The 57,671-nt window shown below is 38.1% G+C and carries 54 protein-coding genes (1 of these 54 cut by a window edge); 14 read left to right on the forward strand and 40 right to left on the reverse strand.

Going from position 1 to position 57,671, the window contains the following annotated elements; all coding sequences use genetic code 11:
- Positions 1-259: 259 nt before the first annotated feature.
- The gene (serC, locus tag AC6BKE_RS22505) at positions 260-1,348 is read left to right on the forward strand and encodes a 3-phosphoserine/phosphohydroxythreonine transaminase (protein WP_271910337.1); all 1,089 of its coding nucleotides are present in this window, start codon (positions 260-262) and stop codon (positions 1,346-1,348) included.
- Positions 1,349-1,622: 274 nt separating this feature from the next.
- Positions 1,623-1,982 carry a hypothetical protein gene (locus AC6BKE_RS22510; RefSeq protein WP_036120408.1) on the forward strand — a complete coding sequence of 120 codons (360 nt, stop codon included), beginning with the start codon at positions 1,623-1,625 and terminating at the stop codon, positions 1,980-1,982.
- 66 nt (positions 1,983-2,048) lie between these two features.
- Here AC6BKE_RS22510 and AC6BKE_RS22515 read toward each other — a convergent pair whose 3' ends face one another.
- Genes AC6BKE_RS22515 through AC6BKE_RS22525 form a run of 3 tightly spaced genes read right to left on the reverse strand, consistent with a single transcriptional unit; the run spans position 2,049 to position 4,098 of the window.
- Positions 2,049-2,477 carry a Fur family transcriptional regulator gene (locus AC6BKE_RS22515; RefSeq protein WP_036120410.1) on the reverse strand — a complete coding sequence of 143 codons (429 nt, stop codon included), beginning with the start codon at positions 2,475-2,477 and terminating at the stop codon, positions 2,049-2,051.
- Positions 2,474-3,337, reverse strand: a complete 864-nt coding sequence (locus tag AC6BKE_RS22520) for a metal ABC transporter permease (RefSeq protein WP_499858104.1) — start codon at positions 3,335-3,337, stop codon at positions 2,474-2,476. Before AC6BKE_RS22520 ends, AC6BKE_RS22515 begins: the two co-directional genes overlap by 4 nt.
- Positions 3,338-3,351: 14 nt before the next feature.
- Complete coding sequence (locus tag AC6BKE_RS22525; protein ID WP_036120413.1) at positions 3,352-4,098, reverse strand: metal ABC transporter ATP-binding protein; 747 nt, start codon at positions 4,096-4,098, stop codon at positions 3,352-3,354.
- 167 nt (positions 4,099-4,265) lie between these two features.
- Between AC6BKE_RS22525 and AC6BKE_RS22530 the strand changes: the two genes are divergently transcribed.
- Positions 4,266-4,502 (forward strand): endonuclease IV, encoded by a 237-nt coding sequence (locus AC6BKE_RS22530; RefSeq protein ID WP_036120418.1) that lies wholly within the window; start codon positions 4,266-4,268, stop codon positions 4,500-4,502.
- Between the two features lie 65 nt (positions 4,503-4,567).
- Here AC6BKE_RS22530 and AC6BKE_RS22535 read toward each other — a convergent pair whose 3' ends face one another.
- Both AC6BKE_RS22535 and AC6BKE_RS22540 read right to left on the reverse strand, forming a co-directional pair.
- Complete coding sequence (locus AC6BKE_RS22535) at positions 4,568-5,461, reverse strand: deoxyribonuclease IV (protein ID WP_141905082.1); 894 nt, start codon at positions 5,459-5,461, stop codon at positions 4,568-4,570.
- Between the two features lie 12 nt (positions 5,462-5,473).
- Entirely contained in the window at positions 5,474-6,775 is a 1,302-nt protein-coding gene (locus AC6BKE_RS22540; RefSeq protein WP_036120423.1) for a DEAD/DEAH box helicase, read from the reverse strand.
- A 293-nt stretch (positions 6,776-7,068) separates the two neighbouring features.
- Here AC6BKE_RS22540 and AC6BKE_RS22545 point away from each other — a divergent pair, with 293 nt between their 5' ends.
- Positions 7,069-8,124, forward strand: a complete 1,056-nt coding sequence (locus AC6BKE_RS22545) for a 2,3-butanediol dehydrogenase (protein ID WP_499858107.1) — start codon at positions 7,069-7,071, stop codon at positions 8,122-8,124.
- Positions 8,125-8,163: 39 nt separating this feature from the next.
- Here AC6BKE_RS22545 and kdpC read toward each other — a convergent pair whose 3' ends face one another.
- From kdpC to kdpA, 3 genes are read right to left on the reverse strand one after another with little or no spacing between them, the layout of a single operon-like run.
- Positions 8,164-8,808, reverse strand: a complete 645-nt coding sequence (gene kdpC, locus AC6BKE_RS22550; protein ID WP_499858108.1) for a K(+)-transporting ATPase subunit C — start codon at positions 8,806-8,808, stop codon at positions 8,164-8,166.
- Positions 8,809-8,820: 12 nt separating this feature from the next.
- Positions 8,821-10,884, reverse strand: coding sequence for a potassium-transporting ATPase subunit KdpB (gene kdpB, locus AC6BKE_RS22555; RefSeq protein WP_499858110.1), 2,064 nt, complete (start codon positions 10,882-10,884; stop codon positions 8,821-8,823).
- 15 nt (positions 10,885-10,899) lie between these two features.
- Positions 10,900-12,594 carry a potassium-transporting ATPase subunit KdpA gene (gene kdpA / locus AC6BKE_RS22560; RefSeq protein WP_058844118.1) on the reverse strand — a complete coding sequence of 565 codons (1,695 nt, stop codon included), beginning with the start codon at positions 12,592-12,594 and terminating at the stop codon, positions 10,900-10,902.
- Between the two features lie 368 nt (positions 12,595-12,962).
- Between kdpA and AC6BKE_RS22565 the strand changes: the two genes are divergently transcribed.
- The 4 genes from AC6BKE_RS22565 (at position 12,963) to AC6BKE_RS22580 (ending at position 18,054) form a co-directional block, all read left to right on the forward strand.
- The gene (locus AC6BKE_RS22565) at positions 12,963-15,650 is read left to right on the forward strand and encodes an ATP-binding protein (RefSeq protein ID WP_271910341.1); all 2,688 of its coding nucleotides are present in this window, start codon (positions 12,963-12,965) and stop codon (positions 15,648-15,650) included.
- A 9-nt stretch (positions 15,651-15,659) separates the two neighbouring features.
- Positions 15,660-16,364: a response regulator gene (locus AC6BKE_RS22570; RefSeq protein ID WP_036120442.1), complete on the forward strand. Its 705-nt coding sequence runs from the start codon at positions 15,660-15,662 to the stop codon at positions 16,362-16,364.
- Between the two features lie 153 nt (positions 16,365-16,517).
- Entirely contained in the window at positions 16,518-17,012 is a 495-nt protein-coding gene (gene vrrA / locus AC6BKE_RS22575; RefSeq protein ID WP_036120445.1) for a VrrA/YqfQ family protein, read from the forward strand.
- Positions 17,013-17,085: 73 nt separating this feature from the next.
- Complete coding sequence (locus tag AC6BKE_RS22580) at positions 17,086-18,054, forward strand: 4-hydroxy-3-methylbut-2-enyl diphosphate reductase (protein ID WP_499858112.1); 969 nt, start codon at positions 17,086-17,088, stop codon at positions 18,052-18,054.
- A 48-nt stretch (positions 18,055-18,102) separates the two neighbouring features.
- Here the strand turns inward: AC6BKE_RS22580 and AC6BKE_RS22585 are convergent, their stop codons facing one another.
- Together AC6BKE_RS22585 and AC6BKE_RS22590 are read right to left on the reverse strand one after the other, a co-directional pair.
- Positions 18,103-18,804 (reverse strand): response regulator, encoded by a 702-nt coding sequence (locus AC6BKE_RS22585; protein ID WP_036120451.1) that lies wholly within the window; start codon positions 18,802-18,804, stop codon positions 18,103-18,105.
- An 18-nt stretch (positions 18,805-18,822) separates the two neighbouring features.
- Positions 18,823-20,403: an ATP-binding protein gene (locus AC6BKE_RS22590; RefSeq protein ID WP_036120476.1), complete on the reverse strand. Its 1,581-nt coding sequence runs from the start codon at positions 20,401-20,403 to the stop codon at positions 18,823-18,825.
- A 112-nt stretch (positions 20,404-20,515) separates the two neighbouring features.
- Between AC6BKE_RS22590 and AC6BKE_RS22595 the strand changes: the two genes are divergently transcribed.
- From AC6BKE_RS22595 to AC6BKE_RS22605, 3 genes are all read left to right on the forward strand, one after another.
- Positions 20,516-21,565: a TRAP transporter substrate-binding protein gene (locus AC6BKE_RS22595; RefSeq protein WP_036120455.1), complete on the forward strand. Its 1,050-nt coding sequence runs from the start codon at positions 20,516-20,518 to the stop codon at positions 21,563-21,565.
- 265 nt (positions 21,566-21,830) lie between these two features.
- Positions 21,831-23,090, forward strand: coding sequence for a dicarboxylate/amino acid:cation symporter (locus tag AC6BKE_RS22600; protein ID WP_036120458.1), 1,260 nt, complete (start codon positions 21,831-21,833; stop codon positions 23,088-23,090).
- A gap of 163 nt (positions 23,091-23,253) precedes the next feature.
- Positions 23,254-23,790, forward strand: coding sequence for a tubby C-terminal domain-like protein (locus tag AC6BKE_RS22605; protein ID WP_036120461.1), 537 nt, complete (start codon positions 23,254-23,256; stop codon positions 23,788-23,790).
- Positions 23,791-23,846: 56 nt separating this feature from the next.
- Here the strand turns inward: AC6BKE_RS22605 and AC6BKE_RS22610 are convergent, their stop codons facing one another.
- Positions 23,847-24,473 (reverse strand): hypothetical protein, encoded by a 627-nt coding sequence (locus AC6BKE_RS22610; RefSeq protein WP_271910342.1) that lies wholly within the window; start codon positions 24,471-24,473, stop codon positions 23,847-23,849.
- A 232-nt stretch (positions 24,474-24,705) separates the two neighbouring features.
- Here AC6BKE_RS22610 and AC6BKE_RS22615 point away from each other — a divergent pair, with 232 nt between their 5' ends.
- A complete protein-coding gene (locus AC6BKE_RS22615) occupies positions 24,706-24,885 on the forward strand; it encodes a hypothetical protein (RefSeq protein WP_036120467.1) in 180 nt (59 codons plus the stop codon).
- A gap of 184 nt (positions 24,886-25,069) precedes the next feature.
- Here the strand turns inward: AC6BKE_RS22615 and AC6BKE_RS22620 are convergent, their stop codons facing one another.
- From AC6BKE_RS22620 to ccpN, 16 genes are all read right to left on the reverse strand, one after another.
- Positions 25,070-26,395 carry a purine-cytosine permease family protein gene (locus AC6BKE_RS22620; protein WP_499858114.1) on the reverse strand — a complete coding sequence of 442 codons (1,326 nt, stop codon included), beginning with the start codon at positions 26,393-26,395 and terminating at the stop codon, positions 25,070-25,072.
- 58 nt (positions 26,396-26,453) lie between these two features.
- The gene (locus tag AC6BKE_RS22625; protein WP_004227194.1) at positions 26,454-26,771 is read right to left on the reverse strand and encodes a cupin domain-containing protein; all 318 of its coding nucleotides are present in this window, start codon (positions 26,769-26,771) and stop codon (positions 26,454-26,456) included.
- Positions 26,772-26,773: 2 nt separating this feature from the next.
- Positions 26,774-28,528 carry a hydantoinase B/oxoprolinase family protein gene (locus AC6BKE_RS22630; RefSeq protein ID WP_036125401.1) on the reverse strand — a complete coding sequence of 585 codons (1,755 nt, stop codon included), beginning with the start codon at positions 28,526-28,528 and terminating at the stop codon, positions 26,774-26,776.
- Positions 28,528-30,570 (reverse strand): hydantoinase/oxoprolinase family protein, encoded by a 2,043-nt coding sequence (locus tag AC6BKE_RS22635; protein ID WP_036125405.1) that lies wholly within the window; start codon positions 30,568-30,570, stop codon positions 28,528-28,530. The genes AC6BKE_RS22630 and AC6BKE_RS22635 overlap by 1 nt, the downstream gene beginning before the upstream one ends.
- 25 nt (positions 30,571-30,595) lie before the next feature.
- Positions 30,596-31,141, reverse strand: coding sequence for a helix-turn-helix domain-containing protein (locus tag AC6BKE_RS22640; RefSeq protein WP_036125407.1), 546 nt, complete (start codon positions 31,139-31,141; stop codon positions 30,596-30,598).
- A gap of 224 nt (positions 31,142-31,365) precedes the next feature.
- Positions 31,366-31,905 (reverse strand): NADPH-dependent FMN reductase, encoded by a 540-nt coding sequence (locus AC6BKE_RS22645; RefSeq protein ID WP_499858116.1) that lies wholly within the window; start codon positions 31,903-31,905, stop codon positions 31,366-31,368.
- A 187-nt stretch (positions 31,906-32,092) separates the two neighbouring features.
- On the reverse strand, positions 32,093-32,341 hold the full coding sequence (locus AC6BKE_RS22650) for a DUF2164 domain-containing protein (RefSeq protein WP_036125412.1): 249 nt from the start codon (positions 32,339-32,341) through the stop codon (positions 32,093-32,095).
- Positions 32,342-32,943: 602 nt separating this feature from the next.
- Positions 32,944-33,168 (reverse strand): hypothetical protein, encoded by a 225-nt coding sequence (locus AC6BKE_RS22655; RefSeq protein WP_036120485.1) that lies wholly within the window; start codon positions 33,166-33,168, stop codon positions 32,944-32,946.
- Between the two features lie 15 nt (positions 33,169-33,183).
- Positions 33,184-34,305 (reverse strand): Nif3-like dinuclear metal center hexameric protein, encoded by a 1,122-nt coding sequence (locus AC6BKE_RS22660; protein WP_036120488.1) that lies wholly within the window; start codon positions 34,303-34,305, stop codon positions 33,184-33,186.
- Position 34,306: 1 nt separating this feature from the next.
- The gene (locus AC6BKE_RS22665; RefSeq protein WP_058844762.1) at positions 34,307-34,999 is read right to left on the reverse strand and encodes a tRNA (adenine(22)-N(1))-methyltransferase; all 693 of its coding nucleotides are present in this window, start codon (positions 34,997-34,999) and stop codon (positions 34,307-34,309) included.
- 163 nt (positions 35,000-35,162) lie between these two features.
- The gene (gene cccA, locus AC6BKE_RS22670; RefSeq protein ID WP_036120495.1) at positions 35,163-35,522 is read right to left on the reverse strand and encodes a cytochrome c550; all 360 of its coding nucleotides are present in this window, start codon (positions 35,520-35,522) and stop codon (positions 35,163-35,165) included.
- Between the two features lie 340 nt (positions 35,523-35,862).
- Positions 35,863-36,429: a hypothetical protein gene (locus tag AC6BKE_RS22675; RefSeq protein ID WP_036120498.1), complete on the reverse strand. Its 567-nt coding sequence runs from the start codon at positions 36,427-36,429 to the stop codon at positions 35,863-35,865.
- Between the two features lie 233 nt (positions 36,430-36,662).
- Positions 36,663-37,790, reverse strand: a complete 1,128-nt coding sequence (gene rpoD / locus AC6BKE_RS22680) for an RNA polymerase sigma factor RpoD (RefSeq protein WP_004227165.1) — start codon at positions 37,788-37,790, stop codon at positions 36,663-36,665.
- A gap of 32 nt (positions 37,791-37,822) precedes the next feature.
- Positions 37,823-39,655, reverse strand: coding sequence for a DNA primase (gene dnaG / locus AC6BKE_RS22685; RefSeq protein ID WP_080717049.1), 1,833 nt, complete (start codon positions 39,653-39,655; stop codon positions 37,823-37,825).
- 205 nt (positions 39,656-39,860) lie between these two features.
- Complete coding sequence (locus AC6BKE_RS22690) at positions 39,861-40,673, reverse strand: pyruvate, water dikinase regulatory protein (protein ID WP_036120506.1); 813 nt, start codon at positions 40,671-40,673, stop codon at positions 39,861-39,863.
- A 17-nt stretch (positions 40,674-40,690) separates the two neighbouring features.
- The gene (gene ccpN, locus AC6BKE_RS22695) at positions 40,691-41,323 is read right to left on the reverse strand and encodes a transcriptional regulator CcpN (RefSeq protein ID WP_036120509.1); all 633 of its coding nucleotides are present in this window, start codon (positions 41,321-41,323) and stop codon (positions 40,691-40,693) included.
- Positions 41,324-41,755: 432 nt separating this feature from the next.
- Here ccpN and AC6BKE_RS22700 point away from each other — a divergent pair, with 432 nt between their 5' ends.
- Positions 41,756-43,141, forward strand: coding sequence for a glycine--tRNA ligase (locus AC6BKE_RS22700; RefSeq protein WP_036120515.1), 1,386 nt, complete (start codon positions 41,756-41,758; stop codon positions 43,139-43,141).
- A gap of 50 nt (positions 43,142-43,191) precedes the next feature.
- On the opposite strand, the gene AC6BKE_RS22705 is transcribed toward AC6BKE_RS22700, so the two are convergent.
- On the reverse strand, positions 43,192-44,910 hold the full coding sequence (locus tag AC6BKE_RS22705; protein ID WP_089933549.1) for an HD-GYP domain-containing protein: 1,719 nt from the start codon (positions 44,908-44,910) through the stop codon (positions 43,192-43,194).
- 1,055 nt (positions 44,911-45,965) lie between these two features.
- Here AC6BKE_RS22705 and AC6BKE_RS22710 point away from each other — a divergent pair.
- Positions 45,966-47,354 (forward strand): S-layer homology domain-containing protein, encoded by a 1,389-nt coding sequence (locus AC6BKE_RS22710; RefSeq protein WP_499858122.1) that lies wholly within the window; start codon positions 45,966-45,968, stop codon positions 47,352-47,354.
- Between the two features lie 36 nt (positions 47,355-47,390).
- On the opposite strand, the gene recO is transcribed toward AC6BKE_RS22710, so the two are convergent.
- From recO to AC6BKE_RS22770, 12 genes are all read right to left on the reverse strand, one after another.
- Entirely contained in the window at positions 47,391-48,176 is a 786-nt protein-coding gene (gene recO, locus AC6BKE_RS22715) for a DNA repair protein RecO (RefSeq protein ID WP_036120522.1), read from the reverse strand.
- 240 nt (positions 48,177-48,416) lie between these two features.
- On the reverse strand, positions 48,417-49,334 hold the full coding sequence (gene era, locus AC6BKE_RS22720; RefSeq protein ID WP_036120526.1) for a GTPase Era: 918 nt from the start codon (positions 49,332-49,334) through the stop codon (positions 48,417-48,419).
- Positions 49,321-49,734: a cytidine deaminase gene (locus AC6BKE_RS22725; protein WP_080717050.1), complete on the reverse strand. Its 414-nt coding sequence runs from the start codon at positions 49,732-49,734 to the stop codon at positions 49,321-49,323. The genes era and AC6BKE_RS22725 overlap by 14 nt, the downstream gene beginning before the upstream one ends.
- A 58-nt stretch (positions 49,735-49,792) precedes the next feature.
- Positions 49,793-50,143, reverse strand: a complete 351-nt coding sequence (locus AC6BKE_RS22730) for a diacylglycerol kinase family protein (RefSeq protein WP_036120529.1) — start codon at positions 50,141-50,143, stop codon at positions 49,793-49,795.
- Positions 50,144-50,617, reverse strand: a complete 474-nt coding sequence (gene ybeY, locus AC6BKE_RS22735; protein ID WP_036120532.1) for an rRNA maturation RNase YbeY — start codon at positions 50,615-50,617, stop codon at positions 50,144-50,146. It abuts the gene before it with no gap.
- 8 nt (positions 50,618-50,625) lie between these two features.
- A complete protein-coding gene (locus tag AC6BKE_RS22740; RefSeq protein WP_058844758.1) occupies positions 50,626-52,746 on the reverse strand; it encodes an HD family phosphohydrolase in 2,121 nt (706 codons plus the stop codon).
- Between the two features lie 492 nt (positions 52,747-53,238).
- Positions 53,239-54,195 (reverse strand): PhoH family protein, encoded by a 957-nt coding sequence (locus tag AC6BKE_RS22745; protein WP_036121651.1) that lies wholly within the window; start codon positions 54,193-54,195, stop codon positions 53,239-53,241.
- Positions 54,196-54,197: 2 nt separating this feature from the next.
- Positions 54,198-55,310 (reverse strand): sporulation protein YqfD, encoded by a 1,113-nt coding sequence (locus AC6BKE_RS22750; protein ID WP_036121654.1) that lies wholly within the window; start codon positions 55,308-55,310, stop codon positions 54,198-54,200.
- Position 55,311: 1 nt separating this feature from the next.
- Complete coding sequence (locus AC6BKE_RS22755; RefSeq protein WP_036121657.1) at positions 55,312-55,560, reverse strand: hypothetical protein; 249 nt, start codon at positions 55,558-55,560, stop codon at positions 55,312-55,314.
- Positions 55,561-55,614: 54 nt separating this feature from the next.
- Positions 55,615-56,094 carry a hypothetical protein gene (locus AC6BKE_RS22760; RefSeq protein WP_499858126.1) on the reverse strand — a complete coding sequence of 160 codons (480 nt, stop codon included), beginning with the start codon at positions 56,092-56,094 and terminating at the stop codon, positions 55,615-55,617.
- Positions 56,095-56,119: 25 nt separating this feature from the next.
- On the reverse strand, positions 56,120-57,124 hold the full coding sequence (gene floA / locus AC6BKE_RS22765) for a flotillin-like protein FloA (protein ID WP_036121665.1): 1,005 nt from the start codon (positions 57,122-57,124) through the stop codon (positions 56,120-56,122).
- 3 nt (positions 57,125-57,127) lie between these two features.
- Positions 57,128-57,671: the 3' portion of an NfeD family protein gene (locus AC6BKE_RS22770; protein WP_036121667.1), read on the reverse strand. It continues 785 nt past the right edge of the window; the window shows 544 of its 1,329 coding nt (coding positions 786-1,329); its start codon lies off the right edge, out of view — the gene reads right to left on this strand; the stop codon is at positions 57,128-57,130.

Here is a 57,671-nt window from a genome sequence, read left to right on the forward strand (position 1 = left end):
TAATTCCCATATCTTCAAAAACGAACATTGCACGAATTAAATCACAGCAATATGTATAAATCACGAAATATACAACTTATTTATTTGACCAAAACTTCTTTTCATTCGTATTTAACCTTCAAAACAGACTTAAATGTGACCATTTTGTTGCGAGTCTGTCGCTATTCTGCTCAAATATTAAGAATTTTATTTTTTCTCTTGAAAATTGGGGTATAATCCAGTAAAGTTCTGTTATTAACCAAACAAGGAGTGTACCACTTTGACACAACGTGCATACAATTTCAACGCAGGTCCATCTGCACTACCACAAGAAGTATTAGAAAAAGCTCAAGAGCAATTAGTAAACTTCCGTGATTCAGGTATGTCCATTATGGAAATGAGTCACCGTAGTGCTATTTTCGACGAAGTACATAACGAAGCCATTGCTTTATTAAAAAAACTTTATGCCATTCCAGAAAACTATGAGGTGCTATTTTTACAAGGTGGCGCAAGTCTTCAATTTACAATGATTCCTATGAACTTCTTAACAACTGAGCAAAAAGCTAGCTATGTATTATCAGGCTCATGGTCTGAAAAAGCTTTTAAGGAAGCGAAATTGTTTGGTACACCTGTTGAAGCTGCAAGCACAAAAGAAAACCAATACCGTAATATTCCTGCTTTAGCAGACATTCAATTCAATGAAGATGATGCCTATGTACACATCACATCAAATAATACGATCTACGGTACACAATGGAGAAATTATCCTGACACAGGAAATGTTCCATTAATTGCCGATATGTCTAGTGATATTCTGTCAAAACCAGTGGATATTGAAAAATTCGGAATCATCTATGCAGGCGCTCAAAAAAACCTTGGTCCATCAGGGGTAACGGTCGTCATTATTCGCAAAGATCTGCTTGAGAAAGCCAATAAAAATATCCCAACAATGCTGAAATACACAACACACGCTGATAGTAATTCACTGTATAATACACCACCGACATTTGGTATCTATATGCTAGGAGAGGTGTTAAAGTGGGTAGAAGCTAAAGGTGGCGTAGCTGCAATTGAAAAACACAATGAATTAAAGGCCAAAGTGATTTATGATGCCATTGACAATAGTAATGGCTTCTACAAAGGTCATGCGGCTTCAGATAGCCGTTCTTTAATGAACATTACATTCCGTGTTGCAGATGAGGAGCTTGAAAAGCAATTCCTTGCAGAGGCGAAGGCAGCAGGCTTTGTAGGGCTAAACGGGCATCGATCTGTAGGTGGCTGTCGTGCTTCCACTTACAATGCAGTGCCTCTTGAGGCTTGTGAGGCTTTACGAGATTTCATGGTAGCGTTCCAACAAAAACATCAATAGACTTATACTAAACGACGACGAATTACGTTTCTGTAATGACTCGTCGTTTTTTGTTAAAAAAAATCATGCGAATCTATCCCCCTACAAATCATTTGAATTAGATATTTATAGCAATTTTTCAGCTTAGGGCTTTACACAATGCAAAAGATTTTGAGAAAAATATAGATTTTTAAGCTGCCTATCGGACATATCGCCAGCCTCTAGTTATGCACCAAACATAGATTATTAGTGTAAGGGTTACCCTTACGAAACTAGAGGAAGGGAGGTCTAGACGATGGAAGATAAACGATATACGACACAGATGAACTGGCAAGGCTGTAAATGTCCTAAAAAGGTGGAAAAATGCTGTCAACGTAAAGTTGAGAAATGTCCTTGTCAAAAAGAGGAAAAATGTACACCAAGAATGAGCAGCAACTGTAGAAGTTGTATTTGTCAACAATTAAGAAAATTAGAGCTTGCTACTACACTAGATATCTTCTTATCTGGAGGTATTAGCTTCTTAGGTGTGACTTTCATTTCCTTCGATCCACGAACTTGCTGTGCATACTTCCTTGAGCCAGGTGCAGCACCTGCTTCTCCTTTAATTGTAGATTGTAATAAAATTGTTGCGATCCGTAGAGTAGCAGTAGCTTAATAAGTTAAGAGGGTAGCCCTATATAGGTACTACCCTCTTTCTACATAGAAAAAACGCTGTCGTCTTTTAATTTGACAGCGTTTCATGCTTACAATCTGGACATTTGCCATATATTTCGAACTTATGATTTTCAATTTCATAGTCAGGCAATTTTTCTCCTAGCATTTCCATTGGGCAAAGATTCAGCTCTTTGACGTTGCCACAGTCCATACAGATGAAATGATGGTGATGATGGGCAGATTCACAGTGCATACGGAAGTTACGTTCTCCTGATAGCTCCGTTTCTTCTAAAATCCCCAGCTTCACAAAAGTAGCAAGGTTGCGATAAATAGTATCAAAACTCATTCCTGGAAAATCTTTTTTTAAAACGTCCAATAAGTCACGGGCTGTCAGATATTTATCTGTTGCAGCAAACATATCTAATAGTAACTCCCGTTTATCTGTTTTTTTATAACCATTTTCTTTTAATATTTCCCACGCTCTTGAAACATTCATTGCGCTACCTCCCCCTGCTTTGCAGCCATTTTAAACGCTACTTTCTTTCCTAGGATTACCAGTAACAAAATCAAAATCGAAGTGACAACAATCGTACCACCCGGCGCTAAATCCATATAAAAGGCACTAATTAGACCAATTAAGACAGCCGTTTCTCCAAAGATGATAGCATAGATGATCGTTTGCTTAAAGCCTTTTGCCAAGCGCATTGCAGCTGCAACAGGTAACGTCATTAATGATGACACAAGTAAAATCCCTACTATGCGCATACTTGCTGCAATGACAAGTGCTGTCACAATCATAAATAAAAGATGAACCCAACGTGCCGGCAGTCCACTAGCTTTTGCATATTCCTCATCGAAAGATAAAACAAATAATTCTTTAAAAAATAAAAACAAAAAGACAATGACAACAGCTGCAATTCCGATTACAACCCATAAGTCTTGGCGTGACACTGCAGATACCGAGCCAAATAAATAGCTCATTAAATCTGTGCTAAAGCCACTAGCCAGTGAGATAAAGATGGCACTTATGCCGATACCACCTGACATAATGATAGGAATGGCCAACTCCTCATAGTGTTTATACAAACGTCTTAGACGCTCAATTAAAATAGAGCCACTAACAGAGGCTAGTATTCCTAGATAAATAGGATTGAGCATGGCTAAGGCTGTTACAGACTGACTGATATATAAGCTCCCCGCAATTCCTGCAAGTGTTACATGTGACAAAGCGTCCGCAATTAAGGATAACCTTCGTACAACAATAAACACACCTAATAATGGAGCAAGAATGCCAATTAATAATCCAGAGAAAAAGGCATTTTGTAAAAATTCATAGTTTAAAATTGCTTCAATCATGGTGCCTACTCCTTCTAATGAATCTTTCTCACGGAATGACCATACCAAGCGTCTAGCGCATCCTGGGAGATATTATCAAAGTCATTTTTATAGCCGTGGAAGTGAATGGTTTGATTTAAACATGCCACATGGCTAATGCGATTCGATACCGTATCGACATCGTGTGTGACAAGAATCATGGTAATTCCTTGTTCCCGATTCAATTTCGCCAGCATATCATAAAATGACTGCACATTCTCATGATCAATGCCGACAGTTGGCTCATCTAAAATGAGTAGTTTTGGATCACTAACTAAAGCTCTTGCAATAAAGACGCGTTGTTGTTGTCCACCAGATAGCTCGCCAATGTTACGATGCATAAAAGCATCCATGCCAACTGCTTTTAAAGCTGCTTGAACTTTCCCTTTAGCATCTCGCCCTGGTCTTTTAAAGAGCCCTATTTTTTTCGTTAATCCACTTTTCACGACCTCTTGCACAGTTGCTGGGAATCCGGAATTAAAGGCATTAGATTTTTGAGAAACATAGCCAATCCATTCACGATGCTTGAAGGTTGCACTTGGTTCACCAAATAATTTTATTTCTCCAGACAAAGGCTTTAATAAACCTAAAATGATTTTTAATAGCGTTGATTTCCCAGAACCATTCGGACCGAGAAGTGCTAAAAAATCACCCTCTTCTACACGAAAAGAGATGTTTTTTAAAACGTGTGTATAGTCATATTGAAATGACACATTTTCAATATCAATAAGTGTTGTTTTCATGCATGATCGCTTCTTTCTAATTCAAAATCATTACGATTTACAAATTGTAAGTATAAAGGAAAGTGCAGTTTTTGTAAAGAAAAGAAGACAGATGCTTTTTCGAATGGGCTGATTGCGCGTGTGTACATGATGTCATGAAAATAAAACGCGATAAAGGAGGATTGACTTTGAGTATTCAATTTTTACAGCAATTGTCACAAAGCACAGATAAGGAAATTGTCGCGATTGCTCGTGAAGAAGGCTTTAACATTACGACTTCGGAAGTCAAAAAACTTCGACCTTATTTGGAGCAATTCTCATTTTCTTGGCTTTTTTTAGGCATTCCAAAGGACATTCTAGTAGAAGTTGAGGCGGTTTTAGGAAGAAAGCGCTCTCGTCAACTCATCGCATTGTTTACAAAGTAAAAAGAAGCCCGAAATCAGTGTACTATACTGATTTCGGGCTTCTTTATCTTGCTCCATATCGGGTATTAGCCTTTTAACGCCTCAATATGCTCAGGCTTAAATGTACCACTTCGTAACATTTCAATTTCAACTTTATACGGAGCTACCTTAGATTTTGCATCACTATTTAGCGGCACAAATGGTGTTTCTAAAATTTTAGGAACATTCATCAATTGCGGATGGTGCACCACATAGTTTAGGGCATCAAAGCCAATATGACCAAAGCCAATATTTTCGTGACGGTCTTTACCAGCACCTCGCACATTTTTTGAATCATTAATATGCAAGACTTTAATGCGATCCACACCGATAATTTTATCAAATTCGTTTAATACACCATCAAAATCTTCCACAATATTATAGCCAGCATCATGTGTATGACAAGTATCAAAGCAGACAGAAAGACGTTCATTATGAGTGACGCCATCTATAATTTTCGCGAGCTCTTCAAAGGAGCGTCCACATTCTGTCCCTTTCCCTGCCATTGTTTCTAAAGCAATTTGAACGGGATAGTCTTGTGTTAATACCTCATTTAAGCCTTCAATAATTTTCGCAATCCCAGCGTCAGCACCAGCACCGACGTGAGCACCAGGATGCAAAACAATTTGCGTTGCTTCCAGTGCTGCTGTACGTTCAATTTCAGATTGTAGAAAATCAACCCCAAGGCGGAATGTTTCTGGTTTTTCTGTGTTGCCGATATTAATAATATAAGGTGCATGCACAACAATATTCGTCATGCCGTGCTCTTTCATATGCAGGAGACCATTCATAATGTTTAAATCCGCAATGGCTTTACGACGCGTATTTTGCGGAGCTCCTGTATAAATCATAAATGTATTAGCACCGTAAGATAGTGCCTCTTTACTAGAGCCAAGCAGCATTTCTTTCCCACTCATCGAAACATGTGAGCCAAGTAACATGTAAAAGCCCCCTTATTTTTTACCTCGTGCTTTTAAGCGACGTTCACGTTTTTTAATTTTTTCCATTTCCCATTTCATATTACGTTTATAGCCAGGTTTAACTTTTTTAGGCTTACGCACTAACGCTTTCGCTTTCACATCGATTTCATTCTCTTGCTTCACGCGATTTTTACGTGCGTGACGTTCTTTTAACTCAGACCATTCGCCATCTTTTACGTCTTTTTGCACAAATGGAATGCCCATTTTTTCGACACGAACTACTGCATCCTCATCAGACGGTTCAAATAAAGTAATGGCTGTTCCTTTATTGCCTGCACGTGCTGTACGTCCAACTCGGTGAATGAAGAATTCCAAGTCCTCTGGAATTTCATAGTTAATAACATGAGAAATTCCTTGAATATCAATACCACGTGCCGCTAAATCAGTAGCAACAATGTATTGATAGTCGAGTTCACGAATTTGCTTCATCATCTTTTTACGATCACGTGGACTTAAATCACCATGAATTTGGCCACAACGGATGCCATGCTCATTTAAATAACCAGCAACATGCTCTGCCGTTTTACGTGTGTTAGTAAAAATAACGGCTAAAAACGGATTGATACCTTCAATGACTTCTAATAAACGTTTGTTACGAGATTTTGAGCGCACTGGCACAAGTACAAAATCGATACCTTCTGCCACTGGTCGTTTATCATTCATATGGATGTGCACTGGAGCTTCCATATATTTTTTTAAAAATGGCTGAAGTTTTTCTGGAATCGTTGCAGAAAAAACATACATTTCAAGCTTTTCTGGCATCTGTGAAGCAAATCCATCAATCTCTTCTATGAAGCCCATATCGAAAGCTAAATCTGCTTCATCGACAACTAACATTGGTGCCGTATGCACAAATAACGCTTGTGCTGAAACAAGATCACGAATACGTCCAGGTGTTCCAACAACAATTTGAGGTTGTGTTTTTAATTTATCAATGGAGCGTTGTTTGTCCGTACCCCCAATAAATAGTTTCGCTTGAATAGCAGTTCCTTCTATTAATTGATTTAAAGCATCAAAAATTTGCTGTGCCAGCTCTCGTGTAGGGGAAGTAATAACGGCCTGTACTTCCTGTTTTTCTGCATCAATACGTTGAACAATTGGAATTAAAAAACTATGTGTTTTCCCTGTTCCTGTATGTGCCTGTCCAATGGCACTCTTCCCTTTTAATAAAAGTGGAATAATTTCTTTTTGAATTGGTGTCGGTTCTGTAAAGCCAAGTTTTGCAATGGCGTCCTGCAAAAATGGCTGAAAATTATAATCAGTATATTTTGACATCATTCGTTCCTCCTAACATCTTTCTCATTGTACCATGATTCGAACTTTAAGGTATATTTACGTCCTATTTCTTACAAGCATAAACATAATTTTAGTGTTTTATAATCACCGTAACAAAGCCCTTATCAAAGGTACTTGAAATACGCAGAATATGCAATCAAAAAAGCGCTGTAACAATGTTCGAAAACGCTAGTAATATGTAATTTTTATGTCAATTTATAGTGAACTAATGATTAGCATATTTCCCACATGTTATGATGGTGCTGTAAGATATTATAGGAGGTTGATAGATTATGAAAGCAGCAAGATGGTATAAAGCAAAAGACATCCGTGTAGAAAACATTGAAGAACCAGTCATCACACCTGGAAAAGTAAAGATTAAAGTACATTGGACAGGCATTTGTGGTAGTGATTTACATGAATACGCAGCTGGGCCAATCTTTATTCCAGTGGAGCAACCTCACTATGTAAGTAAAGATATCGCACCAATTGTTATGGGACATGAATTCTCAGGAGAAGTCGTAGAAATTGGCGATGGTGTAACATCCGTTAAAGTGGGAGATCCTGTCGTTGTTGAACCGATCCTTGCATGTGGTGAATGTGCAGCGTGTAAAAAAGGGAAATACAATATTTGTAAACACCTAGGTTTCCACGGTTTATCAGGCGGTGGCGGAGGATTCTCTGAATATACAATGGTAGATGAAAAAATGGTTCACAAAATGCCAGAAGGTCTTTCTTATGAACAAGGGGCACTTGTAGAGCCAGCAGCAGTTGCCTTACATGCAGTACGTCAAAGTAAATTGAAAGCTGGCGACAAAGCGGCTGTATTTGGAACAGGTCCAATCGGGCTTCTTGTGATCGAAGCATTACGTGCAGCAGGCGCAGCAGAAATATATGCTGTAGAGCTTTCAGCAGAGCGTGCCGCAAAAGCTTTAGAACTTGGTGCAACAGCCGTAATTAACCCTAAAGACGAAGATGCAGTAGCTCGTCTACATGAATTAACAAACGGCGGCGTAGACGTTGCCTTTGAAGTAACAGGTGTTCCAGTGGTATTACAACAAGCCATTGATTCCACAACTTTTGAAGGCGAAACAATCATCGTATCTATTTGGGAGTCTACTGCATCTATTCAACCAAACAATCTTGTTCTATCAGAGCGTTCAGTCAAAGGAATTATCGCGTACCGTGATATTTTCCCAGCAGTAATGGAGCTCATGACACAAGGTTACTTCCCTGCGGACAAGCTTGTCACAAAACGCATTGTACTTGATGAAGTGGTGACAGAGGGCTTCGAGGCATTAATGAAAGAGCGAAATCATATTAAAATCCTTGTAAATTCACAAGCTTAATATAGAGAGACAGGTAGAGAAGCTTCCTCTACCTGTTTTTTAATCTTTAACTTTATCCATTTTCCCCTTAATTTCCAGATTCGCCATAAGGAAGTTCACCTTATTTTCTCCAAATACTCCTAATGTACGTTTTTGTATATTTGCCTCTATAATTTTATTAATTTCTTCCTTTGAAAGCCCACTTGCTTGGGCAATTCGGTCCACTTGTATTTGTGCCGCCTTCACACTAATATGTGGGTCTAATCCTGAACCTGAGGCAGTCATTAAATCAGAAGGTATATCTTGTCGTTGTACGGATGGATTTGCAAGTAAAAACTTCTCGATATCTGCCTCTATCCGTTTCTTCAATTCTGGATTCGTTGATGCATAGTTAAATGTACCAGAGCTAACACCACTGTAGTTCACCTGGCCATTGTCATCTGGTAGCATATCCTCTTTCGTATAAACATTATAGTTAACAGATGAAACACGCCCCCAGAAATATTCTGGAGCAGTAAAATTTTGACCGATTAATTCAGAACCAACCGCTTGACCGTCCATTTCGATTAAACTGCCATTTGCTTGTTGATGAAACACCCCTTGCACTAAGGCTGTCACGGCAAACGGGTATATTAAACCACATATAATGAACATGGCGATTGTTATAAGTAATGCCTGCTTAGAACTATCAAAAATTTTTCGCATATAGCTTCCTCCCTATAATCCAACTATACGAAATAATGGTCCTACTAGTAGATCAATGATTTTAATGCCAATAAACGGTGCTATTATTCCGCCAACACCGTACACAAGCAAATTTTTATTCAATAATTTCGCGGCACTCATTGGCTTATACTTAACGCCTCTCATGGCGATTGGAATAAGCAATGGAATAATGACCGCATTAAAAATTAAGGCAGAAATAATGGCACTAGTAGGTGAATTGAGATTCATAATATTTAATGCTTTCATCTCAGGTACAGCAACCATTAGCATAGCTGGAATAATAGCAAAATATTTTGCGATATCGTTTGCAATACTAAATGTAGTTAAAGCACCGCGAGTCATTAGCAACTGCTTGCCAATTTCGACAACTTCAATAATTTTAGTTGGATTTGAATCTAAATCAACCATATTCGCAGCTTCCTTTGCTGCATTGGTTCCTGAATTCATGGCAAGCCCTACATTCGCCTGTGCCAGTGCTGGCGCATCATTCGTACCATCACCCGTCATCGCTACAACTTTACCTTGTGCCTGCTCGTCTTTAATCACTTGGATTTTATCTTCTGGCTTACTTTCTGCAATAAAGCTATCTACGCCCGCTTCCTTTGCGATTGCTGCTGCAGTAAGTGGATTATCACCCGTACACATAATCGTTTTAATGCCCATTGCACGAAGTTGTTCAAAGCGTTCCTTCAGTCCAGCCTTGACGACATCCTTTAAATAAATGACCCCTAAAATTTTATCGTTTAACGCTACTAACAGTGGTGTCCCACCAACAGAAGACACTTGTTGAACCAATTGATCCAAATTGCTAGGAATGCTATGACCTGCTTTCATACATTCTTTTTTTATCGTATCAGTGGCTCCCTTTCGAACTTTAGTGCCATCTAGTGTATCTAAACCACTCATTCGTGTCTGTGCGGTAAATGGAATATGCTCACTTGACTTAATCATGTTTTCTTCACTGTCCGTATTTACCCCTAATTGGGTGGCCAATGATAAAATAGATTTCCCCTCTGGTGTATCGTCTGTTAGAGAACTTAGCCATGCAGCTCGAATTAAATCCTTAGTTTCCACCCCTTTTACTGGTAAAAACTCAGCTGCCATGCGATTTCCATACGTGATCGTTCCTGTTTTATCTAGGATTAATGTATCTACATCTCCACATGCCTCTACCGCTCTACCAGACATCGCAATAACATTAAATTGTGTTACTCTATCCATTCCTGCAATTCCGATCGCCGACAATAATCCACCAATTGTTGTCGGAATTAGACAAACTGTCAGGGCAATTAATGTAGCGATAGAAATCGGCACATTTAAATAAGTTGTCATTGGGTAGAGTGACACCACAACTAATAGAAAAATAATCGTTAAACTTACAAGAAGTGTGTTAAGTGCTATTTCATTTGGTGTTTTCTTGCGACTAGCTCCTTCAATAAGCGTTATCATTTTATCTAGAAATGATTCACCAGGCATGGAAGTAATTTCGATTATCAACCAATCACTTGTCACCGTCGTCCCGCCCGTAACTGACGAAAAATCTCCGCCCCGTTCTTTCACTACAGGAGCAGATTCACCTGTAATTGCGGATTCATCTACAGTAGCAATTCCGTCAATGACCTCCCCGTCATTGGGAATGATCTCTCCAGCTTGAACTAACACCATATCGCCTTTTTTTAATTCATGTGCCAGTTTAAAAATTTCAGAACCATCATTTAGCAAAACACGTGCCTGTGTCACTGTCTTTGTTTTTTTTAATGTTTGGACCTGTGCTTTCCCTCTTCCTTCTGCAATCGACTCTGCAAAATTGGCAAATAGAATCGTAACAAATAGAATAATAGCTACAATACCATTATATAATCGTGCATGTTCTCCACTCTCATTACCAAACAAATTTGGAAAAAGAACTAATAGTAACACGAACAAAAATCCTACCTCCACAACAAACATAACAGGATTCTTCAGCATATATATGGGGCTAAATTTCTTAAAAGCATCTATTAATGCTCTTTTTAGTATGACGCCAGTCATAAAACTTTTTCTTGCTGTTTCCATATGTGTCTCTCCTCATTAAGAATAAAGTTGTAAGTGCTCTGTAATTGGACCAAGTGCTAAAGCTGGTAAAAATGTCAGCGCACCAATCATCAAAACGACAGCCACAAGTAAAAAAGTAAAAGTTGTCGTATCCGTTTTTAATGTCCCTACTGAATCGCTATGCCTTACTTTATTAGCAAGTAAAGAAGCGATAGCTAATTGAATAATTATAGTTACATAACGACCAAAGAACATAGCAAAACCTGTTGTTATATTCCAAAAGGTTGAATTATCCGCTAAACCTTCGAAGCCAGAGCCATTGTTGGCAGAGGCAGAGGCAAATTCATATAGAACTTGTGATAATCCATGTGCCCCTGGATTCGTTATTCCAGCTATTCCAGATGGTGTTGCAACCGCAAGTGCTGAAAAGAGCAAAATAATAGCAGGATGAATTAGAATACAAAGAGCAATTAATTTCATTTCTTTTTCTTCGATTTTTTTACCTAAAAACTGTGGAGATCGACCAATCATTAGACAGGCAATGAAAATGGTCAGCAGGACATACATCATCATGTTCATCAGGCCAACTCCTTTGCCTCCGAACACAACATTGAGCATCATATTAAACATAGGTACTAGACCACCAAGTGGCGTTAAAGTATCATGCATATTGTTAATAGACCCTGTAGTAAATGCAGTCGTTACAGTCGTAAATAATGCCGATTGTGCTACCCCAAAGCGTATTTCTTTTCCTTCCATACTCCCAAGCTCCTGTGTAATGCCGAGTTCACTAATGAATGGATTACCAGCCTTCTCTGCAATGTACACAGTCACTAATCCTACGAGGAACAATATACTCATTGCCGTAAAAATAGCTAGCCCCTGTTTTCCAAAAATAGTTTTCTCTTTTCTGTAGGCAACCATCAGACTAAAAGCGACGACACATGCCCCTGGTAATAACATCATAGATAACATCTCTACTATATTTGAAAGAACGGTCGGATTTTCAAAAGGTGTGGTTGAATTGGCTCCGTTAAAACCACCACCATTTGTCCCTATATGTTTAATAGATTCAAGAGAAGCAATAGGTCCAAGTGCAATATCTTGCAATTTACCCTCTATTGTTTGTACTGTTTGATTGCCATTGAAGGTTTGAGGTGATCCTTGAGATACTAAAATAAGAGCCACAACAATGGAAAAAGGCATTAAAATACGAGTAATAACACGAACAAAATCGACAAAAAAATTCCCTATCGTATCTGTTTTAGCTACTAATCTACGACAGAAAGCCATACAAGCGGCATAACCTGTAGCTGCTGATGTAAACATCATAAAAGTAATGACTAGCATCTGTGATAGATAGCTGAGTCCAGATTCACCACTATAGTGTTGAAGATTTGTATTCGTTATAAAAGAAATAATTGTGTTAAACGAAAGAGTAGCCTCCATGTTGTCAATATTATTTGGATTTAAAAATAGTAATGCTTGAATGCGTAGTATTATATATCCCACAAACACCATCATGGCATTTGAAATAATTAATGAAAGTACATATTCTTTGCCCGTCATATCAAGTCGTTTAATGCCGCAAACTTTATAAATTGCTGCGTCGACTTTATCTAATAGAGGATCAAGCCAAGTTTTTTGTTGTAATGTTACTCGATATAAATAATGACCCGTTAAAATAACGAGCGGTAGATAGATAATGAGTACGATGGCTATTTGCCACATAGTGTGTCCCCCCAGCCTTTAATAATTTTCTGGATAAAGTAATGCATGCCCTAAATAACCAAATAGAAATACTAGTACTACTCCCATAAAAATCCACAAATTGACTTCCTCCTCGTTACTCTTCTACTAGTTTGTAGCACCATACTGTTAACGCCAAAACACAAGCAAAGCTTATGATTAGTAAGCCCATCATAAAAAAATCCATCAATCGTAACACCTCTTCTCCTTAAGGATGCTCTCATCATACTGACTTTCAAATTAATGTAGTGTTAGGAAATCCTTTTTTCTATTAAGAAAGGATAAAGAAGCAAAATCTTTACACTTTCTTAATGGAAGTTAACGCTATAATACAAATGAGGTGAAAGAGGATGGAAGATAAACGCCCAACTCCAGAGATGTTTCTTGCGAGGCTTCAACAGGAGGAACAAACTAAAGGGAAATTAAAAATCTTTCTCGGCTATGCTGCAGGGGTAGGTAAAACTTATGCCATGTTAGATGCGGCACATCAGGCACAAAAACTCGGTAAAGATGTAGTGGTTGGCTATGTGGAGCCGCATCCTCGTCCAGAAACGTTAGCATTACTAGAAGGACTTGAGCAAATTCCTACAAAGATAATAACCTACAAGGGAAAAATATTTCAGGAATTGGATATAGATGCCGTATTGCAGCGCCAACCAGAAATTGTCCTGATCGATGAATTGGCCCATTCTAACGTGCCAACGATGCGGCACAAGAAGCGTTTTGGAGATGTTGAAGAACTACTTGCTAAAGGGATACATGTTTTTACAACTGTAAATATTCAGCATATTGAAAGTCTTCATGATTTAGTAGAAGAAATCACTGAGATTAAAGTGCGAGAACGTATTCCTGATTATTTAATTGATCAAGCTGCACAAATAAAAGTGGTCGATATTGAACCAGACGAATTAATTCAACGTCTGCAAGATGGAAAGGTATATGTCAAGCAACAGGCAGAGAAAGCTTTACATTCTTTTTTCCGCAGACAAAATTTAGTATCACTACGGGAAATCGCATTACGACGAACAGCCGATACAATCAACTATCAACAATTAAACAGTAACGAATCTGTCAGAAATTATGTACAAATTGAAGAACACTTACTTGTAGGTATCAGTAGTTCTCCTACAAATGCAAAAGTGATTCGAACTACTGCAAGGCTTGCACAAGCCTTACATGGCAAATTTACCGCTCTCTATGTTCAAAACATGCAGGCACATGAAAGAAATCACGCCGATTCAGAACGCTTACAACAGCACATCAAACTTGTTGAACAGCTTGGCGGTCATGTTGTCATTGTTCAAGAAGATGACGTAGCCGCAGCCCTTGCCAACTATGCTCAAGTTAGTGGTGTCACTAAACTTGTCATCGGTCGAACAAGTATGAGAAAAAAATGGTGGCAGCCAAACACCAAAATTAGTGATCGCCTTAACGAATATGTGCCGAATTTATCTATACACATAGTGCCAGATCAAGAAAATGAACAATTCTACTTTCCTAGTATCAAAAATAAACTGGCATTTGAATGGCTTGATCTATTTAAAATGTTTATCGTATTTAGCGTAATATCCATAGTCGGCTTATATTTGTATTCCATTGATATTAGTGAGCCTAATATTATAACCATTTATATTCTAGGTGTTCTCATTCTTGCTATTTGGTCATCAGGATGGATAATGAGCATTATTAGCTCTATCGTTGCTGTTTTACTTTTTAATTATTTGTTTACAGAGCCACGGTTTTCATTTGATGCGTATCATCGTGACTATCCTATGACTTTTTTTATCATGTTTCTCTCTGGTGTAATTACAAGTAGTTTAACGAAAAAGATCAAGGCGCAAACTACTATAGCCATACGGAAATCTTATCGAATGGAAGTACTCCTTGAAACGAATCGGAGACTGCAACACGCAAAGTCTATCGAAGAAATTATTACGGAAGGTATGACTCAAATTGTCAAATTAGTAGAAAAACCTGTGCAATTTTTTGAAATAGACAATCAGGTAATTGGGAAATCTACTTTTTTCCGAACGGAGAAAATATCTGCAATAGAAAATCAAAAAATAGCTACACTTTTCAATAATCCAAACGAGCATGGCGTCGTGAGCTGGGTGACGAATAATAAGCATGTAGCTGGTGTATCAACAGATATATTTCCTGAAGTGAGTGCTTACTATATACCTGTTATTTCTAATAGTCATGTTAAGGGGGTTATTGGTATTGCACTGTCTAAATTATTGCCTCTACCTGCATTTGAACGCAATATTTTGCACGCCATCATTAATGATTTTTCATTCGCAATGGATAAATGGTATTTACAGAAGCTCAATGAAGAAGTAGCGCGAGAGGCTGAAATGGAGCAGATGCGAGCTAACCTGTTACGGGCCATATCCCATGACCTTCGAACACCGCTTACTGCTATTTCTGGAAATGCGGATATCTTACTGAATAATGCATCATTAATACCTGATAGTGAAAAAAACAAATTATATGAGGATATTTTTAATAATTCAAAATGGCTTGTCCAAATGGTAGAAAACTTACTAGCTGTTTCTAAGCTAGAGGATGGACAATTTGCTTTAGAAATGCAAATGGAATTAGTAGAAGATATTATTCAAGAGGCTCTTTCCCATGTTGTTCACCAAAACAATTCTCATAAAATATCCTATCAAATAGAACCAGAATTTTTATTGAGCCTAATGGATGCTAGATTGATTATACAGGTTTTCGTCAATATCATTGATAATGCATTGACTTACACCCCTCCAGGCAGTGACATTACTATCTCGGTGAAGGAATGTGATGGTTTAGTAAATTTCAGCATTTCGGATAATGGGCCAGGAATTGATGATTCCTTAAAAGGTAGCTTATTTGAGCCGTTTACGACTGGCAAGGTCCAACGCAGTGATAGTAGACGAGGACTGGGGCTAGGCTTAGCACTGTGTCAAACAATTTTAAAGTTACATGGTAGTCACATAACTGTTTCAGATAATAAACCGCAAGGAACAATTTTTAACTTTTCACTGAAAAAGGAGTAAAGAAATTTGATGAATAAACGAATTCTAGTAGTAGAAGATGATGTGGCCATTGCCAATTTAATTAAAATGACATTATCTACCCAGCATTATGAATTTGACATTGCTCAAGATGGGAACAGTGCACTTCAAAAAGCTATTACCATGAAACCCGATGTTTATATTTTAGATTTAGGACTACCGGACATGGATGGTGTAGAGCTTATTACAAAAATTAGAAGTTGGACTCAAACGCCCATTATTGTCGTCAGTGCGCGTGGGGAAGAATATGATAAAATTAACGCTTTGGATGCAGGTGCAGATGATTATGTCACGAAGCCCTTTAGTGTGGAAGAATTATTAGCAAGAATTCGTGTAGCATTGCGCAGAGCAGCCTATGAACATCCACCTGAACAGGAAAGTTCAACATTTACCAATGGTTATCTTCAAATCAATTATGTCAATCAAACAGTATTAGTGAATGGAAAAGAAATACATGTCACACCTATTGAATATAAACTTTTAGTTGTTTTATCCAAGCATGTTGGAAAGGTTCTAACCCATAATTTTATTTTAAAAGAAATCTGGCATAATGCCCTTCAATCAGATATTCCAAGTTTACGAGTTTTTATGGCAACACTTCGAAAAAAAATAGAAGCCGACCCAGCACAGCCTAAACTTATACAGACACATGTGCGAGTCGGCTATCGAATGCTTCGCTATCATGAAGATGAATAAAATAAGAAGATCGAAGCAGAAGGTTTATTTGCACTTCTGCTCTTTCATTGATGAATTCGCCTTAGAAATTATCGCACCCCACCATTAGCCTTTGCATATCATAGCTATAGTCAGGTATGTCATCAATGAAAAACAAGTAGAAAGGAGATCATTATGGTATTTCGACAACCTTATCCATACCCTATGTATCCGGGTGGCATGAGAATGCCCATGCCCATGCCAACACCTTCACAGATGTCGCCACAGTCCTTTTTTCCGCCTGGAGGCTTCCCTGTTCCACCACGAATTCCAGGCGGCTTTCCAATGGCTAATGGAATAGGTTCCTTTGGAGGGCAAATGCCGATGCCACCTGTGCAAGAAGCTTCGAAAGTCGGTTCGTTTTTACAGCAAGCCAACAGTTTATTCAATACGGCTAAAACCTATACCCCTTATATCCAACAAGCCATGCCGATGGTGAAAAATATTCCATCTCTTTTAAAATTGTATAAAGGATTCCAAGGACTTCCTTCCGCTGGAGCTGGCGCTGAAGCAGCAGGTAGTGATAGTAAGGCCGCTACTGGAAGTAGACGATCATCTAGGCAAAGTGCATCATTTACGCCAGCTGAACCACTTCCATCCAAACCACGTATTTTCCAACCACCTATGTAAATGAACGTTTCTTTGTATTCACCGTCCCTGTCCGTTATAATGTAGATAGGTAAGCTTGAAAGGAGTCACAACCATGCAAGTATTGAAAATTAATCCACGTGGCTATTGCTACGGTGTTGTCGATGCGATGGTGATCGCACGTAATGCCGCACTTGATAAAACATTACCAAGACCTATCTACATCTTAGGGATGATTGTGCATAATAAACATGTCACAGACGCGTTTCAAGAGGATGGTATCATCACGTTAGATGGTGAAAACCGCCAAGAAATTATTGAGCAAGTTGAAACAGGTACGGTCATTTTCACAGCACACGGTGTTTCACCAGAAATTCGTGAAATTGCGAAGCGAAAAGGCTTAGTGTCCATTGATGCTACATGTCCTGATGTAACAGTTACTCACGATTTAATTCGCGAAAAATCTGCAGAAGGCTATGATATTATTTACATTGGTAAAAAAGGACATCCCGAGCCAGAGGGTGCCATTGGCGTTGCTCCGGATCATGTCCACTTAGTGCAGTCCTCTATTGATATTGATGCGTTACAATTAACGAACGATAAATTACTTGTCACAAATCAAACGACAATGAGTCAATGGGATGTCGCCCATTTAATGGATAGTTTAAAAGAAAAGTTCCCACATATAGAGGTACACAAAGAGATTTGTTTAGCTACACAGGTTCGTCAAGAAGCTGTTGCTCAGCAAGCAGGAGAAGCGGATTTACTAATTGTTGTAGGTGATCCTAAATCAAATAACTCCAACCGTTTAACACAAGTCTCTGTAGAAATTGCAGGAACACCATCCTATCGAATTGCTGACGTTTCAGAGCTAAAAGTAGAATGGTTAAAAGGCATTAACATTGTAGCTGTCACAGCAGGTGCTTCTACGCCAACACCGATTGTAAAAGAGGTTATTTCCTTCCTTGATCAATTTGATGAAAATGACCCTTCTACACACGAGATTAAGCGTACGGTAACATTAAATAAAATCCTGCCGAAAATTAAAACACCAACACCTGTTGATAAAATTTTGCCTTATTAATTAACAGCTAAAAAATCCTGGTTGCCATGATGACAATCAGGATTTTCTCTATTTACTAAAATAATAGTTGATAGGGCGACCAATGCCTCCATAATGGACATCCATTGTAATTTCCTCTTGCTTCTCTAAATAATCCAAATATCTTCTGGCCGTTACACGGGCAATTCCTATTCCACTTGCTACCTCTTCAGCCGATGCACCATCTACCGATTGTAAAAAGTGCACCACCTTTTCGAGTGTTGTACGATTAAAACCTTTTGGAAGATTTTTCTCTGATTGTAGTGTATGTGATAGCTCTATGTTATTTTTTTCATCACGATAATGAAATAACTGATCCAATTCTCCCTGTGTAAGCTCTCGTTCTATTTGTGTTTGCTTCTTAAAGCGTAAATAATTGTCAAGTGTCCCTTTGACTCGTTCAAATGAAAATGGCTTCATAATATAATCAAAGACACCTAGATGCAGTACCTGTTTCACCGTCTCCATATCATTCGCAGCCGTTACAGTGATGACATCCACTGGTAAATCCAGCTCGCGTATTTTGCGTAAACTCGTAATACCATCTTGCTCGGGCATAAAAATATCCATAAAGACTAAATCAGGCTGATGATGACGAATTTGTGTAATGCCCTCTAAGCCATTAGATGCCTGTCCAATCACTTGAAAATGTTCTACCTTTTCAATAAATTGACGATTTACCTCTCGCACCATTGGATCATCCTCAATTAATAATACTTTGATTTGTGCCACTGTCTGCCCTCCATCCAATTATGAATAATAAAAGGTGATTAAAAAACTTGTCCCTTTGTTGGGTTCACTGATGACTTCAATATCACCCTGTCCTTTTTCAACGATTTCTTTTATTAGGAACAACCCTATTCCACGGTAGTTTTTCTCTTTTGTAGAATAACCATTGTCAAATATGTGCTGTTTGACCTCTTCCGTCATGCCAACACCGTTATCCGTTACTAAAATCGCAAGGACATCCTCATCTTCATCTACTGAAACATGAATCACTTTCTCCTCAACCTGTACATCTTTTAATGCATCAAATGCATTCTCGATTAAATTACCAAATAGAATAACGAAATCATGATGATCCAAATTAGGTGGGAAGGATGTTAATCGACTTTCACGATCAATCTCTAGTCGAATTCCTTGTTCTTTAGCATAAGAAATTTTACTAAGCAATAGCCCAGAAATATTTTCATTTTTTATACGTTCATTTAAAAAATTCGTGATTTCATCATGTTCTTCCTTCACTTGCGTTATATAAGTGAGTGCCTGTTCATGATGACCGAGCTGTAAAAGACCTGCTATCGTATGCAGTTTATTTTTATGCTCATGCGTTTGTACGCGCAGAGCTTGGACAAAAGCTCGAACGCCCGTTAGTTCTTCTGCAAGCTTTTTCACTTCCGTACGGTCTTTAAACATGGCTACTGCCCCGACGGTTTCCCCATTAACCTGTATCGGAATTCGGTTACTCATAATACTGTGATTATTAATATATAGCTCACGATTAAATAATGGCTGATCTAGCTCTAAAATTTCTGGAAGTCGTGTATCAGGCAGGACATGAAAGATTTTCTGACCAATTAGTACAGAGGGTTTTTCATGAACACCTAATATATCACAAGCTTTTTCATTAAAAATTGTGATGGTCAAATCATTGTCGATGGCAATGATGCCTTCATGCATGGCATTAAATGTTTCTGTACGCTCCACATACATTTTGGCAATTTCATGAGGCTCTAATCCAAACATTTGCTTCTTCATATGAAGCCCTAAAGTTCGTGCACCCCATACACTAAAGATTAAAGATAATAGAACAGTAATCATCAGCTCTGTTTCCATTGATTGTAGTAATTCCACTACTGTAAGTACACTGAACCCCACTACCGTAACACCGATTTGTTGACCTTCTTGATTCATAATCGGTACAAATGCACGCACCATATCACCATGCTCTCCACGAGCGATCGACGTATAATAATGCTCAGAAAACGCAGCGTTTAAATCACCCGATTGCGATATTCGACCAAGTTCCTGGCTATTGGGGTGAGAATATTTTCGACGTTCCATATCAAGAACAACAATATACTTTGCTCCATTGATATCACGGATTTCTTCTACTACAGGGTTAATATGTTGAATGGCCTCGAGGTGATTTTCGCTAGCAATATACGTTTTTATTTCAGGAAGCTGTGAGACGGTTTTGGCCACTAGTAGTGCTTGATCACTTAGTTTTGTTTTCTGTTCATTCATCACAAACCCTAATAAGAAAGTACCACCAATACTAAAGGAAAGCATCAGAATAAAAAACGTCAGTGACATGATTTTTCTCTGCATCGATAACTTTTGAAATTTCAAGATGACCGCCTCCCTCCTACTATATTTTAGCGTACTCCATATGTTAGAATAACAAAAACATCAGAAAATACGAATAAATTGGGTGTATTCAATGAAAAAATTTATTATAGGAACGATGATTACTGTCTTTGCTTTAATCGTTACCATTAGTATTCAGCAAGGATTACTCTTTGCCAAGCCACTTCCCTATGATGATGAGCAAAATGGGTTAGACACACAAATAACGATTCATTTGAGTCATGTAGTTGCTGAGAATACGCCTAAAGGACAAGCGGCCAATAAATTTGCTGAGCTAGTAGAAGAAAAAACAAATGGGAAAGTTAAAGTACATGTCTACTCAAATTCTTCTTTATTCAATGATGAAAATGAGTTCCAGGCTTTACAAAAGGGAGACGTAGAAATGATTATTCCTACTTTTTCGAAGATGACCGCTTATGTTCCTAATTGGCAGGTATTGGATTTACCTTATTTATTTAAGACAGATGATGAAGTCAAGGAGGTTCTGACGGGTTCTATAGGTGAACAATTAGTCAACGAACTAGAGCCGTTTCATATTAAGGGACTTGGCTTTTGGTACAATGGCTTTAAGCATTTAACCTCTTCTGATCATCCTATCCATACATTTAAGGATTTACAGGGCTTACGTGTGCGAACGATGCCTAGTAAAACATTGGAAAAGCAATTTGAAGTGGTCAAAGCAACGCCTATGCCCATTTCCTTTAGCGAGGTTTTTACAGATTTAGAGAAGCATGCGATTGACGCGCAGGAAAATACAGCATCGAATATTTACTCAAAAGGTTTTTACAAAGTACAGAAACATATGACCATCACCCAGCATGGTATTTTGGGCTATGCTGTGTTAATGAACGAAACCTTTTGGAATTCCTTGCCTGTAAAAATTCAACACCAATTGTTGGATGCCATGAAAGAAACAACAGATTGGCAATTTGAACAGGCTGCACTGATGAATGAAAAAGATATGCAGAAGCTTAAACAGCAAGATGACTTTGATGTTTATACAATGAGTCCACTAGAAAGACAGCGCTTTAAAGAGCAGCTTGCGCCTGTCTACGATTTTTATAAAGCCCATATTCAAAATGATCGCATCTTAACAGAGATTGAAAAAATCGTTGCGCCTTAATACTTTTGTTCATTAATGAAAGATCCTTACTAACCGTAAGGATTTTTTCTTTTGTATTATAATAGATTAAATAATCTCAAATCTACTATAAAACAGCCTGAAACCCCTGTTATTACTAGCTTTATCTCTCCCCTCCCTAAAAAATGAACAAAATGAACAATACAAACATTACGGTCATAAACACTATTGTCGGAAAATTTCAGCTATGATAACCACATGAAAGCGTTCACACAATATTCATAGATGTTGTAGGGGGAGAACTATTATGCGGATAAATTTTAAAAACTTAACAGTACAAGTGTTGATTGCCATTGTACTAGGGATCATTGTCGGGGCAACATTCCCTGAGTTCGGGGCAAAGCTAAAAATATTAGCGGACATCTTTATTAAACTAATTAAAATGTTAATAGCACCGATTATTTTCTTAACAGTCGTCATCGGTATTGGTAGTATGGGGGATGTCAAAAAGGTTGGGAAAATTGGTGGGAAGGCTTTAATTTATTTTGAAATTGTCTCAACATTTGCACTTGCGATTGGCTTAATTGTTGTCAATATTGTTCAACCAGGAAAAGGCTTTAATACAGATGCTGCCAGCGGTGCTGATGTTTCACAATATACAGATGCGGCGGCTGCAGAACATGGCTTAGGTGCTTTTATCATGCAAATTATCCCTGAAAATGTGGTAGGTGCATTAGCGAATGGTGAATTATTACCTGTCTTATTCTCAGCTGTTTTATTTGGACTAGCTGCAGCAGCGATTGGAGAACCAGCAAAACCTGTTATTAAATTTTTTGAACAAGTAGCAGATATTTTCTTTAAAATTGTTAACATGGTAATGAAAATTTCTCCTATTGGTGCGTTCGGTGCCATGAGTTATACAATCGGAAACTTCGGACTTAAATCACTTGGAAATTTAGGATTTTTAATGTTATCCGTCTATACTACAATGTTTATTTTTATTGTTGTGATTATCGGATTAATTACACGCTACTTCGGCTTTAGTATTTTTAAATTTATTAAATACATTAAAGATGAAATTTTTATCGTTATTGGGACATCTTCATCTGAATCTGCACTACCTTCCATGATGCGTAAACTTGAAAACTATGGTTGTTCTAAGCAAGTAGTAGGGCTCGTTATCCCAACTGGTTACTCGTTTAATTTAGATGGCACTTCCATTTATTTATCAATGGCTGCTATCTTTATTGCACAGGCATATGGGGTGGATTTAGATGTTTGGCATCAAATTACGTTACTAGCCATCTTAATGCTTACCTCTAAAGGAGCAGCTGGTGTAACAGGCTCTGGCTTTATTACACTTGCCGCAACATTGGCAGCCTTTCCTATGATTCCAGTAGAAGGAATTGCCCTATTAATTGGCGTAGATCGCTTTATGTCAGAGGCACGTGCAGTGACAAATCTAATTGGAAACGGCGTGGCAACAGTGGTCGTGTCAAAAATGGAAAAAGAATTTGATACGGAGCAAGAAAAACGTGCTCTTGCAGGACATACTTCAATGCCATAACAACAAAAAGGCTACTGAAAGCGAAATATTCGCCATTTCAGCAGCCTCTTTGTTTGGAAATAAAGTGATTATGTTACATTGCTCGGCTTGTTCTTTAGTAAGTAAATTTTCTTGAAACCTCCTCGACTGCTTACTCGTATAGATAATGACTGGAGGTTTCTTTATGGCAACATTTACACTTACCTATCCAAAAGCTTTTAAAAGCTTTACGGATATCCCAATCGTGAATGAACACAACGAAACAATATGTATGCTTCAAAAAGTAGATCGTTCCTCTACTGGTAAAATACTGAATGCCGTCCTGCTAGTAGCGGCTCAGCAAACATTACCGTATCGTTATGAAACGCGAACTACGTCAGGGGCACCACTTTTTCAAGTACAATCTACCCTATTAGCAAAAGGGGTCAGCCATCAAATTAGGATGCCTGATGGTAGCTCGATACCGATTCAGCGAAAAACAGTCCAATTATTAGAATCCTCTTATGCATTCAAAATGGACGATTTACATTTTCGATTTGAAAAGGATTTTACCTCTACAGCTTATTTATATTGCAATGATGAAAAGATTGCCAGTGCAAATCCTATTGAAAACGAACTAGTACGAACAGGCATACTATTTAAGCTTTTCCAAACAGACGATATGCACTTCGTTGCACTCCTAGCAACCCTTTATCAAGCACTCTTTGCATTCACTACATAGCCATGACAAAGGCATCGAGCGTTATTTCTCGATGCCTTTGTCATGACTTAAGATAGCTAATTTAGTTTTTCCCGCTGTGTATTTAATATGTTAATGACATAGGACTGATTTGGTGATGCATTTGTTTGTAAAATCTTCTTAATGGCTTGTTCCATCCTCATAGCTAACTGTAAATCTTCATGAGTGGCACTCTTTATCGTTGTTTGAATCGTAATGGTTGTTCGATTTTCAATGACTAAATATTCGTATACATCAAAAGTCTCTAAGCCTTTGATTAAATCTTCCATCAACAGGTTAATATCAGCCCCCAGCATTTTGTTGTCATCAAGCAATGAAGTAAACTCCCATCTTTCAAAAACAATCGGATAGTCCTTTAATGCGGAGGTTTTAATCACATTTTTTGCAATGGATTCCATATCTTTTTTGACGGACTGGAAATAGTCTTCTTCGCCTACAACCTGGATCACCAATTCCTTTTCTGCAGTCGTTTTGACATCAATGCCAACATACTTTTCAAGAAGCTTATCCTTCAATCTAGATAGGCTCAACTCTTCATTCGTAATAAGCGGTTGTCCCTCTTTTGTTGTTTCTGATTTATTATCTATTTTTATTTTATCAAACAGGATCAATAGAGATATGATGACGACTAACAATCCTATAACAAGCCCAAACCGTTTGACCATTGAATCCCTCCTGTTACGAAGGTATGACCCCATTCAAAACAATATTCACTGTTTTCATGGTCCTGTTCTATCAAATTTATCTCATCGAATAGCTTGTCATTGGATTGCTTATTTTTACCCACATATTCCGGGACACGAAATAAATTTGCTTGTTTTTGTCCATTCTGTGTTACGCTTTTCAAAAAGGAGTACACTAAAGGGGTAGTAATTCTATCATTTTGGAGGGTTTTATATGGGGACAAAAGCAGCGGAAATTAAAAATATGCTAACATTGAATCTACTTATACAAATTTTAGAGGAACGTGGCATTATGACTGATAAAGAATTAAAGGAACGCCTCACAAATACAGTAAAACTATCTTCTATGGAGAATGATTTAAAAGAAAAAGTCATTGAAGAAATCAAACATTAATGGTAGCTGTCTCAACCAAAGGGCCACTTTCATGTTGATCGTATTACTGAAAGTGGCCGTTCTATTAATTTGAAACTCATAGGAAAAATCTCTACTCCTGTTACGATTTCCATTGTAAAGTTGCATTTTATTTTAATATGGAACTACCTTCAAAAATGATCCTCCAGTATCCTTTGATTAATCCCTAATCCGATAGATTATTTCCTGTAAATTGATCAGGGGCCACTTGTTTCTTTACTTTCATTGCGATTAAATAAACAACGATCGAAACAAATAAAGATAGTACTGCAGGTAAACCCATTGGATTTACATATTGGAAATAGTACCCAATCATAACAGCTGCAACGACAGCAATGGTAGCCATCCAATTCCATCCTTTTATTTCAACCCATTGTCTTTTACGGATTAAAAAGAAGTCAGCAAACATAACACCTGCTATTGCTGGATAGAGCAAAGCCGTTAAATACAGGAAGTCTGTAAAGTAATCTAGAATGCCCATTAACGCAATGATTATGGCAATTATGGTACCAATAAATGTGAGTAACGCACGTCCCTTACCTGATGTCACATTTAAAACATTAGCTAACGCTAATCCCATACTGTAATTGTTAACCAATTGAGATGTCCAAGTAGCTAACCATAAGATGAGAAAGCCCCAAACTGGAAAACCTAAATTCATCATAACATTCACGATATCAGGATCTCCCACACCCACAGACATGATGGCTCCTACAATAAATAGAGGGAATCCAATTAAAACTATCCCACTTGGAATAATAAAATTGTCTTTCCAAGTCGGCTTTGCGTACCGAGTGTAGTCAGAAGCAATTACCCATTGTGACACATTGACACCAATTACAAGGCTAATAGCTGCCATTATGGTCATCGATGGTTCAGGACTCCAAGTTGCAATTGTCTGCCAGCCCGTATTTTTTAATGCTAAATAAATACCACCAACAATTAACAATAAACCCGATGGGACAGCTAAATAATCTGTCCACTTCATTGAACCATAGCCAATAATTGAAGGTGCAGCAAAAAGAAGACCTGCCACTGTCGTGACTATTGCCCAAGCTAACCAGTCATGTTTATAGTCGATCCCAAACATAGCAGCAATGGCATTTCCAGCAACAGCCGTTTGTAATGCCCACCAGCCAAGTGAAACAATAAATATTGTCAATCCAACTATTAACTTAGCTTGAACCGTTCCAAAGCTTGTTTTGGCAATAACTGAAGAAGGTAGCCCTGTTTTTGCACCGATATATCCTTGTAATGCATTACCAAGCCATTGAAAAACAAATAAAGCAATGATCAATATTAAAAAAATCTTACCTAATCCGAAACTAGCCGATAAACTTGCTCCTACCATTAAAACGGGAATGGTAAATTCAAGCCCACCAAATATCATTGTTGGTGTAATCCAATGTTGACGATCATTCTCTGGTATTGGCGTTAATGCAGGATCTTTCCCAAGCATAGATGTTTTTTCTGTGTTGACTTCATTTTTCATTTTACTTAACCCCCTTACTGTATGTGTTTATTCATAGCTTGTTTTCTATTAAATCTCTTTATCTTATATCCAATAGCGCATAGACAAGTTCAACCATTTCATCACTATCATTTTTACACCAATGAGGTTCTCCAGCAGGAATATAGGAAGCTTCTCCTTGTGAAATTCGGTAATTTTCTCCACCGGATTCTCCAGTTAAAGTACCTTTTACAATAAAGGAGTACTCATTTTCTAAATGAGAAGTTGTCCCTTCTAATGGTAACCGCTCCCCTGGTTTTATTTGGACAAAGCCAAACTTTATTTGGCTATCGTTGTATTTGTCTTGAAATAGGTTCTGTTGAACAATATCTTTCTGTGATACTTCTTTAATAATCATAGTTATTCTCCCTTTACTACTCGATTTCTTTCTGGCATTTCTTTAAAGCTGTAGTCTGACTCATCTACAAGAACATGAAAAATAGCTTCTGCTTCTTTTCTTGAAAAATAGCCATTTTTCACATCATGTGCTACCTGTTCCGCTGGACGTTTAAGTGGATTGCCATAGCCTCCACCCGTGCCAGTCATTAATTGAACCACATCATTTTTATCTAGTTTATATCTTGGATAGACCCCGAATGGTCCATCTACCTGACCATTCGCTTTTTTTACATAAAATTCATTCGGCGAACCTTCATGTCCATTGTCAATCCCCCATGGTAAAAACTTATTCCTACCAAAGGTCACTGTTACTGCTTGATTGTCCGTCATGGCTCTATAGGATCTGATTACTCCTTTGCCACCAATGTATTCTCCAGCCCCTGCTCCATTTCTATCTTCTCTTAAACAATATTCATCAATTAACACACCATAGCGAGTTTCCGCTACCTCAATTGGCACATTATACGTCTCACCATCCGAAAAACAGAATTGACCAGAGGCTCCATCAGCATCGTTTCCACCACCCCATCCACCTACTGATGGCTCAACAATTAAAAATGGCTCTCCTGTATCATGATGTGTACCACTTAACGTTACAGCACAAACGGATAAAAACTGACCAGCAGTTAATCGACTCGGTATATGTGGTGCCAAGGCTTTCCATACTAAATCTAAGCTGCCAAGCAAGGTTTCAAAATAATTGGACACAGGTACTGGTCTTTCCGCAGACATAATTGATTGAGGATCAACAATTATTTTTAGTGGTCTAAACACACCATCATTTACATCCTGCGCTGGATTTGTAATAGCTAAGAAGATTGCACGTACAGCTGATGCTAAACCTGTATAGGAACAATTCATTGGTCCAGGTACTTGAGGAGAACTCCCCCTAAAATCACAAATAAATTCATCATCTGATATTGTCACTTTCACTTTTATTGGAAATGGTCCGTTACCAATCCCATCTGTATCAATAAAATCTTCTGCGTAAAATTCTCCTTTAGGTAATCTAGCAAGCTCCTGCTTGGCCATCGCTTCGCCATGATCTAAATGATATTCAATTGCTGCCAATATGGTAGCTAATGTGTATTTATCACACAATTCCCTTACTCGTTTTTCTCCTGTTCGAAGAGCTGCAACTTGTGCAAACATATCTCCTAAAGATAGATCTGGGAACCGCACATTTGAACGTATTATTTCAACAAGTGCTTCATTCAATTTACCTTCGTCATAAAGTTTGATACATGAAAACTGTAGTCCCTCTTGAAATATGTCAACAGAATCGTTAGTAAATGAACCCGGATCCTTCCCTCCAACTTCAGTCCAATGAGCTTTATTAGCTGAAAAGGCAATTAATTGACCTTTATAAAAAATTGGCATTACGAGTCCAACATCTGAAAGGTGTGAACCGCCGCCTTGATAAGGATCATTAATTATAATGATATCTCCTTCTTTTAATTTATCTCCTGGATATTTTTTTAACGTTTCTTTTACCATAAAAGTGAGCATGCCGATAAAACCTGTCACACCATTACCCTGAGTTAATAAATTACCTTCTGAATCTGTTAAGCCACTCGCATAATCTAATACTTCATAAATAATGGGACTCATTGAAGTTCGTGCTAAAGCTACAAACATTTCATCTCCAGCAGATAGCAGTGCATCCTTCACAATTTCTAAAGTAAATGGATCAATTTGCGGATTGATTGCAGTCATTACGCTTCCTCCTTTTCAATAACAATATTTCCATAAGCATCTATATAGAGTGATTGCTTATGATAGATTACGGTAGCTGCAGCTCTTTCTTCCACAATAGCAGGACCACTTATCTTCATTTCAATAGGTAATAGCTCACGATCATATATATTTGTTCTCACCCAGCCATCATTTTCAAAATAAACATTGCGTTGTTCTATTAATGCGTCTTGTAAGCTAGTATGGCGCTCAATCGTTTTTAATTTAGGTTTACCAACCTTCCCAAAGGCCGTCACATGAATATTAACGATTTCTGTCTCTGCTTCTGGTAGTTTAAATGTAAAATTCTTTTCATGTAATAAATTAAAATCTGCAATCGCTTTATCTAACACTCGTTGATTCCATTCACCGCCCTCTACAGGTACCTTCACAGTATGCTCCTGGCCTAGATAACGCATATCTGCATAGCGTTGGAAAAATACATTATCTTTGTCCATACCTTCTTCTTGGAAATGTTGGAATGCCTGACGCTCAATATTTGCCCATATTGAGTTCATTTTTGTTAAATCAAGATTATTCATTCGTTTAATGTATGTTTGAATATAATCATGACGTAAATCTGTCATGAGCATCCCCCATGCGGAAAACACCGGTGATGCGATTGGAATAATAACCTTTTTAACACCTAATTCCAATGCTAACGCAGGTGCATGCATCGAACCTCCCCCACCAAATGCAATCAAGGTAAAGTCTTGAGGGTTATGACCTTTACGAATAGAAATCAACTTTAGAGCATTTAACATATTGGAATTGGCGATACGAATAATTCCAAGTGCCGCTTCTTCAGCAGACATATGAAAATGTTTCCCAATTTTTTCTTCAATTGCATTTTTCACATTGTTCAAATTCACCTCGTAATCAAAGTTCTTCGGTGATAATCTACCAGTTAATAAATTTGCATCCGTTGTGGTCGGCTCTGTTCCACCTTGACCATACGCAACTGGGCCTGGTCGAGCACCCGCTGACTGCGGCCCTACTTTTAATGAACCTGCACCATCAATCCATGCAATGGAACCACCACCGTTACCAATCTCAACAATATCAACAACTGGTGTTTTAATTGGATAACCTGCGCGTCGAGTATCTTTTTCGATATAGTAATCTGTAGAAACTTTTACTTCGCCATTTTCAATCAATGAACATTTTGCTGTTGTTCCACCAATGTCGAAAGCAATAATATTTTTTTCTCCTAGTAATTCACCGAGTACCGCTGCACCTAAAATACCAGCAACTGGGCCTGATTCTACCATATTAATTGGTAAACGCTTCGCATTATCAAATTTAGTGGTACCACCATTTGACTGCATAATATAACTTTGCTCTATATCAATAGTATCTTGTAATTTTTGCTCAAGTCGATCAATATAAGTTGTTGCAGTTGGTTGTACATAAGCATTTAAAACCGCTGTATTAGTGCGTTCATATTCACGCCACTCTTGTGTAATTTCACTGGAAGCGGTTACCTGAACTTCTGGCCACAATTCCTTTATTTTTTCTACAGCTGCTTTTTCATGCTCGTTATTAACATAGGAGTGTAAAAAAGAGATTGCAATGGCCTCAACCTGTTCCTTCTTGAAATATTCAACTATTTCTTCTAGTTCATTCATTTCCAGAGCTGCTAATACTTGTCCCTTATAATTAAGTCTTTCAGTTACTTCTCTGCGTAAATATCGTTCTACAAATGGCTGTGGTTTTTGATACTTAACATTAAATAAATCAGGTCGATTTCCACGAGCAATTTCCAACACATCCCTAAACCCCTTAGTTGTAATTAGACCCGTCTTTGCTCCTTTACGCTCAGTTAAAGCATTGATAATAACCGTTGTGCCATGGATAAACATTTCTAAATGCTGTTGATCCACTCCACTTTTCTTAATAACATCAATGACTCCTTGTTCAAAATTTGGAGGAGTTGTATTACTTTTTTCATAGCCGAAGTTTCCATGTTCATCAACATACACTAAATCTGTAAATGTACCCCCAATATCTGTTGCGACTCTCATTCCATCCACCCAACCTTCCTTTTTTTTAGAAAATCACTGGCGTTAACACACTTAAAACAATACTTTCTTCATTCAAAGGATTTTCCCATGAATGTGGAACTTCAGAAGGATAATGAATTGTTTCACCTTCTCTAAGAAAATATTCTTGCCCATCAACCTTAAATAGGACAGCACCCTTTAATACGTAATAAAACTCTTCCCCTGGATGACTCGATTCTTGATTTTTGTCCATTTGACCCGGGGCCAGCTTCACAAGCAACGGTTCAAGATTTCTTCCACTAAAATGTCCATTAAGTCGCGTATATTCTATCGAAGATGCTTCTAATTTAAATGGTTTGCGATCAGTTTCTTTTACGACATACGTATTATTTGAATCGGACTCAAAAAAGTAGGTGATCGGAACTCCAAATGCATCAGCTATTTTTTTTAGAGATGTAATAGCCAGTGAAGATGACCCCCTTTCTATTTGTGAAAGAAAACTAATCGATAAGTTTGTTTTTTCACTTAAATTCTTTAATGTCATGCCTTGATCAATCCTTGTTTTTTTTATGGTTTGATGAATATCTTCCAAATTGCCACCTCTTTTTTTGATTACACTGTATTTTTTGAAGTATAACTATAATTTTTTTAATAGTATCATATTATTTTCAGAATTGAAAGAATATTTTTAATTTTAGTATTTTCACAAAAATAAAAAACTCCATTCACCGTACTAGTGAATGGAGAAGAGTTATTTTATTAACACATTTAAGCAAAAAAACAATATGCACATAGAACGTGCATATTGCCATGAAATTATGATCGGATTGTTTTTAAAGCGGTTGCCCACGGTACGAGCTGATCTAACATTTGATGAACAGAATCTGCTTGCATCTCTTTTGGTTTAAAGACAGAGCCATTTTCAAAATCAGTAAATAAAGATAGTGCTGGATGCACACGGACATCGGCAACTAGTAATTCTCCAAGAATACCTCGTAAATGCTCAGCTGCACGAGCACCTCCAACAGAACCATAAGAAACGATTCCAGCAGCTTTATTATTCCATTCCACTCGTAAATAATCTAATGCATTTTTTAATGCACCTGTAATGGAGTGATTGTACTCAGCAACAATAAAGACAAAGCCGTCGCATGCTGCGACTTTTTCTGACCAGGCCGCTACTCCTGAAGCATCTCCGCCCGGCTCCCCTAAAAGCGGTAATTTAAAATCAGCGATATCAATTATTTCATATTCCGCATCACGACGTTTTTCTGCCACTTCCTTTACCCATGTGCCAACCTGTGGGCTTACACGACCCTCTCGCGTACTTCCTAAAATAATGCCGATTTTTAACATATGACGCCTCCTCTTTTTCATCCGTTCTTGTGACTCCATCATCGTTCATTGTACGCGATCGCCACTCGTAACCATTTTGGTCAGGAACATACCCCTTTATTCATCACTAATTTGTCAGCCTAGAATAATCAGAATTAAATTAACATAATTTTTTATTTTCTGTCAATTATTTAAACTAGAGGGGCGATTATTTCATTTTAATAGGTTGCTCCAATGCCTCCAATTCCTCCTCAATAGAGGCGTATTGTCTTTCCACTACATATTTGGCATCGGATAGAGCGGCATTATAAATATGAGGAGCAATATGTTCCTTGATAAAATCGAATACACGCTCTGCTTCAAATTCACTAATATCTTCATCACGCTGATTATAGAAAAACCGTTGAATATCAGCCAGTATCATTTCTTGCTGATCTTTTGATAATCGAATAAACAAGTCAAATCTCCCCATTCCTATTCTTTGATTTCTCCTCCATCTTATCACTACCTATAGATTCTTTGCCTATTAAAAAGGCTGAATACTAGTTCCACTAGCATTCAGCCCATAGTGTTGAAAAACAAAACCATCCATAGAATTTATGTGAAAGGTGAAAAAGGATTTCCGTTGCAGGCTACTTGCTTTCCTGTGGGCGAGCGCCGAGCCGCTCCGTTTAGAGGCTCGCCTGTCTCGCTATCCCACAGGAGCCAAGTAGCCTTCCACTCCATAAATTTAGCAAAGGTTCAAGTGAAGGTATTCACTACTCTTTTATGGAGGGGTGTTGTCACACATCACTTCTCCACATTGAAAATAAGAAGCTATCTTTTGCAGAATGGTTGATTGGAGTGGAGCCAGCGTCACTCCTAGGGGATTTAGCGTCACAGAGGAGACCCTGGAGCGAACGCAGTGAGTGAAGCGGCTCATCGGACGCCCCCTGGAAAGGACGCTGGCGGAATGGAAATCAACCCCTCGCCTTTCAAAATTGCTTATTCTGCCGTTGACATTACCTTTTTTCAACAACATAGGCTGAATACTAGTTCCACTAGCATTCAGCCACCATCTTATTGTTTACATTCAAATGAATAGCTAGTGGATAAAAAGTTTTTTTCCTTTGATACAATCGCTTGTCCACCATCATTTTCACATTGCTGTGTCATCGCATCTATTTTCTTATCATTGATCGTATTTGTCATCACCGTCATACCAATGCCAAAAACAGCAATGAATAAACCAATTATAATCCATAACTTACCCGTCTTATTGCCTCCAGGTCTATCATTCGCCACATTTGTTCCCCTCGCTTATACAAATAAAAATGGTTCTGTATTGATGGTTGATTGTACAAATTCAACATGGTATTTTTTATCCTCACATAGTTCAGCCATTTTTTTGGCTACCCCTGCAATCATCACCTTTTCTACATGATGACCCGGATCTACAATTTGCAAATCAATGGCTTGTGCGTCCTGTGCTGTATGGAAGTACATATCACCCGTTAAGAAAACATCTGCTCCAGCGCGTTTTGCCGCATAAATATATTTATTGCCGTCTCCACCAACAAGCGCCACTCTGTTAATCTTCGATTGTAAATCACCAACCACACGAACTGCTGGAACTTCTAACTGCTGCTTTACAAATTCTGCAAATTGTTGTAGCGTCATTTCTTGTGGCAAGTATCCTACTCGCCCCAACCCCATAACATTAGTTTGCTGCTCAAGACGTATCACATCATAAGCGGGTTCCTCATAAGGATGACTAGTAAGCATCGCCTTTAATACGCGGTTTTTGATGGATTCAGGAAATACGACCTCGACCTTTACCTCTTCCTCCACATGTAATTCATCAATAGTGCCAACGAATGGATTTGCTCCTGCTAATGCACGGAATCGTCCTTCTCCAGTCGTCGTATAACTGCATGCTTCATAGTCACCAATACGACCTGCCCCAGCCTTTGCTAGAGCCTCACGTAATACTTCTGCATTGGCAGTAGGTATAAAGACAGCTAGCTTGAACAGATTTTCGGCATACGTTTCTTCTAATATGGAACAATTTTTTAGCTGTAGGGCATCTGCTAGTAGATCATTGACCCCACCTTCAGCTACATCTAAATTAGTATGGGCCGCATAAACAGCGATATCGTGTTTAATCAGCTTTTCATATAGGCGTCCCGCTGGTTGATCTGTGCGGATATTCGACAGACGTCTAAAGATTGGTGGATGGTGCGCGATAATCAGCTCACAGCCCTTTTCTATTGCCTCGTTTGCAACAGCATCATTAACATCTAACGTCACCAATACTCTATGGACAGGTTTATTGAGTGTCCCTATAGCTAACCCAATTGGATCATTGTCCATGCAAGCAAGTTTCTTGGGCGACCATGCTTCGAACACTTGAATGATTTCTTGACCATTCACGGTTTTCATCTTACAAAACTCCTTCCACTAAATGTATCAGAGCCATTAACTCTGCACGCTTTTCTTCAATTTCAGGTGTTTGTTCTGCCTCTTCAATGGATTGTAGCACTCGTTGCCAGTTGTCTTTTTCGCGTAACCATTTTTTCATAAATGCTGGTGATTTGCGTTGGCTTAATTTAGGACCAAATAAAATCTCTGCTGTAGATAGCTTCATTTGTCCTCTTTGCAATACAAGGATTTCATAGATTTTATCATCTTCCTCTAAGATCTCTTCATCCAGAATCGCCCACTGATGTGCTAACGCCCACTCACGAATGACCTTAGCATGAATATTGGGCTGTAAAATAAGACGTGTGACACCTTGAAGCTTTTCAGGATACTTATCTAGGATGGAAACAATCAAAGGTCCACCCATCCCAGCAATTGTGACTGTGTCCACATGGTCAGTCATTTCAATCGCTGCTAATCCATCTGCAAGACGTACGGTAATCTTCTCCGTTAAGCCTTCCTTTTGTACTTGTCCTACAGCTGATTCATAGGGTCCTTTTACAACCTCTCCTGCGATGGCACGAGAAGCAGTTCCCTGATGAATCAAATAGCATGGTAGATAGGCATGGTCACTACCGATATCTGCCATAATAGCTCCTGTGGGAACAAATTTTGCTACTGTTTCTAATCGTTTTGAAAGTTTTTGTGCGTTCATTTTATACCGCCTATCTTCAATAGAGTCCATTAATAGTATGGATGATGTCGTGAAAAAAAACAAATGGAGTTGCCCCACATTTTTTGTGGACAACCCCATTTTTATTATGTAGCTGAAGATAAAAGTAGCTGTACTATGTCAGTACAGCTACTTGTCAGTCATACTATTCTAAAGTAGAAATGTATTCAGCGATTGCTTTTGCTTCCTCTTCAGTTTTCATGTTCGGTTGCATTGGAGTACCTTCGATACCCTTTGTTAAAACTTCAACGATATGGGCTTCATCTAAGCCATGTAGGTTTGGACCCATACTACCACTTAAATCATTACCGTGACAACCGATACAAGATTGTACTAGTGCTGCACCATCATCGTTTGCATCTGTAGTTTCAGTAGTTTCGCCACCGCCCTCATGTTCAGCAGCAATTTCTTTCTTGTTATCTGCACCTTGTAAAGACATGAAGAAAATAAGACCAATACCAAATGCCAGAATTAAGATGTAAGGAACGACTGGATTGTTTTTCATAAGTTTCCCCTCCTCATTTTAAGTCTACTTCTATTATAATATAGAATCAGTCAACATCTAATATTGTACTTCATTAACAAAGAAACGAAAAGCCCTATTCGCTAAGTTTTCCTTTGTTTGTAACAAATTCGACATTTCTGTATCTATTGGATAAAATATGTCTTGCCAACCCCAAAATTTGGTCATATTTATCCTTTTCCATACCATTGTTTTCATTACGATTCTGTTGTTATCATACCCTTTGCACACGTACATATACCAAAAAATTAAAAAATCTGTATGTCTTGTATCAACATACAGATTCTCATGTAATAATAATTTCAATATAATATTTGCTGTATCAAGATAGATTTATGATATAATATCCAATCAGTGCTACTAACCCTAAAACACCTGAGACTGTGAAATATAGCAGTTTCATTTTAATACCCGACCAAAGCCAAATTATACAATTCGCTGCAATCAAACAAAACAAAACCGTATTATTTCCACTAAAATATGTAGTGCAAATACGAATAGACATACTAAATAGCAGAATGGCTGCCAGTACATGAAAAATAGGCGCCAGTAGATGTTTTTTTTGTGCCATTTGCCATGCAGCAATAAATAAGATACATGCCCCTAATCCCACAACCACAGTTAATATCAAAGTCAAAGATTGCATTGTAAAATAGAGTGTCAAAACAGCCATGATGGCGATACATAGACCCACTACTAATAGGACCATTTTTCTTTTTTCTGATGGCAAAATCGCTTGTTTAGGATGTTGCACTGGCTCTAACTCCTCTATATCAGCCCCTTCTGTATAAAGAGCTGCTAAAAAGTCACAATAGTGCTCTGGTAAAAGTTTATTTTGCTTCCAAAATAAAATTTCATTAAGGATTATTTTCTTTCGAGGATTTGTCATAGTGATAGCTCCAAACATTGCTTAATAATGGTTGTATTACAATTTTATCTCACAATTTTGGAAAACACATCTGTATAAAGTCGCAAATCTTTCATTTCCTTCATTCTAATTATCTATTATTGTCGAAAATAAGAAAGTCGAGTAGCGGGGCTTATTACCTTTTCAGTATATAAAAAAGGAGCTATCCCAACTAGGTATATTTACACTAGTCGGATAGCTCCATCTATTTAAATTTATTCTAAGAAATCTTTTAAACGTTTACTGCGAGAAGGATGACGTAATTTTCTTAATGCTTTCGCCTCGATTTGACGAATACGCTCACGAGTTACGCCAAAGACTTTTCCTACCTCTTCTAATGTACGTGTGCGACCATCATCTAATCCAAAACGTAAACGAAGTACGTTTTCTTCACGGTCTGTTAACGTATCTAGTACATCTTCTAATTGCTCTTTTAACAGTTCATAGGCTGCATGGTCAGATGGAGATTGTGCTTCAGAATCCTCAATAAAGTCTCCTAAATGTGAATCATCTTCTTCTCCAATTGGTGTTTCAAGAGATACTGGTTCTTGTGCAATTTTTAAAATTTCACGAACTTTTTCAGGTGTTAAATCCATTTCCTCTCCAATTTCTTCTGGAGAAGGCTCACGACCCAAATCTTGTAAAAGTTGACGTTGTACACGTATTAATTTATTAATGGTTTCGACCATATGAACAGGAATACGAATCGTACGAGCTTGGTCAGCAATCGCGCGTGTAATTGCCTGACGAATCCACCATGTAGCGTAAGTAGAGAATTTAAATCCTTTACGGTAATCGAATTTTTCAACAGCCTTAATCAGACCCATATTCCCTTCTTGGATTAAATCAAGGAATAGCATACCACGACCAACATAACGTTTTGCAATCGATACAACTAAACGTAAGTTCGCCTCTGCTAAACGTTTACGTGCTTCCTCGTCTCCTTGCTCAATACGCTCTGCAAGTGCAATTTCCTGCTCAGCAGATAGTAAATCTACTCGGCCAATTTCTTTTAAATACATACGTACAGGGTCATTTATTTTAACACCTGGTGGTACACTCAAATCGTTTAAGTCGAAAGTTTCTTCATTTGCTTCTTCTTTCATTAGACTTTCTTCTTCAAATTCTTCTTTTCCAATGATTTGAATGTCTTTATGCTTTTCAAGATCCTCAGCAAAATGGAAAATTTCTTCATTTTCCAATTCATAAGGTGTTAGTTTCTCTGAAATTTCTTTCATCGAAATTTCACCTTCTGTTTTCGCTTTTTCTTGTAGGAATTTTTTTGCATCATCTAATGTAATTTCTACTTCTATCTCTTTTGAACGTTCTGACTTGTCCGCCATAAACCTTCCTCCTTCTAAACAACCGAATCGGGTTAAATCGCCGATAACGATTTTCTTAAATGAATAATCTGTTGGGCGATTTCAAGTGCACGTGCATACTCATGCATCTTCTCCGCTTCCTTTGACTCATGCATCTTTTGATAAATTTCTTGCTCAATTCTATATTTTTGAAGCTGACGGATGGAGTCCATTACCTCTGCCTCTGCTTGATCAGGATCTCGCTCAACTAAAGCTGCTTCCATGACAATTTTTCGTAATTCAGCGTCATCCAAAATTTCCACAAAGCGTTGATAATCAGGATGACCATATTCCTCATAAAACCCTACTAAGCGAACAAAAACAGCCATATAAGCATCTCGTACAAATGGCTCCTTTTGCTCACTACGTAATACCCTGTCCACTACATCTATATTATGAAGCATATGAGCCAGTAATAAACGTTCGGCACGTTCGGCTGCGTCCATAGGCTTTTGCTGCTGCGTGACTGGCATTGAAGGCATCTGTGTAGGCATTTCTGATTTTGCAGAACGTACCTGATTAGCCTCCAACTTTCGGAATTGAGCATAAATGGCTTCTTCCGATATATTGGTTTCATTTGATAACTGTCGTATATACAAATCTCGTTCAACTGGTGAGGATCTCCCTACTAGTTGTTCAAGGACTTCTTGAATATACTGAAGCGTATCATTTTCAAATTGAAAGTTCTTATTGCGTCTAGCATGCATCATCATAAAAGCAATATACGCATGAGGATTTTCCAAAATTTGTTCCTTAAATGCTTGTCCACCTAAAGAGTGAATGTATTCATCAGGATCTAATTTTTCTGGCAATACAGCAATATCGACTTTCATGCGCTCCGTATGCAGTAATTGCGCCGCTCGTTTCGCTGCATCAAATCCAGCATTATCACCATCATAGCAAATCGTAATTTGCTCTACTAAGCGTTTTAGCTTTGTGATATGCTGATTTGTTAGCGAAGTTCCCATTGTCGCAACCACATTCATGACACCTACAGAGTTGGCCGCTAAAACATCCATAAAACCTTCCATCAATACTACTTGACGATTTTTTCTGATAGAAGTTCGTGCTTTATCTAGGTTATAAAGCACTTCACTTTTTTGAAATATTGGTGATTCTGGACTATTTAAATATTTCGCTTCTTCACCAGTTGATGTAAGTATTCGACCTGAGAAGGCAATAATTTTACCATTCTCATCTCGAATCGGAAACATAATACGTCCTCTAAAGCGATCAAAGTAGCGTTCTTCTCCCTCTCGCTTAATGATGAGGCCACTTTCCGCAATTTCTTGTAAGTTATAACCTTTTCTTTCAAGCAATATTGTTAATGCTTCAAAGCTTGGGAGAGACCAACCAATGTTATTAGATTCTATAAGTTCCCTTGTAAATCCTCTTTCTAGCAAATAATTTAAAGGTTCTTCGCCATCCTCTGTATTCAACAGTAGATGATGAAAAAAATCTGCTGCAAAAGCGTGTGCTTCTTTCATCCTTTCTTCTGCTTTAGATATCTTTTTTGTTCCCTCTGGAAAGCTTGGCTCAACATCTAAGTGTATGCCAGCACGTTCCCCAAGTTTCACAACGGCATCAGGAAAAGAAATGCCTTCTATATCCATTACAAAAGTAATAGCATTCCCCCCTGCACCACAACCAAAGCAATGAAAGATTTGCTTGTCTGTTGATACAGAAAAAGACGGTGTTTGCTCTCCATGAAATGGACAGAGGCCAAACCAATTTCGCCCACGCTTGGTCAGCTGCATGTATTCACTAATCACATCAACGATATCCGATTGTGTACGAATCTGTTCAATTACTTCTTCTGGAATCTTCCCTGCCAAATCCATCACCATCTTTAATATTTGCGTTCTAGAAACACAATTCGCTATTCGTTTTAAAATTCCTTTATTTCTCGACAAAAAATTAGGATTTTTCTCTTATAAATATTTTTACCACAATTTTATTATTATAAAACAAAAATTAGTTTTTATCTATACTATTTTCAAAATACACTCAAAAAAACCGCCTCTACTAACCGAGGTGGTTTAAATTTCCATCTTATTTACGAGTAAAAATATGTTCAATGATCGTATTTGCAGTCTCTTCGACAGCTTTATTAGTCACATCAATAACTTGACAACCTATTTTACCGACAATTTTTTCAAAATGTTGTATCTCATCTAAAATCCGTTCATGTTGTGCATAGATAGCATCATCATTTAATCCGAGTGACATTAATCTTTCTCTTCTGATAAAGTTTAACTTTTCAGGTGAAATGATTAAGCCAAAGCATTTTTTCGGATCTATTTGTAAAAGCTCTTCCGGTGGCTCTACCTCTGGTACTAAAGGAACATTTGCCACCTTATATTTTTTATGGGCTAAATACTGTGAAAGTGGTGTTTTGGATGTTCTTGATACGCCTACGAGTACGATATCAGCCTGTAATAACCCACGTGGATCTCTGCCATCATCATATTTTACCGCAAATTCAATGGCTTCAATTTTTTTAAAATAATCATCATCCAACATATGAACAATCCCTGGCGTTTCTAATGGGTTTTCTTCCATAAAGGTTGCCATAGTTTGTAAGGCTGGTCCTAAAATATCTACTGCCTGAATTTTTTCTTGCTCACATAAATCATGTAATAATTTACGCATTTCTTGACGAACTAATGTATAGACGATAAATGCTCGTTGTTGGGCTGCAAGGAAAACAATTTTACGGATTAGCTCCTCGGACTGAATGTGAGGAAACCGACGAATCACAGTATTTTCTAAACCCGGTCGGAACTGGCTAATAACCGCTTTGGCAACTTGATCACCAGTTTCGCCGACAGAATCAGATACAACAAATACGCGTAGTTTTTTCATGCAGCTCTCCTTCTAATTTAGACGTTTTGTGCAAGAGATAAGAAAGCTCGTGTAATCGTTGTTTTTGTAAGACGACCTACTATGGTTAAACCACCCTCCTGTGGTTCAACTACTGGTAGCGAATCAACTTCTCGTTCAATAAGCTTGTTCGCTGCAACAACTAATGAATCTGATCTTTCACAGTACGAAATATTTGGCATACGTGTCATAATAATATGTACTGGAATTTTATTTAAATCCTGCGTACCAATACTTGTACGTAGTAAATCTTTGCGAGATAGTACGCCTGTCAAAAACTCATTCTTATCTACGACAAAGAGTGTACCAACATCTTCTGAAAACATAAAGCAAATTGCATCATAAACCGTCATTGTTTCCGGGACCACGACAGGACCTGAATGAAAGTCTTTCACTTTTAAATTGTGAATACTATCCAATAAATTAATGGATGTTTTTTTACCTGAATAAAAATAACCAACTCTTGGTCTCGCATCTAAAAATCCTGCCATCGTTAGAATCGCTAAATCTGGTCTTAAAGTTGCTCGTGTCAGATTGAGACGTTCCGCAATATGTTCCCCGGTAATAGGGCCATTTTCTTTCACAATCTGTAAAATGTCTTCCTGACGTTTATTGAGTTCGATTGGACTCACCGCCTCAAATCTAATAGTGTTATACTTATGCTCAATTATTATATACTATTTTAATAATTATTGCGAATTAAAGAACTGCATGCTACAATATTGACACATACGCTTGCTCTATCTGTATTTTCGAGCAAAATTGCGTTATACAGGCGATGATGGGAAAAAAGTATCTGTTCCATTCAATAGCGAGTAGAAGATGGTGAAAGTCTACACAGCAACAGAGAAAAGGCACTCCTTGAGCTAACTTTTTGAAAAGAGGTTTTAAACATTCGTTTAAAACAATCAGGGTGGAACCGCGGGTCTTAGCACTCGTCCCTGGGCATACATTGTGCCCGGAGACGGGTGCTATTTTCATTTAGTATCTACTACTAGATGAAATAACTTTAGCGTTTTACCGCTAAAAGAACAATATGAAAAACTTAGAAGGAGGCTATTTTTATGGCTAACAAATCAATGGAAACCATCGTATCATTAGCAAAACATCGAGGCTTTGTCTTCCCTGGTTCTGAAATCTATGGTGGTTTAGCAAACACTTGGGATTACGGTCCACTAGGTGTCGAATTAAAAAACAATATTAAAAAAGCATGGTGGCAAAAATTCGTTCAAGAATCAGAACACAATGTAGGTATTGATGCTGCGATCTTAATGAACCCAAAAGCATGGGTTGCTTCTGGTCATGTTGGTAACTTCAACGACCCAATGATCGACTGTAAATCATGTAAGGCTCGTCATCGCGCAGATAAAATTATCGAGGATGCTGCATTAGCAAAAGGCGATGAAATCATTGTGGATGGTATGACATTCGATCAAATGAAAGAAACAATGATTAAATATGACGTAGTATGTCCGGATTGCGGAAAAGCGGATTTTACAGATATTCGTCAATTCAACCTAATGTTTAAAACGTTCCAAGGTGTGACGGAATCTTCTACAAACGAAATTTATTTACGTCCCGAAACGGCACAAGGTATTTTCGTGAACTTCAAAAACGTTCAACGTTCTATGCGTAAACGTACACCATTTGGTATCGCACAAATCGGTAAATCTTTCCGTAACGAAATTACACCTGGTAACTTCACATTCCGTACACGTGAATTCGAGCAAATGGAGCTAGAATTCTTCTGCAAACCTGGCGAAGATCTCCAATGGCACGCCTATTGGAAAGAATTCTGTAAAAATTGGTTACTAAACTTAGGCATGAAAGAAGAATCTATGCGTCTTCGTGACCATGAAGATGATGAGCTATCTCACTACTCAAATGCTACAACAGATATCGAATTCAAATTCCCATTCGGTTGGGGAGAGCTTTGGGGCGTAGCTGATCGTACAGATTATGACTTAAAACAACATATGGAACACTCAGGTGAAGATTTCACTTATATCGATCCTGTATCAAACGAACGTTATGTTCCTTATTGTATTGAGCCATCTTTAGGGGCTGACCGTGTCACATTAGCATTCCTATGTGATGCCTATGATGAAGAAGAGCTAGAAGGTGACGATAAACGTACAGTTTTACGTTTCCACCCTGCACTAGCACCATTTAAAGCTGCTGTTCTACCGCTTTCTAAAAAATTATCTGATGAAGCGGCAGATGTTTGGGCAGAGCTCCGCAAAGCGTTCCCTGTTGATTTTGATGAATCACAATCAATCGGTAAACGTTACCGCCGTCAGGATGAAATTGGTACACCATTCTGTATCACATACGATTTTGACTCAAAAGAGGATGGCCAAGTAACAGTACGTCATCGCGATTCTATGACGCAAGTTCGTATGCCAATTGCAGAAGTAAAAGCATATATCGAAAAACATCTTCAATTCTAATCGTTTTGCTGAACAAAAGAGGGAGTAGCCAGTCTGGCAACTCCCTCTTTTTATGCTTTATATGTGGAAAATAAGCGCTCTTGCATTTTTTCCTCGAATGAAAACTTTTTCATGCTCATCCCTACTAAGCTCACTAGTATCTCTTCAATATCAGCTAATGAATAATAAAGAAAGGCACCTTCTCGCATTGGACGAACTCGTTTGTCAACAGTTTGTTCCTCTTCAATAAAATAGGCGACATTGACATCACAATGCCCCATCAATTGTGTAATACGTTGATCATCACCTGGATTGATAAAGAAAGGTACTATTTTATCGATATACAAAATACTTTGCACAAGTTTAATGAAGAAATTTTCACGTAAGGAAGACTCCACCACTAAAATGGTCGTTTGTTCATGCTGATAATCCATATATAATACATTTAATTGCTCTTCTAATAGCTTTTTTAAGATACTAATAGAATTTCTATATTTCGTCATATCTGTTTGTATTTCTCGTGTTAGCAAACGTAGTATACGAAACGCTGGTAAGAAAATTTTTAAGACAATTTCTTTAGGATGTAAATGATCAATTAATTTACTAAAATGAATTCTCAGATTATTCTCATCACAGCGGATTAATTGCTCCACAAATAAGTTAAAAATCTCTTCGAAGCTATTCGCCCTGTAGTCAATCATCTTCGTAATTTTCACACTATAGTTTAAAGGCAAGTTCATAGATTTTTGCTCATCTAGCAACCTCACCTTTGGTAATGTCGGAAATAAATCATAAACTAGCTCTACTTGTGCACTACGATTATCCGATAGCATAACAACCGAGTTGACTGGGTAAATGCCTAAACATTCAACAAACTTATGCATAAAGTTCTCATTATATAAATGACGATCCCTGTATAAAACAGCTAATGCATCTGTAGCACCGTAGCCAACATGGTAGACTCTTTTCGATGTCATGGCTGAATACACATCAATAATTTGTAATAATTGCACACCATCACTCATTTCATCTGCACAAAGTTGATTTGGATAGCCCTTCCCTGCAAAGCGTTCATGATGATCTCTCGCTAAATAGGCAATGTCTTCCTCCTGATATTCTATTAGTAAGTCATAACCTTTTGTTGTATGCGTTTTGACGATTTCAAACTCATCTTCAGAGAGTTTGCGCTTTAAATTTAATATTTCCTGCGGTATAAAGACCTTCCCAATATCGTGGAATAAATAACCTCTTGCTAATGTTTCGATATCCGTTAAACCTAGATATCTAGCAAAGATTGTCCCTAACACAAATACATCAAATGAGTGGACAAATGAATATTCATCCCATTCCTTTAAGCGCATAAGTAGCTCATAGCGATGTTTTTTTTCTAAAATTTTTTCAAAAACACCACGTACATAAGCCGTATCTTGCATGCTTTTCAGTATTTGTCCATATCGTAATTCATGCACAACATTCTCCAACGTTGTCATAAAAAGCTGACTTACCGTTTCTTTATATTCATCTACTGGTTCAGTTTTTTCAATTAATGGAGCAAATAAATCTTCATATTCTCTTGTTCGTTGAATACTTAAATCATGAACAACTCGAACTGAATCAGATGGTAAATAGACTGACAATTCATCTACTTTTCGAAGTTTAAGTAAGGCAATAATTCGCTCCGTTAAAACTAAATCTTTTTTAGCTAATAGACGATAGTCTGAGAAAATATCTTCAGCTAATATATCATTCGCTTCAACTTCCTGAATACTTAAGGTTACTTTTCGTAGCATATTTTCTGCCACATACGCAATGTACTAAGCACTATGTGACTCCCTCCTTCTTCCATAGGACTGCGTTATTCTGATAACGTATCAATGACTCCTCGCTTTCGCACAGATGAATATGTCCTGATTTTTCCAAGCTTGCTTGAAAAGCTTCTTTTTTAAAACCGTGACATCTAGCGGAGGCTTTATCTTGATTCAGCCAGTGTTTAAATACCCGTTAAAAACAGCAAAACAAGCATTTATTTTTCCCTATAGAGAGGGAGGCTTTTGTACCTAATGTTGTGCTTTTGATACAAAAAAACATTTGCTGAATCAAGATAAAATACGTTTTGCTGATAGAGGCTTCCATTTCATAGGCATGTCTAAATTGATCTAGCGTACATTTGTGTCGATGGGGATGAAACGACTAAATTATATTTTTAAAATATAAATACGATTATCTATATTTATTACAATATCATAGGTTAAAATACCTTTTCAACTAGTATATGGGACTCAAGTGATCGGTTTCTACTATTAATATATTGAAAACTAAAGAAAAACACAAAACCTTTTACCTATTATTTTTCATTTATCATCGAAATAAAAATTAATAAAAAGTCAAATAGACCCTTTATTCAAATTTCACAATCATAACTTTATTATATAAAACTAATTTTCTATAATCATTTTAATTTGTAAAAATTGAAATTTTATTCATTTACAATCCGCCTCTCATTCCCTTAAAGTATAACCAACGATGCTACTATTGACCTATCCAACTCTCTCCATATAGATGTATAGTTCAAGAGGCAAATCAAGTTTTTTCGTTGCTGTTAAACATTTAATTACCAGTAATGTCATGCTCAAGGATGATATTTCCTCTATTCGCAGTTCCAACTTTTTGGTATAAATAAGGTATTATAGTTAGTATTAGCTGTTAAATAATGAATAATTAACATGCTAAAGACATCCCCCTTTTTAACATTCAATCGTCCGGAAGTTTGAACTGATACATAGGAAGGTCTGAACGAAACATTCATACTATAAAATTTTATATTGTACTATTTGGAGGAATTCAATTGAAGTCTCAACGTTTATTTCAACTAGCCATGGCATCTGCCTTAGTAACAAGTGCGATTGTTATCGCACCACCAGCATATGCAGCATTTTTTCCTGATGTTAATTCATCCACTGAAGAAGGAAAAGCTATCATTCAGTTAGCAGAGCGTGGCATTATTTCTGGTTATATGGACGGAACGTTTAAACCTGCAAACCCCATTACACGCACACAGGCTGCGAAAATTTTAGCAGGTATTTTAAAATTAGATACAGTTCATGTAAAAAATCCTCAATTTAAGGACATTAAACCTGGCGATGAAAATTACGGAGCGATTGCCGCATTAGCCAATGCAGGAATAATTAATGGGGCAAATGGTTACTTCTACCCAAATCAAAATATTACACGCGAACAAATGTCAAAAATGATTGCTAAGGGCTTTGGATTAACGAGTCCAAGTAATACACAATTGCCATTTACAGATGTCAAAAAAGGAACTGAATTCGAACCTCATATTAAAGCTTTATTTGCCAATGGCATTACAAAAGGAACGTCAGCCACTACATACGGTCCAAAGAGTCCTGTGAAGCGTTCCCAATTGGCTGCCTTCGTTGTACGTGCTGAAAAAATGTTAAGCAATGCAACCGTTTATGCAAGTCAATTTAAACAGGACTATATCTTTGCGTCTTATGGTGGTCTTGAGCCAGCAGAGGATATTTTCACATGGACTGAAGAGGAAGATATGACAGAGTCTATCACGATTACCCCTATAAAAGAAGGTACGGGCAAATTAGTGATTACTGGATTTACTGATGATTCAGAGGACTTTACAACTATTTTTTATTTAGTTCATGTAAAAAATGTCAATGGAAAACTGAAGGTAACGCTTGAGGAAGTAAAGGAAGAGGATTATACAGAAAATTCACCACTTGATTTAGCAGAAAGCAATTTACCATTCGTGCCAACTGAGGTAACAGTTCAAAATATGAACGGGCAAGCACTTGCATCGAATTTATACAGCTTTAATCAGAATGATCAAACATTAACTATCTTGAAAAATGGACAGTTCATTGTTACATTTTCAGATGGGACACAGCAACAAAAGATGGCGGCTGATGTGTATGCCTATGACTTTGTTCGCGGTATTGATTTGTACCATTTAACTGACGAATTAACACTATCAACGCCAGTATTACCTTTCGAGCCAGCTAGTGTAGCTCTTGAAGTTTTTGACTTTGAGCCAGCGCCTGTAAAAGCAACTATTCTTAATGGACAACTACATGTTACACCAAAAACAGAAGGTATTGCCATTCTTCATCTAACAGGTAAAAACGAGGAAACAGTCTATCTCTATGTGGAAAGTAAAAAAATTGCTGGACAATGGGCTTTTCTATATGAATTTGATATCTGAAATAATTTTTTAATAGCACAAAATGCCAGAAGAACATTATGAGTCTTCTGGCATTTCATTTTTAGATCGTATTTGCAATTCAGGCGTTCGCTCTAGTTGCTCAATAAATTTTTTCGTCTTAAAGCGGATACCTGTTTGTTCTTCATAGATGGTTGTAATAATTTTTTTGATGAAATATTTTGTTTCTTTTTTTAGCTCTATTTTTCCGATTTGATCGATTGGAACAGTATAAAACATACGTATAAGCTTCAGTTGTGTTGGTGTTAAACGAATGATATAGGGGTCATACTGATAACAGCGATGACATAAAAACCCTCCTTGTGCAAAGGAAAAAGCAAATTCCCCATCGACAGCACCACACGCAGCACAGGCATGTAAAATAGGTTGCACACCTGTATAGGGTAACATTTTCCACTCAACAAATAGTGTGATAGCTTCGGGATCATAGCCTTCCTCAATTGCTTGTAATGCGTGTAATAATACATCAAAAGCAAATGGCTCTGGTTTCCCTTCTTCCACGACACGTTCCACCAGTTCCATGATATAGCTAGCATAGGCAGTGGCCATAATATCTTCACGAATATGACGCATCGAGTTCAAATGCTCTCCTTGTTGTAATGTCCCCATACCAGTATGATGTTGCACCATAAACATGCCATAGGTAAAGGGTTGTGTGACGGACGCCAATCGACTAGAAGGCTTTTTTGCCCCCCTAGCCATTGTAGCCACTTTGCCAGCTTCTCGTGTTAGCAGAGTGACAATTTTATTGGATTCCCCATAAGCACGTACCTTTAATACAATGCCTTCCCATTTATGAAGCATAGTTCTCCTCCTTTCCTAAAAGAGCTATCCAAGAAAAGAGAGCTATCCAAAATGCTTTGGACAGCTCAAAGTAATACCTCTCAATTACACTCAGATTTTACTGAGCAGACGATTTGAAAAAAGACCTCCAGGAGGCAATCTATAACATCTGCTGAAGTCTATATTTTTAATTCAGCAGGCGTTTGAACATCTGCTAAGAAATTCACCCGATAAACACTGCTGGATTAGGATCACAACAGCTTAATATTCATCATCACGGAATCCAAAATCGCGTAAATGTGTAGATTTATTACGCCAATCTTTTTGTACCTTAACCCATAGCTCTAAATAGACTTTTGAGCCTAACAGCATTTCAATATCCTTTCGTGCACGTGTCCCTACTTCTTTCAGCAAGGCTCCACGTTTCCCAATGACAATGCCTTTTTGAGAATCGCGCTCCACAATAATCGTCGCGGCCACATGAATTTTGTCAGCATTTTCTTCATCACGGCGAATTTTATCAATCACCACTGCAATCGAGTGGGGAATTTCTTCACGTGTTAAATGTAAAACTTTTTCGCGTATCAGCTCTGAGATGATAAATCGCTCAGGATGATCCGTCACTTGATCTGCTGGGTAATATTGTGGTCCTTCTGGTAAATATTTTGCTAACGTCGCTAATAAATTTTCTACATTATTCCCTTGTAGTGCTGAAATCGGTACAATTTCTGCAAAATTATAGCGCTCTTTATAGTTCTCAATAATCCCTATTAATTCGTCTGGATGAATGGCATCAATTTTATTGATGACCAAAAAGACAGGCGTCGGATTCCCCGCCAACAATTCTAAAATGAATTCATCGCCTTTACCAAGTTTTTGCTCAGCATTGACCATAAACATAATAACATCCACTTCACGCAATGTATTTTTAGAAACTTTCAGCATGAAATCGCCTAGTTTATGTTTTGGTTTGTGAATACCTGGTGTATCAATAAAAACCATTTGGCTATCATCTGTTGTCAGTACACCTTGTACTTTATTTCGTGTTGTTTGTGGCTTATCACTCATGATCGCAATTTTTTGGCCAATGACACGATTTAAAAATGTCGATTTTCCTACATTTGGACGACCAATAATGGAGATAAAGCCTGACTTGTAGCCATTGTTAGTTTCCTGCATTCTCTAAATCCTCCGTCGTAAATGCAAACGGTAGTAATTCGCCTACCGACGTTACCGTCACATCACCTTTTAAGTTCGTTAAATAAACAGGCATAGTTGGCGCACAAAACTCCATCATTACCTGACGACATGCTCCACACGGTGCGCATGGCCCGTCCGTATCAGCAACAATGGCAATGGCTTCGAATTCATAAATGCCCTCTGATACAGCTTTAAAGAACGCTGTACGCTCCGCACAATTCGTCATACTATAGCCTGCATTTTCAATATTGCAGCCGTGAATGACCTCTCCCTCTTTTGTTAAAAGAGCTGCACCTACTTTAAATTTCGAGTATGGAACATAGGCTTTTTCACGTGCTTTTTTTGATTCCTCTAATAATCCTTGCATATCCACTGTCATCTATACAAATTCTCCCTCACATTATGGTTTATTTTCATTAAGAAGACACTCATTTCCATTAAAACCATTTTGGCAGAAAGATGAGTAATCCGATTATAGCACTGAATAGCGCAAATACAAGCACTGCACCTGCCGCAATATCTTTCGCCTGCTTAGCAAGTGGATGTATCTCTGGGGAAGCTAAATCAACCGCCCGTTCGATAGCTGTATTGATCATTTCCAGCGCAAACATTAGTGCTATTAATAGTAGCACAATATACCATTCCATACGAGATAAACCTGTCCAATAACCAGCCATTATAACAATGATTGCACTAATTATATGTGATTTTAAATTTTGTTCTTTACTTGCTGTGATAATGCCTTCCAATGCATAGCCAAAAGATCGCAAGTATTTGCGCAAATCCATTTAGTCTCGCCCTAAGCCGAAAGTTTGTAAAATTTCATCTTGCTTTGTAAACATTTTTTTCTCTTCTTCTGGCTCCATATGGTCATAACCAAGCAAATGTAAAAAGCCATGTACAGCTAAAAAACCTAATTCTCGTTCAAAGGAATGATTGTATTCCTCAGCCTGCTCTTTGGCACGGTCTGTAGAAATGATAATATCACCTAGTACACGTGGCATTCCTTCAAAAGTTACCTCGATTTCCCCTTCCCCTAGCTCCTCTAACGCAAAGGAAATGACATCTGTAGGCTGATCCTTGCCACGATACTCACGGTTAATATCTTGAATCGTCTCATTCGTTACAAACGTCACTGAAACCTCAGTTTCTGGCTCAATATTTTCAATACTCGCTGCATGCTGTAAAAGCTTTTCAACAAGCTCTGTATGTGGTGTAGCCACTTCATTTGTTTCATCTGTAAAATCAATTGTTAAAATCATAGATCCTCCTACTTATCTGCCTTTGGATATTCAATACGTGAGTGGAAAATACCATTCAACGTTTCACAAAGAACTCTCTCTATACATTTTAACTCTTTTATCGAAATATCGCATTCATCAAACTGATTATCCTGTACACGATCATCAATGATCGCTCGTACTAGCTTATGAATTTTTTCAGCATTCGGCTCTTTCATTGAACGAACTGCTGCCTCAACACTGTCAGCAACACTAATAACCGCTGCTTCCTTAGTTTGTGGTTTTGGACCTGGATAACGGAGCTTTGCCTCATCAATGCTTTTTCCTTGTTCCTTCGCTTTAAACAAGAAGAACTTTAATAAACTTGTACCATGATGTTGTAAAGCGATATCGATAATTTCTTGCGGCATTTTATAGCGTTTTAACATGTCGGCTCCATCTGTTGTATGGGCGATAATAATTTCTGCACTTGTCTCAGGCGGTAAAGAATCATGCGGATTAATACCTGACATTTGATTTTCAATGAAAAAGGCAGGACGCTTTGTTTTACCTATATCATGATAATAACAACCAACACGCGCTAGTAAACCATCTGCACCAATTTCTTCACAGGCAGCTTCTGCTAAATTCGCTACCATTACACTATGATGATATGTCCCTGGTGCTTCCATTAGTAATTTTTTTAATAAAGGATGATTAGGATTGGATAGCTCAATTAAACGCAGCGACGATAATAAGCTAAATGCTGACTCAAAGAATGGTAAAAGTCCCATTGTTAATGCCCCTGAAAGCAAGGCAGATAACATAGCTGCAATCAAGTAAAACACTAATTCTGGCAAGCCGTAGGATGATTGTGTCATGAGTAAATAAAAGGCGATAAATGCCATGTTGACAAGGGAAATCACACCAACTGCATGTAAAATATGTGAGCGTTTTTCCACACTGCGCAAAAAGAACAGGCTTGCAAGCCCTCCAAAAATAATATACAACGTAATTTCCATTTGCATAACAGATGAATAGCCTTCTTGAAAAATAACACCTGCTGAGGCTGCGGTCATAACGGTAATGAGCACAGCTGCTCGTTCATCCGCTAATAATCGTACAAGCATTGTAGCTAATGCCGTCGGGAACAGAAAGGCAATCGTTACATCAAAGCCACCAGACACTAAGCTAATAAATTTCATGAGCAGGATTGACAACGTATAAACAATCACTGTCACTAATAAGGCATTGCGTTTTTTTCGTTCGTCAGCATCCCAACGCTCAAATAAAATATACATAAACATCATTTGCAGTAGCGTTAAAATAATAAGTCCAGCAATTGGCTTCAAGGATGCTTTATTACTTACCATACCCAATAGCTCTAATTGTCGGTAAGCCTCATTATCAATAATTTGACCTTCCTGCACAATGATTTGTCCTTGTAAGATTCGTGTCGGCTCGACGCTTTCCTTCGCCTGCTCTTTGCGAATTTTCGTTTGGTCTTCGTTAATTGTTTCATTTTCAATAATACTTGTACGCCCTATTAACACGACTGTATTGAATATTTTATCAGGATACCCTCGTTGCCCTCGAATCTTTGTCTCAAAATCATTTTGAGCCACAAAGACATTTTCAGGTCGGATAGACTTTTGTAAATAGTCCTCTACAAATTTGGATAATTGCGTACTAGTTCTGTTTAAATCTTCATCACTTTGCACTAACAGACCTTCCAACTGTGAATCTGTAAAGATTAATGGCATCTGGTCTTCATCTATTGATTCGAATTTTTTGCGAAGCTGTGCAACTTGATCGGCAATAGGTATAGGTTCCTTACTGTTTGCAACATCCTTTTTCACTTCTAGTACATAATCAAACAATGATGTTACAATCGCTGCTCTTTGCTTGGCGACATCCTCCGAAAATTGATAGACTGAATCCACTGCATTGGCGGCTTTTTCCCGCTCTAGCTGCGTCTTATAAGTGTCTTCAATCGTTTTGGTAGATCGTACGGTTTCAGGCGCAAGCTGTAGTGGTTTGAAATCATATGTAACTCCCTTAACATTGCCATACATAAACGCAAACTGTAGGCCGCCTGTTAAAATGAGAATGATGATAATAAAGTAGCGAAAACCGATAAGCTCTGTAAATTTTCGAAGTTGTTTCTCCATTTGGCACCTCCTCTATCTACCTACTATCATACCAATTCAACATACATTTTTCTCGAAAAATGTATAAGAAAGCAAAAAACAGCTATACAATTTTGCATAGCCGTCACATTTTTTCCCATATTTTGATTAATTTCGTAGTTTAGCTATTTGCTTTGTAATGATGATTTTAAAACACTATCACATCTGGCGCTTCGCTTGCCGGGCAGATTTTTTAAACCTCGTTGCCCCTGACGCTTCGCTTACGGGGCAGACTTTTTAAACCTTGTTGCCCCTGGCGCTTCGCTTGCGGGGCAGACTTTTTAAACCTTGTTGCCCCTGGCGCTTCGCTTGCGGGGCAGACTTTTTAAACCTCGTTGCCCCTGACGCTTCGCTTACGGGGCAGACTTTTTAAACCTCGTTGCCCCTGACGCTTCGCTTACGGGGCAGACTTTTTAAACCTCGTTGCCCCTGACGCTTCGCTTACGGGGCAGACTTTAGAATTGCTTCGCAATTCTAAAGTTGCTGTTCTTCGTAGGCTTGGATGATTTTGGCTACGATTGGGTGGCGTACGACATCGCCTTGTTCTAATACTTGGAAATGTATGGATTTTACATATTTTAATGTACGCTCTGCTACAATCAAGCCAGATTCCGTATTTTTAGGTAGGTCAATTTGCGTTTTATCACCTGTAATGACCATTTTAGAACCGAAGCCTAGACGTGTTAAAAACATTTTCATTTGCTGATGTGTTGTATTTTGAGCCTCATCCAAAATAACAAAGGCATCATCTAATGTACGACCACGCATATAAGCTAATGGCGCGATTTCTATTGTTCCGCGTTCAATCAGTCTTTGTGTTTGTTCAGCCCCGTAAATGTCGTTTAAAGCGTCGTAGAGAGGTCTAAGATAAGGATCTACCTTTTCCTTTAAATCTCCTGGCAGAAATCCTAGAGACTCTCCTGCTTCAACAGCAGGGCGAGTTAAAATAATTCGCTTTACATGCCCATTTTTAAGTGCCTGTGTTGCCATGACTACCGCTAAATACGTTTTCCCAGTACCGGCTGGACCAATACCAAAAACAACGTCTTTATGACGGATTGCTTGTATGTATTCTCGTTGACCAATTGTTTTTGCACGGATTGGCTTGCCTTTCGTCGTGCGTGCTATTTCTTCATCATAAAGTTCTGCAAAATATTCAATCGTGCCTTTTTGTATCATTTCAATCGCTGTTGTAACATCCCGTTGATCAATATTAATTCCTTTGCGAATGACCTTCAATAGTGCATGCAGAAGTAAGGTTGCCTGCTCCTTAGCATTTTCTTCACCAGCTAGCTGAATTTGCTCACCGCGCGTAATGATATGAACATTTAGTGCTTCTTCGACTAATTTCATATTTGCATCTGAAATACCGAGTAGCATAACCGCTTCGTTTGGATTATCCACCTGTAATACAGTTAACTGTTCTGACATAATCATTCTCCTTGTAGGCCTTGTATTGGACTTGCAATGTTTTCATTGACTAAAAATAGAACTTTCCCTTCAACTGTACCATTCCCCCACTTTGCCTGTAAAAGGTTTTCTTTCTTGATCATTGTTTTTGCAGGTAACGAACGTAACACTTTTTCATGCAGTAGAGGGATTAGCAATGACTCTATTTTCGATTCATCAAGCTCCACTTGCATCGTATTTGTCTGTTGTTCCTCTACAATCGAAACATAGGGGTCTAACCAATTCGGTAAATCCTTCTTTTGTACATAATCTACTTTTTCTTTGTGTATCCCCTTTAGCAATACTCGCCACTGCTTTTGCTGCACAGTTTCCATTGTAATCGTTGTTGGGATTTTGAACGAGCATTCAAGCCAATAGTCTGCAAATACCTCTCCCTTAGCCCCAACATAAACTTGATCTGTACCACTTTCAATAACACCACTCACAAGGACGTCTCCCTCATAGGCTGTATCATTTATTGAAATTTTCCGTTCACCATTTTGTATATTAAAATGAGTAATGACACCACTTTTCGTTGCGACTAAATGCGAAGCTAATTTGTCATTCGATTGCTCTGTTTGCTTCGGTGATTCCTGAGGTCTCAGTATTACTCGTCCGCCGTGTTTATCAATATGCACCCATGATAGCTCTCGATGTTGCTCTAACAGCTTTTGACGTATGATGGTATTGGAAGGTAAACTTTTTTTAGAGAGCGGTGTTTCTAGTTGAAAGGTCTCTTGAAAGGTTTTGCCTAGCCGCTGCTCCAGTTCGGGTGTCGCTGCCTCGATGTCCACTCGCCAAATGACTTGTGCGCAGATAATAGGAATGACAATCATCAAGGTTAAGCCAAGCAAAGTCCAAAGCTGTGCTCGGAAAACTTGCAGCTCATCTGCATAAAAAACAGCCATTTTCAAACGAAACTGTCTTCGAGCACGGCGAATTTTTGGTAAGTAATGCATAGTTGTTTCAAAGGAAACTTCTTGCTCACGAAAGACTACACGCTTTAACGGAACATGCTGAGCATGCAATGCTTGAATAAAAGGATGAACATTTTCATGGCGCTTTATACGTATAATGATAGGCCGATTATTCCACATTTTAGCTCACATCCATATTCTTTGCCTTTTTCATCTGAAGCTCCTGTAGATTATCAACAGAGAGATGAAGCATTTCTTCTTTTAGAGCATTAATCTTCACGGAATCTGCATTGACAGTAATATGATAATCTGCATAAACAAACGAACAGGTCGTAGCATCTGCATGGATAAACCGATAAGGTCCAATAATTTTTAATGATTCGTATTCTAACAATTCGAGTAGTGGCGTTAATTGAAATAATTTTTTCATAAAAAATGCCTCCTTCTTCGGCAATATATGCATCGAAAAAGGAGGACATGCTAGTTATTTTCTTTTTGCTTTAGGTGGTCCTAATATTTCAGCCATTACGATCGCTTGCATAAGATCGTTTTTCGATTGAGGTAATTGAAAAGCCGATGGAGTACCGACAGTTTGCACCTCTTTTTTCCCAGTAGCTAGACGTCCTCTACTTTCTCGAATAGAAGTACGACTAGGAACATCCGTTGGCATAACTGGCGGGGCCATATAGCTCGGTATTTCCTGCTTCACCTGTTCTTCGACCAACTTTTTAGGCTCTTCGGCTTTCTCATTTTCAGGAATCCAATCACCAATAAACTCTCGTGCAAAATCTTCAAAACTTTGCGCTCTCCCTGCACGATGCGGCGTTGTTTCCGCCATAACTGGAGGCTCTGCCGCTGTATCTTTATTAAAAGGAGGCATCTGTTTCTGAGGCTTTTTATTTTTTGATTTTCCGAAAATAGAGCTGGCTATGGCAATTAAGGCAAGAATTATTAATTGTTCCATATGTTAGTTCCGCTCCTTTCCGTTTTTAAGCATTTGGATCATTCGTGTCTGGCTTATCAGTGCTTACTTTTGAAATCGAATCGCGCATCGCCGTATCCGCTTGAATATTACGATAATTCATGTAATCCATAATGCCAAGATTACCAGAACGTAATGCTTCAGCCATAGCCTGTGGTACTTCTGCTTCAGCCTCTACTACTTTCGCCTTCATTTCTTGAACACGGGCAATCATTTCCTGCTCATTCGCTACAGCCATTGCACGGCGTTCTTCAGCTTTTGCCTGAGCAATGTTTTTATCCGCCTGTGCTTGTTCAATCTGTAATTCTGCACCGATGTTTTTACCGATATCTACGTCGGCAATATCAATGGATAAGATTTCAAAGGCTGTTCCTGAGTCCAAACCTTTTGATAATACTGTTTGTGAAATCATATCAGGATTTTCTAATACTTCTGTATGGTGCACAGCCGAACCGATTGTCGAAACAATCCCTTCACCAACACGGGCAATAACTGTTTCTTCACCAGCACCACCGACTAAACGCTCGATATTTGCACGCACTGTAATACGTGCCTTTGCTTTAACTTCAATCCCGTTCATTGCTACACCTGAAATAAATGGTGTTTCAATAACTTTTGGATTAACAGACATTTGAACCGCTTCTAATACATCTCGACCAGCTAAATCAATCGCTGCACAACGTTCAAAAGATAGTTCAATATTGGCACGGTGAGCTGCAATTAATGCATTGACAACACGGTCAACATTACCACCTGCTAAATAGTGACTCTCTAACTGATTAATCGTAACAGGTAAACCTGCTTTATGTGCTTTAATCAACGGATTGACAATTCGAGAAGGGATAACTCGACGTAAACGCATCCCAATTAATGTGAAAATACTAACACGAACGCCTGCTGCTAATGCAGAAATCCACAGTGCTACCGGTACAAAGGTAAAGAATACCGCAAGAACAATGAATAAAATAACCAGTCCAGCAATTGGACCAATTAAAGCTAAATCAAAACCCATTTTCTATTCCTCCATCTCTTTATCTGTTTGTCTCACAACAATACGTGAGCCTTCAACTTTAATAATTTCTACATGTTGATTGGCATCGATATAGCCACCTTCTGATACAATATCAATGCGTTCACTACCAAGTACCATTGTACCTGATGGACGTAGTGGTGTAAGCGTTTTCCCAATTTTTCCTAACAGTTCTGTGCGATTGACATTGGACACATACCCTTCTTCTGTCGTAGTTGCATCCATTAACACGAGCCTGTTTAAGACATGCATTTTTTTTCCGAAAAATTTCATCAGAATCACCATTCCTATCATCGCTATCACAAGCGCAATGAGAATTGCTACTATCATTTGCATCATATTTGCACCTGCCAGTATCAGACTTAGTAATATGAGCACGCCACCTAAAATTCCCACAATTCCTCCGGGGACAAAAAACTCTGCAATTACAAGGGCTAAACCAACTATAAATAACAATAATGTTTCATAACCAGCGAAGCCTGCAACCATATGTCCAAAGAAAAATAAACCAAGAGCTGATAGCCCCATT

The organism is Lysinibacillus sp. COL-1, from assembly GCF_059814265.1.

What these genes read in the sequence shown, in the direction of transcription:
- AC6BKE_RS22595 (WP_036120455.1), top strand. Translation starts at nt 20,516, where the DNA reads ATGAAAAAATTTATTATAGGAACGATGATTACTGTCTTTGCTTTAATC.
- AC6BKE_RS22615 (WP_036120467.1), top strand. Translation starts at nt 24,706, where the DNA reads ATGGGGACAAAAGCAGCGGAAATTAAAAATATGCTAACATTGAATCTA.
- AC6BKE_RS22605 (WP_036120461.1), top strand. Translation starts at nt 23,254, where the DNA reads ATGGCAACATTTACACTTACCTATCCAAAAGCTTTTAAAAGCTTTACG.
- AC6BKE_RS22635 (WP_036125405.1), bottom strand. Translation starts at nt 30,570, where the DNA reads ATGAGAGTCGCAACAGATATTGGGGGTACATTTACAGATTTAGTGTAT.
- rpoD (WP_004227165.1), bottom strand. Translation starts at nt 37,790, where the DNA reads ATGGCGGACAAGTCAGAACGTTCAAAAGAGATAGAAGTAGAAATTACA.
- kdpC (WP_499858108.1), bottom strand. Translation starts at nt 8,808, where the DNA reads ATGCGAAAAATTTTTGATAGTTCTAAGCAGGCATTACTTATAACAATC.
- AC6BKE_RS22515 (WP_036120410.1), bottom strand. Translation starts at nt 2,477, where the DNA reads ATGAATGTTTCAAGAGCGTGGGAAATATTAAAAGAAAATGGTTATAAA.
- AC6BKE_RS22705 (WP_089933549.1), bottom strand. Translation starts at nt 44,910, where the DNA reads ATGCTACGAAAAGTAACCTTAAGTATTCAGGAAGTTGAAGCGAATGAT.
- AC6BKE_RS22580 (WP_499858112.1), top strand. Translation starts at nt 17,086, where the DNA reads ATGCAAGTATTGAAAATTAATCCACGTGGCTATTGCTACGGTGTTGTC.
- AC6BKE_RS22760 (WP_499858126.1), bottom strand. Translation starts at nt 56,094, where the DNA reads ATGGAACAATTAATAATTCTTGCCTTAATTGCCATAGCCAGCTCTATT.
- AC6BKE_RS22565 (WP_271910341.1), top strand. Translation starts at nt 12,963, where the DNA reads ATGGAAGATAAACGCCCAACTCCAGAGATGTTTCTTGCGAGGCTTCAA.
- AC6BKE_RS22535 (WP_141905082.1), bottom strand. Translation starts at nt 5,461, where the DNA reads ATGTTACTTGGCTCACATGTTTCGATGAGTGGGAAAGAAATGCTGCTT.
- AC6BKE_RS22600 (WP_036120458.1), top strand. Translation starts at nt 21,831, where the DNA reads ATGCGGATAAATTTTAAAAACTTAACAGTACAAGTGTTGATTGCCATT.
- AC6BKE_RS22545 (WP_499858107.1), top strand. Translation starts at nt 7,069, where the DNA reads ATGAAAGCAGCAAGATGGTATAAAGCAAAAGACATCCGTGTAGAAAAC.
- recO (WP_036120522.1), bottom strand. Translation starts at nt 48,176, where the DNA reads ATGCTTCATAAATGGGAAGGCATTGTATTAAAGGTACGTGCTTATGGG.
- ybeY (WP_036120532.1), bottom strand. Translation starts at nt 50,617, where the DNA reads ATGATTTTAACAATTGATTTTACAGATGAAACAAATGAAGTGGCTACA.
- AC6BKE_RS22675 (WP_036120498.1), bottom strand. Translation starts at nt 36,429, where the DNA reads ATGACAAATCCTCGAAAGAAAATAATCCTTAATGAAATTTTATTTTGG.
- dnaG (WP_080717049.1), bottom strand. Translation starts at nt 39,655, where the DNA reads ATGGTGATGGATTTGGCAGGGAAGATTCCAGAAGAAGTAATTGAACAG.
- AC6BKE_RS22510 (WP_036120408.1), top strand. Translation starts at nt 1,623, where the DNA reads ATGGAAGATAAACGATATACGACACAGATGAACTGGCAAGGCTGTAAA.
- era (WP_036120526.1), bottom strand. Translation starts at nt 49,334, where the DNA reads ATGCAGGAAACTAACAATGGCTACAAGTCAGGCTTTATCTCCATTATT.
- AC6BKE_RS22540 (WP_036120423.1), bottom strand. Translation starts at nt 6,775, where the DNA reads ATGTCAAAATATACTGATTATAATTTTCAGCCATTTTTGCAGGACGCC.
- AC6BKE_RS22625 (WP_004227194.1), bottom strand. Translation starts at nt 26,771, where the DNA reads ATGATTATTAAAGAAGTATCACAGAAAGATATTGTTCAACAGAACCTA.
- kdpA (WP_058844118.1), bottom strand. Translation starts at nt 12,594, where the DNA reads ATGTGGCAAATAGCCATCGTACTCATTATCTATCTACCGCTCGTTATT.
- AC6BKE_RS22745 (WP_036121651.1), bottom strand. Translation starts at nt 54,195, where the DNA reads ATGTCAGAACAGTTAACTGTATTACAGGTGGATAATCCAAACGAAGCG.
- kdpB (WP_499858110.1), bottom strand. Translation starts at nt 10,884, where the DNA reads ATGGAAACAGCAAGAAAAAGTTTTATGACTGGCGTCATACTAAAAAGA.
- AC6BKE_RS22570 (WP_036120442.1), top strand. Translation starts at nt 15,660, where the DNA reads ATGAATAAACGAATTCTAGTAGTAGAAGATGATGTGGCCATTGCCAAT.
- AC6BKE_RS22690 (WP_036120506.1), bottom strand. Translation starts at nt 40,673, where the DNA reads ATGAAAAAACTACGCGTATTTGTTGTATCTGATTCTGTCGGCGAAACT.
- AC6BKE_RS22525 (WP_036120413.1), bottom strand. Translation starts at nt 4,098, where the DNA reads ATGAAAACAACACTTATTGATATTGAAAATGTGTCATTTCAATATGAC.
- AC6BKE_RS22590 (WP_036120476.1), bottom strand. Translation starts at nt 20,403, where the DNA reads ATGCAGAGAAAAATCATGTCACTGACGTTTTTTATTCTGATGCTTTCC.
- AC6BKE_RS22660 (WP_036120488.1), bottom strand. Translation starts at nt 34,305, where the DNA reads ATGAAAACCGTGAATGGTCAAGAAATCATTCAAGTGTTCGAAGCATGG.
- AC6BKE_RS22730 (WP_036120529.1), bottom strand. Translation starts at nt 50,143, where the DNA reads ATGGATTTGCGCAAATACTTGCGATCTTTTGGCTATGCATTGGAAGGC.
- AC6BKE_RS22755 (WP_036121657.1), bottom strand. Translation starts at nt 55,560, where the DNA reads ATGAAAAAATTATTTCAATTAACGCCACTACTCGAATTGTTAGAATAC.
- AC6BKE_RS22700 (WP_036120515.1), top strand. Translation starts at nt 41,756, where the DNA reads ATGGCTAACAAATCAATGGAAACCATCGTATCATTAGCAAAACATCGA.
- AC6BKE_RS22620 (WP_499858114.1), bottom strand. Translation starts at nt 26,395, where the DNA reads ATGAAAAATGAAGTCAACACAGAAAAAACATCTATGCTTGGGAAAGAT.
- AC6BKE_RS22645 (WP_499858116.1), bottom strand. Translation starts at nt 31,905, where the DNA reads ATGTTAAAAATCGGCATTATTTTAGGAAGTACGCGAGAGGGTCGTGTA.
- AC6BKE_RS22520 (WP_499858104.1), bottom strand. Translation starts at nt 3,337, where the DNA reads ATGATTGAAGCAATTTTAAACTATGAATTTTTACAAAATGCCTTTTTC.
- floA (WP_036121665.1), bottom strand. Translation starts at nt 57,124, where the DNA reads ATGGGTTTTGATTTAGCTTTAATTGGTCCAATTGCTGGACTGGTTATT.
- vrrA (WP_036120445.1), top strand. Translation starts at nt 16,518, where the DNA reads ATGGTATTTCGACAACCTTATCCATACCCTATGTATCCGGGTGGCATG.
- AC6BKE_RS22750 (WP_036121654.1), bottom strand. Translation starts at nt 55,310, where the DNA reads ATGTGGAATAATCGGCCTATCATTATACGTATAAAGCGCCATGAAAAT.
- AC6BKE_RS22610 (WP_271910342.1), bottom strand. Translation starts at nt 24,473, where the DNA reads ATGGTCAAACGGTTTGGGCTTGTTATAGGATTGTTAGTCGTCATCATA.
- AC6BKE_RS22665 (WP_058844762.1), bottom strand. Translation starts at nt 34,999, where the DNA reads ATGAACGCACAAAAACTTTCAAAACGATTAGAAACAGTAGCAAAATTT.
- AC6BKE_RS22630 (WP_036125401.1), bottom strand. Translation starts at nt 28,528, where the DNA reads ATGACTGCAATCAATCCGCAAATTGATCCATTTACTTTAGAAATTGTG.
- AC6BKE_RS22740 (WP_058844758.1), bottom strand. Translation starts at nt 52,746, where the DNA reads ATGGAGAAACAACTTCGAAAATTTACAGAGCTTATCGGTTTTCGCTAC.
- cccA (WP_036120495.1), bottom strand. Translation starts at nt 35,522, where the DNA reads ATGAAAAACAATCCAGTCGTTCCTTACATCTTAATTCTGGCATTTGGT.
- AC6BKE_RS22725 (WP_080717050.1), bottom strand. Translation starts at nt 49,734, where the DNA reads ATGACAGTGGATATGCAAGGATTATTAGAGGAATCAAAAAAAGCACGT.